The organism is Enterococcus sp. DIV1304_2 (assembly GCF_050555445.1).
Taxonomy (GTDB): domain Bacteria; phylum Bacillota; class Bacilli; order Lactobacillales; family Enterococcaceae; genus Enterococcus_B; species Enterococcus_B pernyi.
The window spans coordinates 2,504,067-2,561,737 of the sequence record NZ_CP187851.1 but is presented as its reverse complement, the minus strand read 5'-3'; the positions used below and the strand labels follow the sequence as shown (position 1 = coordinate 2,561,737).

The following is a 57,671-nucleotide window of genomic DNA, read 5'->3' as shown; positions in this document are numbered from 1 at the left end:
AAGCCAGATATTAAAGCCACCAAGGTAAACTAAAAGCAGTGAATTATTGCAAAATAAAAGTAATTAAATCTTTTCTATTCATGATTATGAACCGAAACTTTGATATGAGTGGTTCGGTATTTTTTGAGCGAATTGTATTGTCTTCAGCAAGTTTAGAATAATAGTGATTGAAAGTCTGGTATTTTAAGTATCACGTTTGTTCTGTTTCCTCATCTAATGATACACTAACAGTGAGTAAGTCTGAGGAGGAGAAGAAGTCGCTATGAAAAAGCAATATATACGTAATACACTGATTGGTTTAGGATTACTGCTGATTTTGTTTGTTGGCTATCAACTTTATTTAGAGTATCGACCAGATATCCAGTTATTGCTAGATCCACGGGCAAGTCGTAAAGAATGGATGCGAGAAATTCGTTCACACGGAGTATCTGCTGCGTTTATTTTGACGTTGTTGATCAGTTTGATGTGTGCGGTGCCAGGTATTCCTACTTCTGTGATCGGTGTGGTCGTCGGCCTAAGTTATGGTCCATTTCTAGGAACAGTTATCAATGTAACAGGCAATGCACTTGGAAATATCTTATCGATCGTTTTGATGCAACATTTAACCTTTATGGATCATAGTAAAAAAGAGAATCGTTGGGTCAAAGCAATACGTCGGATGAAGCATCCAAAAATAGGAGTCATGATCGGCTATATGGTACCGGTGATTCCGTCTTCTGTCGTGAACTTTGCCGCAACCTCCTTAAATCTTTCGGTTCGTGAGTTATTATTATCGATCCTTATCGGCGTAGTGCCATCTTCCCTTTTATATGCGTGTGGCGGAGAAGCATTGTTTCATGGGGAACATATAAAAGCACTTGTTTTGGTCGCTAGTGTGTTAGTTTTAACAGTATTGGTGGTCATTATCTATCGAGATCGAAGAAAACATTTAGTTAAATAACTTTATTTATTTTATTTGAGCCTCCCTGTTTTCAATTATTCTAAGAAGTTGTAAACTAAGAAAGGAAATGGGGGAATCCGATGGAAATGAATAAGCAAACACCGCTTTCGAAATCATTGATTTTATTATTAGCGATCACCTGTGGGGTAGTCGTCGCAAATATGTATTATATCCAACCAATTGGCACAAAAGTAGCGGCAAATTTATCAGTCAATACGAGTGCTGTGGGTTTGTTGACGATGCTGACTCAGTTAGGCTATGCATTAGGATTATTATTTTTAGTTCCATTAGGGGATGTCGTCGATCGACCTAAATTGATCATTCGCATGGCGGGATTATCTGCACTATCCTTATTAGCAGCCTTTTTCGCACCAAACTTTGCTCTATTTGCAGTTGCTTCTTTCTTGATTGGTCTACTATCGATTGTTCCACAAATCATTATTCCTTACGGCGCCGTACTTGCAGGACCAGCAGCGCGAGGAAAAACCATGGGGATCTTATTGAGTGGTTTACTAATGGGCATCTTGCTCTCTCGAACTGTTTCAGGACTTCTTGCTAGTTGGTTTTCTTGGCGTAGTGTTTACCTATTTGCCCTTTGCCTAGTTGGAGCGCTCACTGTGCTACTCTATTTAAAATTACCGAGAACACAAGGGACGGTAGAAAAAGAGTCAACAGTCTCTTACCTTGCCTCACTAAAAAGCTTACCGAAACTCGTCAAAGAGCAACGATTGTTGCGTGAAGCTGCAATCAATGGCTTTTTTATGTTTGGAACGTTTTCGCTTTTTTGGTCAACGCTGATCTTTTATATCAGTAGCCCAGCCTATGGTTGGGGAACTTTTGAAGCAGGGATCTTGGCAATCTTTGGTTTGTCGGGAGCAGTAGCTGCGCCGATCGTGGGCCGCTTGGCGGATAGTTATTCAGAAAGAAGAATCGTTGGCATGGGCTTAGTGATGCAGACAATCAGTTTCCTAGCCTTATTCATTGCGGGTGACTATGTTGCTGTCCTATTAGTTGCAATCATTTTATTAGATGTTGGGAACCAGTTCGGGCAAGTAGCGAATCAAAGCAGAGTACAAGGTCTTGGCGAAGCAACAAGTAACCGCAACAACACGATTTTTATGTTTATGTACTTTATCGGTGGAGCAACAGGCTCTTTATTAGGCTCAATGATGTGGCAGCATTATGGTTGGGTAGGTGTGACTGTTACGGGACTGATTTTCCAATTGTGCGCGTTTATCTTTCAAGCAATTATTTATCCTGATAAAAGAAAAATAAGCTAGAATAAATTAATTAACTATATAAATTTTGTATACCAACTAAAGGAGAGGATAGGTTCTTTTTAGTTGGTATATTTTGTTATAGCATAATTATGGATTTATATCTTGGTTATCAAGAAAAAATTGCATTCTATTTTAATAAATGGTTTTTTTATTAAAATAGAGTGAAGGAGAAGTGGTGAAAATGAGCTATATACCATTAAAAATTACTTTTTATGAAAATAGAAACGAATTCGAGGAAGAGTATAACTCTAGATTTAACTTTTTTTCTACTTTTAATTTCAAATTATCTTTCTAGAAAATTAGATTTTTTAACTGGGATCACAATTTCAAATGCAATCACACATGATAAAAAAGCTTATGGAAAGTTATTCGAAGAAGTTTCAAATCCGAGAAATAAAGCGGATTTGACTCTGTTTGTACAAAATATGTATCAATTGATTATTGATGGACAAACTAAGGTGATTGAAGAGCTACAGATAGCAAAAGCCAAACTAGATAATGCAATTAATAATCTTAAACAATTGGATCTGAAAGACAAAGATATGGTTGAAGTATTATTTGTATTGATTCAAGGTCATTTATATAATGAGGTAAATGAATATATTACAGATATTGAATTGAGAAAACACATTAATATATCTTATCCTAAATTAAAACAAATCAATCAATATTTGATCGCTAAAAAGCTCATTGTACAGATTAAAAAGAAACCCTCAATCCATATCCTTTCATCAGAATTTCAAGAGAGGCTAGAATCATTCTCATAAGAACGAAATTTTGTGATATGTTTTGTTTACCTATTATTTATTTTCAAATTTGTAAGGGATTGTTTTGGTAAACGGAATAATGATAGTTACACCTTAATAAATGATTTTTTTATATTTGGTCTATACAGATATTGTCATTTTGAAATAAAGGTGCTATAATTGGGCTATACCAAAACAAAAGGAGTAATCGTTATGGAAATCATTCGTGTGAAAAATGCTGAAGAAGGCGGAAAAAAAGCTTTTGAGATAATTAAAAATGGAATGGAAAATGGTGCGAAAGTTCTAGGTTTAGCAACAGGGAGTACGCCAATCACTTTATATAAAGAAATGACTTCAAGCGACATGGATTTCAGTAACATGACTTCTGTTAACTTGGATGAGTATGTTGGACTAGGCGGTTCAGATGATCAAAGCTACCGTCATTTTATGAATGTTGAATTATTTGACAAGAAACCATTTAAAGAAACATTCGTACCTGATGGAAAAGCAGCTGATTTAGATCAAGCTTGTCAATCCTACGACCAAATCATTGAAGAACATCCAATCGATATCCAAATTTTAGGGATCGGTCAAAACGGTCACATCGGTTTTAATGAGCCTGGTGCTCCATTTGATGGAAAAACAAGTGTGGTCGATTTAACTGAATCAACAATCAATGCCAATAAACGTTTCTTTGATAAAGTGGAAGACGTCCCAACGAAAGCAGTTTCTATGGGAATCGGCTCAATTCTAAACGGTAAAAAAATCGTCTTGATGGCTTATGGCGAAAGTAAAGCAGAAGCAATCAAAGGAATGATCAACGGACCTGTTACCACAGATATGCCAGCAAGTGCTTTGCAAAATCATGATGACGTGGTAGTCATTGTTGATGAAGCAGCAGCAAGCAAATTATAATAGAAAAGATTTCAGTCACTGGAGATCATCTGGTTTTTATCAGATGATCTGGCACAGTGGCTTTTTTTAGGTCATAAAAAATAGTTATATTTTGTTTGTTTTTTTTAGTCGTGCTATATTTGATAAGAGGGGGGATAGTCATGGAGGATATGGTTTTATCCATACCAGAAATTATTATACGATTGAGTATTGCATTGCTTTTTGGCGGAGCAATTGGTTTTGAGCGACAATATAAAAACCGTCCAGCAGGGATGCGTACACATATTTTGGTTTGTATGGGGGCTTGTATCATTGCCTTGATCCAAGTGGAAATTGCCAGTGGTGCGTTGAGAAATGCATTAGAGTATCCTGAATTAGTTGGGACCCTCCGTTCAGATGAAGCCCGCTTGATTGCACAAGTTGTCAGTGGCGTCGGCTTTTTAGGAGCAGGTACGATCATCGTCACGAAACAATCAGTGACTGGGTTAACGACCGCAGCATCACTTTGGGCAATCGCAGGATTGGGTATTGCAATCGGAATGGGTTTTTATGCCATTGCACTCACTAGTTTCGTCGGTATTGTGTTTGCATTGACTGTAGTGAAGCGCATCATCCATGTACCAACAACAAAAAAATTAGTGATCCAATTTATTCATCGAAAAGAAACCAAGGATTTCTTGAATGATTATTTTGAAAAAAGAAACATTACGATCGAGGATGTCAATTTTGATGTAAAATTTGTGGATGATTACCGTATTTATAAAAATGTTTATACGATCGATTTACCAAAAGGATTGACGTATGCAGAAGTGATCGAAGAATTATCCACGTATAAAAATATTACTAACTTACATCTGGTTAGTTTATCTACCTAAGTAACCACTTTTTTTAAATAACAAGAAATAAAAGAAAAAATAGCGCTTTACCGATGAATAAATGATAAAATAAGAGTATCTGTAAGCATGAAATTTGGAGGATATCTATGTATTCAAGGTTCAAAGAGTCAAAATTGTTATTTTGGACAGTGGAATTAGTCTTAACGATTATTGGCGTTTTCTTTATTTTACGTATGCCAAATGTGTTTCACCCGATTTTAAGAATGGCATCTGCAATCATTATGCCGTTGATCATTGCTGGATTTTTCTATTACATGTTTAATCCAGTTGTCTTGTTTTTAGAAAAACATCGAGTACCACGCGTGTTGGGCTATCTATTGACATTGATCGTTTTATTAGTGATCGTCTTTTTGACCATCATGAACATCCTGCCTCAATTGGTTGATCAAGCAGTGCAATTAACCAGAAGTATCCCTGCATATGCAGACGAAACAAGTCGTTGGTTGACTGAGATCATGCAAAGAGAAGAGTTTCGTTCATTGAATCTAGAAGAACAGTTTGCGTCTGCCAACTTGTCGTTGAGCAACTTGTTCAATATCTTGTTGGTTAGTCTGACAGGGAGCGTTTCAAGAATTCTTTCTTTTATGATGCAATTCTTTATTTTATTGTTTACTGTCCCATTCATCTTATTATTTATGTTCAAAGATGGACATAAATTTATCGATGCGTTATCGCCTTTCTTTCCTCAAGCAATTCGAGGAGAATTACGCCAAACGGTCAGAGAGTTGAATGAAACACTATCTGCTTATATCAGTAGCACGATTGTGGATGCAGTGATCATTGGCGTGATGAGTTTTATTGCAATGACGATTTTCAAGCAGCCATATAGTCTGTTGTTGGCAGTCGTTTGCGGCGTGACGAATATCATACCGTACGTTGGCCCTTTTATTGGTGCAGTACCAGCTATTATTGTCGGACTGTTTATTTCGCCATTTCAAGCACTCTACATGGCGTTATCCATTCTTGTTATCCAACAATTGGATGGCAATGTGATCAAGCCATTACTCTTCGGAAAAACAATGAACATTCATCCACTAACGATCATTTTAGTATTGATCGGTGCAGGAAGTGTTGCTGGGATCATGGGAATGTTGATCTGTATCCCTGTGTATGCGGTGATCAAAACATTAGTATTGAATATTCGTAAGATTTATTTATTGCGGAAGTTTGAACAAGTTCCGGAAGAAGAACACCCAAAGAAAATTGAATTGGAACATGAATAACTGACAACGAAAAGAGACGAGGGTCATCAAATGATGACTCTCGTCTTGTTTGTTTATAATAGTTAAACACTTTGCTCAACTTTCGGTTCTGCGAGAAAATCTAAAGAGTGGATCTCGACGCCTTCTGTTTCGAAAATCACCACTTCATTTTTCCCTTTTTTAAGGAAATCTTTTGGACAATAAAGTGAATAGATCGGTCCACGATTCCAATAGCGGCCAAGGTTGATCCCATTGACAAAAATCACTCCTTTACCATAGTTGGAACAATCGATATACGTATCTACCGGCTCGGCTACATCAAATGATACGTGATAAAACGAAGGATGAGCTGGATTTTTACCAGCTTGATAGTCGATCAGCTGAAGTTGCTCGGCTGATAGTGGCAAAGGATAATGTAGATAGCCTTGATGGAAATGGATATCTTGCATGATTCCGCCACGAATCCCTTTTGTTTGGGTCGGGTTATTCAATTTTGAGCCATAATTGACTCTTCCATGATTTTCTACTAGTACATCTAATTGGATTTCTTCATTTTCTGTCTTTCCTTGGATCATGAACTCTTCACCGATCGTTGTTTGGTCTTGCGTCAATTGATAGGTTTCGTCCACATAAACAGAAACTCGATCACTTGCTTCGATGATCCGCACTTTGTTTTCATGGTGATAGTTTTTCAATGCCAAAGAATATAAGACGTAACCATACCCATTACTGACTTGTTCCATCGTCATAGGATATGCGGTAGGTACCGCTTTTGCTAGTGTTTCTTTTGTGTTTAGTAAAGAAACGCTAGTATCAATTGGGTAACTACCAAGAGACTCTAATTGTTTTGTACGTGGTTCTGCTTGCCATACGTCGGGGCAAACTTCTTTGATTGCTTGTTGGACAGCATAATATTTTTCTGTAGGTTCACCCACTTCAGTGAGTAACGCATCGTAGTCATAGCTTGTCAATTGTGGTAAATCGGTATTTCCACGTGCGGAACAGCCATTATAAAAACCAAAATTGGTGCCTCCGTGGAACATGTACAGATTCAAAGAACCGATTTCTAACATATCTTTGACTTCATTCGCTAGGTCTTGAGCATCTCGTTTGATGATCGGCTCGCCCCAGCGATTAAACCAACCATCCCAATATTCCATACACATCAAGGGCCATTTTTTCCCATGTTTCTCAAAAAAGGTTTGCAAGACCGCACTATTCTCTTTAGAATGACTACCAAAATTGCCAGTGACGAATACATCATCTTCAATCAGGGTTCCAGCATCCAATACTTCATTCCAAGCGCCATCGGAAGTAAATAGAGGAACAGTGATGCCGGCATTCTCTAGTAGTTGTTTCGTTTCATGTAGATACGCTTTTTCCATCCCATAAGAACCATATTCATTCTCGATTTGGATCATGATGACAGGGCCACCGTTTGAAATCTGTAAAGGTACGATCTTTGGCAGTAAGGTATCATAGTATTTTTTGACTTTTGTCATAAATCGTTCATCCGTCGACCGCAAACGAATACCTGGTTCTTTTAATAACCAAGCGGGTAGACCGCCAAACTCCCATTCTGCACAAATATATACAGAAGGACGTAGGATCACCATTAGTCCGAGTTGTTGAGCAAGTGCAACAAAAGCAGTGAAATCATTCATCCCTTCGAAGTTGAATTGTCCTTCTTTGGGTTCATGGATATTCCAAGGGATATAGGTTTCGACAGTATTTGCGCCTAATGCTTTCAAGTTATATAAGCTATCTTCCCATTGCGATTGAGGAAGACGGAAATAGTGGATGGCGCCACTGATCAATTTGATCGGCTGCCCATCTAAAAGAAAGTCTTCTTTTATTTCAAAAGTTTGCATGTTGGTTTCTCCTTACCAATATTTTTTCCACGAGGGTTTTGCTAAACGCATCAGAGCTTCTAGGTAGAAATAATCGCCCCAAAGATTAGGTTCATCGATTCCTTTACCTTCTGCATGGGCATATACGCCATGTAGTAGTAGACCTTCATTATCAGGTTCGGACAAGGATGTGTAATGTTCGCCTAATTGGTAGAGCATTCCTTTCGCTAATTCTTCAGACTGAGGATACGCTTCCATTTTTGTGGCTTCTAATAATCCACAGGCGGTGATCGCTAAGGCTGAACTATCTTTGTCAGAAGGATGTTCATCTGTGAAATCAAAATCCCAATAAGGAACAAGGTCTTCTGGTAAATGTGTCAAAAAGACATCAACGATTGCTTCATAATTTTTAGGTAAAGATGAAGTTCTTAAATAACTTTCATTTAAAGGAATCCCAAGAACAGCCCAACTTTGTCCACGTGCCCAAATCGACGCATCGCTATTTCCCTGATGTGTGGCACCGTGAGTTGGTGTACCGGTTGAAGGATCAAAATAATACGTATGGAAAGTTGTTGCGTTTTCTCTAACAACGGTACGTAACACTGTTTCGTAATGTTTCTTTGCTACTTCTCGATAATGATCATTACCTGAAATCTCAGAAGCTTGGAACAATAAAGGTAAGTTGATCAATGAATCGATGATCAAGCGATACTCTTTTGGATCGCCATACGCGCCCCAGGCTTGGATAAATTGTCCTTTTTCTTGAAAACGTGCAAGTAAGACATCTGCAGCTTGAAGCAATTCTTCTTTGCATAATAAGCTGTTGGTTAAACGATAGCCTGCACCAGCAGATAAACTATATAAGAAACCAATATCATGATGATCTAATACGTGATGTGTGGTTAAACGCTCTTTGAAACTATGGATATTTTCCATGGCACGTACGAGAAATTTCTCTTTGCCAGTCCATTCATAAGCCAACCATAACATGCCAGTCCAAAAGCCATTCGTCCAGTCATCATTAGGTTTGATCCGATAGATCCCATTTGTTGCGCAAGCCGACGGAAAATCTAGACCGTAGCGTGTCATATTATGTTCGATTTTTTGGCAACACCAATCAATTTGCTTCGCTAGCCAGGCGCTATCGACAGACTGACTGATGGAAATAAGGGAATCTTTTGTTCGTTGTAATCCCATCATACCACTCCTCTTAATTTGTTAACATATTAACTTTAAACTAGTATAACCTAAATAATCAGAAAAAGCGAATGGCAAAATAAAAAAACAGAAAGATCGGAAAATAAATAACTTTATTTATTTTTTAAAGTAGGTAACTCTGACCATAGATAGATATATAGTTAAGAAGGAATCCACAAAACGTTCAAAGAACGGTCTGATGGATTCCTTCTGGTTTTGCTTATTTCATTCAATGGGTGCGAAATTACGGCTATTACCGTTCTACTTATTCTGCTTCTACTTCGATTTTTGTTTTGAAATATTTCCAGTGCTTATAACTAATGATATATTCGGCTACGCTTCGATCGGCAAGAAAAGAATGCTTGACTTGTTTGACGACTGGTTCGCGAAAGCTTAACTTTAACAAGTTCAATAATTCTGGATCATCGGGAAAGACGATTTCATTCGTCTCAACAGATGAAAGAGAGAAGAGGTCGATCCCAAAATCTTTTCTCACTCTCTCGTAGATACTGGAGTATTGAGATAAGTCTTTACTAATAGGTTCCTTGACCAAACGTTTTGGCAGATGAGTGATATGCACAAGGAAAGGGATATCCTCAAAATATCGCACTCGTTTGATGCGATAATAAGAACCATTTTTTGGTAGTCCAAGTTCTTCTAAAATTTCAGGTTCTTGCGCTTCTTCTATCGAAACGACTTTGACCTTCTCTTTATCTAATGAATGTAATTCGATATCTGAGAATTTGACTGATTGAGAGACTTTTGATTTAGAAACAAAGGTCCCTTTCCCTTGGACGCGATAGAGATAGCCAGCGGTTGTAAGTTCATTCAATGCTTTAACGGCTGTGATCGAGCTGACAGAATATTTTTTCTTGATATCTGCTTCTGAGTAAAACTTATCTCCAGGAACAAATAAATGATTTTTGATTTCAGCTAATAATTCTTGCTTAATTTGTTCATATTTGGGAATCACCACATGAGACCTCCTTTTTTTGCGGTATTCAATTAATCTTACCATAACATGTTAACTTGTTTGTGGCAATGGATTAATTTTGGATCTAAATTTTTTAAGAAAAAAATATAATATGTTAAGATGTTAGGTTTACGTTTGAGTTGATATGTGATATAGTGTACGTAATCAATAGCTAACATGTTAAGTAGCTTAGATGTTTATTTAAGGGGGAAGAGAGATGAGAAATATCTTATTGGTCAGTCATGGTAGCATGGCCGATGGAGTCAAAGCCAGTTTAGAGATGATCGTTGGCGTGCAAGAACATGTCCACACACTTTCTTTAAGACCAGATGGCGATAATTTACAATTTGAACATGAATTAACTGAGAAAATGAAAGCCCTTAACGGTTCGACCTTGATTATTGCAGATCTGTTAGGTGGGACACCATGTAACACAGCGCTAAAAAATTACCTAGAAGATGAAGAAGTTACAATTATTGCTGGGATGTCTTTACCTTTAGTCATGGAAGCGACCCTTAATCCACAAGCAACGATCGAGGCGTTGATCGATTTGGCACGCGGGGGTATCGTAGATGTCAAAAACAAGATGATCGCAACAGAAGCGGAAGAAACGCAAGCCGTAGAGGGAGATCTAGCACAATATAAGGAATTTAAAGGCAAAGCGAATATTGTCAATGTACGGATTGATGAACGCTTGATTCATGGTCAAGTTGCAGGAATTTGGTCCACAAGTTTGAATACACAACGGATCATCGTGATCAATGATGAGGCAGCAATGGATTCTTTACAAAAATCTTCATTAAGAATGGCAGCGCCTACATCTATGCGGCTATCCGTTTTAACTGTTGCTGCGGCGGCAAAAAATGTTCAATCTGGCAAATATGGCAAGCAACGTATTTTTTTACTTTTTAAAAATCCAACAGATGTCTTGCGGTATTTAGAAGCGGGCGGTGAGCTGGCTGCAATCAATGTAGGAAACATGAGTCATAAAGAAGGTGCGAGAGAAATCACGAAAAGCATCAAGGTCATGAAAGAAGAAGAAGCAGTGTTTGAAGCAATCGCAGCCAAAGACATAAAAGTGACCGCTCAACTGGTACCAAATGATCCAGTCATCGATTTTATGGAAAAACTAAGAAAGTGATTTAGGAGGAAATAATCATGCAACATTTAGCCATGTATCAAATTATTCTTATTACAGTTTATGCTTTTATTGCAATCAATGATTCACTTATTTCAAATACGTTGACACAACCAGCCATTGCGGGAATGATCTCCGGGATGATCATGGGAGATTTAGAAACTGGCTTGATGGTAGGGGGAACCCTTCAATTGATGCGTTTAGGGATTGCGGCTTTTGGAGGTGCATCTGTACCCGACTTCTTTACTGGCGCTGTATTAGGAACGGCGTTTGCTGTGATTTCTGGTAAAGGCGCGGAATATGGGATCGGTCTAGCTGTACCAGTATCATTACTGATGCTACAGCTTGATGTCGTTGCTCGCTTCTGTAATGTCTTTTTGCTACACCGTGTAGATCGTGCGATTGAAGATATGCGTATCAACAGTATCCCACGGTTAGTATTATCTGGTTCATTCCTATGGGGGCTTTCTCGAGCAATCCCGATCTTATTGATGTTACTAGTCGGTGATGCGGCAGTCTCAACAATCACAGAAAATACACCTGAATGGTTGATGAATGGATTACGTACAGCAGGTGGCGTACTACCAGTTGTCGGTGTGGCCATCCTTTTACATTATTTACCAGCAAAACAGTATATTCCTTACTTACTTTTAGGTTTCTTCTTATCAGCCTATCTACAAGTACCAATGCTTGGGATTTCAATCGTTGGTGTTATTGCTGCATTGTTAGTATTCAAACGAGATAACGAAAAAGAAGCAACTGCTCAAACAGTGACAACCACTGGAACACTTGAAGGAGGTTTTGATGGCGATGAGTAATCAAAAGTTAACGAAAAAAGAATTGAATGTCATCAGTTGGCGCTATATCCTTGGTAGCCAATTGAATTGGAACTATGAGCGTATGATGAGTACCGGTTATCTCTATGGTATTTTACCTGTACTGAAAAAATTCTATGGGGAAGACAAATCACAATTACAAGATATGATGAATACCCACAATCAATTTTTCAATACGAATGCGATTTTTGGGAACTTGATCATGGGGATCGATGTGGCAATTGAAGAAGAAGATGGTTACAAAGCAAAAGATACGATTGTCGCGTTGAAAACAGCGTTGATGGGTTCATTGGCAGGGGTAGGCGATTCATTATTCCATGTCATCTGGGGAACGATTTTTGGTTCAATCGCGGGTACATTGGCACAAAGCGGATCAGTCGTTGGCTGTGTGATCTGGATCATTGCCAATATCGCTTTACTTTTTGGACGAGCAGCATTATTACCACTTGGCTATAAGCAAGGAGTTAAATTAGTTACGACTCTGAAAAATAAACTAACAGCATTCACCAACGCAGCAACTGTTTTAGGGATCACAGTTATTGGTGCCTTGATTCCGTCAGTTATCAAAGCAACGGTTCCTTTCGTTTACAAACAAAATGGGGTGGAGTTAGTTGTTCAAGATACATTAGATGCGATCTTACCTTCATTAGTACCGGTTTTATTAGTCTTATTGACTTACTGGATGTTAGGTCAGAAGAAATTGAATTCAACTCGCGTGATCTGGATCATTTTGATTCTTTCGATTGCATTAAGTACTGCCGGGATCTTAGCTTAAATGATTCATAAAAAATGAATGAAGTGATCGCAAGGTCGTGATCCGATCTGCAAGAAAGAATCGTTCGAAATAAGAATGCGCCTTTCTTGCAGATTTTTTAGTTCAAAAGAATATCTATGGACAAAAAGGAGAAAAAAATGAAAAGTTGGTCAACAAAATTAGTGGTGACATTAGGGTGTAGTTTATTCGTGGGTATCGGGTTAGGGTACAGTCAACAAGTCGGTGCAGAAGAAACACAGACTGACATACAAAAAAATACGACATCAGGAAACTATGAGTCAGATTTTTCGCAGCATTTAGGTACTTGGCAAGACATAGTTGGAAAAGCAGATAAATATACCAACGAGAATCGGTTACAGATCGCCAATCAGAAGGTCAATCAACAATTTGAGTCTGTGTCGTTATTATTAGATGCAGGTGTCCGTAGCTCAGGTGATCTAGAATACACGTTTCTATATGAGGGACAGACCAATTTTGGACTAGTTTTTCGAGGAAACGATCAGACGACATCGAACTGGCAATCGTTTGCCTATATGCGCGATGGTGAATGGCAATTGGGACAGCCTGGGGGGAAATGGTTGACAGCAATCAAAGGTCCTACACTGATTTCAGGACAAACCTATAAATTGTTACTAAGATATGAAGGAACATCGTTCCAAGCATATTTGAACGACCGTTTGTTGTATGAAAATCAAGAAGTTCTTTATTCTGATGGGACAACGATCAATGGGGACTGGTCAGGTTATTCAGGGATTCGGTTATTTGGGAATGAGAGTAAATTAACTATTTATTCCATGCGTAGTGGAGCGGTCAATAGTCTGCAAGTGGAAGAACCGACAGAAGAATTTCAAACAATGAAAGCAAACTGGAAAGATCAACTTGTGTCAACAACGACCGATTTAGCTAATCCAGCGATTGCCAATTATGTAAACGCTCTTTCTGACGAAGCAGAAAAACTTTACGAGACAATGAATCAAGATCCTGACCGCACGTATCTGTGGCCATTAGAATCTGGGAATACCGCTTCGGCAGATTTAACCACGCAATTTACAAAGTTGCAAAAACTAGCGTTAGCATACGGAACGAATGGGACAAGTTATTATCGAGATGAGGCCATCAGTCAAGCGATTCAAAGTGGATTAGATTTTATGATCACAGAAAAAGGCTATGACGGAACAAAGTATCATGGCAATTGGTGGGATTGGCAGATCGGAGTGGCTCAAAAATTTGTGGCGATTTTGATGATACTTGATGGAGAAGTGCCAGGAGAGAAGCTGCACGAGTATACGACTGTGTTGAGTAAATATGTACCCGATCCATTTAAACAACTCTATACAAAACCACAAGGAACTTTTGTCGCGCTTGATTTTATACCAAATTTTTCAACAACTGGTGCGAATCGCACAGATTTAGCGCAAACTGTCTTAGGACTAGGTCTCTTACAAAATGACCCAGCGAAAGTTACACAAGCAGTTGAGAGTATTACAGATGTCTTTAAATTAGTGAACCATGGAGATGGTTTTTATCAAGATGGTTCGTTTGTCCAACATGAAACGATCCCTTACACAGGTTCTTATGGGAATGTACTAGTCAAAGGCGTAGGCCAAATTTTATCGATTGTCAAAGAATCTCGCTATACATTGACAGCTGATCAAATAAAGTCCTTTGTTGATAATGTACAATCGGCATTTATCCCATTAGTGTATCAAGGTGAAATGTTGCCTTTAGTCAATGGCCGCTCTATTTCTCGAACGCCCGCTGCGACAAAAACGGGTTACGGATCGACAACGATGTACAATTTATTGATCGTGGCGAAATTTGCACCTGAAACACAGCAAAAAGCTTTGCAAGAAGCAGTAAAATATTGGATGTTGTCTAATCCTAACTATTATTTGACGAATACGAGAGATTACAATGATTTGATGATGACGACGGAGCTATTGGCTAATACAACGATTATAGGCAATCAACTACCATTCATCGGAACAAAGATGTACCATGCAATGGATCGATTTGTCCAACGAACAGAGAATTACCATTTAGGATTAAGCATGTATTCGAAGCGAATCTCTTCATTTGAAGCAGGAAATCTGGAAAATCAACGAGGCTGGCATACGTCTGATGGGATGATTTATCTTTACAATGATGACCAAGTCCAATTTGGTCCGAGTTATTGGCCAACAGTCGATCCTTATCGTTTACCTGGTACGACCATTGATACAGTTCCTTTAGCAGATGAAATTTCAGCATTTACTACAGTGACTTCAAATGAAACATGGGTAGGCGGTGCCGCTGCTGGAGATCAAGGTGTAGTAGGAATGGCTCTTAACAAAGAAGGAACAAAAAACAATGGAACGACCTTACCGATGAATGTTCAAGGGAAGAAGTCATGGTTTACATTGGATGGGCAAATCATTGCCTTAGGTGCCGGTATTACAGGAGATACAACTGCTTCAATCGAAACAATTGTCGATAATCGTTTATTAAATGATTCGTATACGTATCAAGTACTTTCGGATAAAGGAATGATTGATCAGTCACAACAAACGAAGGAAGCCTCTTGGTTATTGTTAGAATCAGATCATCAACATGCGTCGATCGGTTATTATTTCCCACAAAAGGAAACAGTCGATGTGATCAGTGAGACACGTACAGGTACTTATCGAGAAATCAATGAAGCATTTCCTAGTGATACACAATTTTCAGGTGACTACCGCACCTTCTCAATCAATCATGGACAGCAACCAAAAGATGCCGAATATGCCTACGTGATGTTGCCCGGCACGACTCAATCGGAATTAGCAGATTATGCAGCAAAACAGCCAGTTGCGATTTTGCAAAATACCAAAGAAATCCAAGCAGTCGAAGTGAAAACCTCTGGTTATTTAGGCATCAATTTTTGGCAAGAACAAGGCGGAGAAATGGCAGGGATCAAAACGAATAAACCAATTTCTTTACTAAAACAAACGAAGGCAGAACAAACAGTTTATACAATTGCCAATCCAACGCAACAAACTGAACCAGTAACACTTACTTTACCAAGTGATTTTACTGACGTGGTGTCTACGAGTGAAGGGATTGTCTATGATAGTCAAACGCACACATTCACCATTGACTTCGCACAGTTTGAAAGTAAAACGATTATTGTTAAATAGATCTACCTTTCTAGGTCGTAATTAAACACAGATCAATTGAAAAAAACAGAAGCTTTCCAAACGTTTTCGTATTGGAGGAGCTTCTGTTTTTTTATAAAGTACGCTCTTTCTTAAGCCCACTTGAGATCACCGATAAAGTTGATATTCAACCATAAAGAATAGTCAGAGAAACCTTCAGTTACTTTGCGGTTGAGTTTATCTCTTAGATGATCTTGCGCGCGGATACTATCTAATTCACTATCGGGTAAAATCACAATGTCTAGTTCAAGAATGACTTGATCCCCTACTTTTGCGATTCGTAAGACATAGGTTTCGATAGCGACATTTTGCAAGAGCTTATCAACTACTAACAATATTTTTTCGCGCAATTCATACTTTGGCGGTGCATAAGTAAGTTCTAATGTAGCATTTTTGATTTCAGTCACCGAAAGATAAATATAAAAAATGGTAATCCCAATAGAAATCACTGGGTCAATCAGTTGTGCGATTGCAAGATATGGCGTTTTTGCTAGTACACCAGAGACGATGATCGAGACCACGACTCCTAAACTGAATAGAAAACCGAAGCGCCATTGTTCCAGCTCCACCTTATAAAAGGAATGATTGATCGGATTTTTTTTCAAATAAAGATAAAAGACAAAACAAAAGAGTGTCCCAAACAAAGAAAAAGGCAAACCAATCGCTAAATCAACGTAGGTATCTGCATAAAGCAAACTGAAAAAAGACTCAATCAGGCCATAGGAAGAAATCAAAAGGATGATACTGTATTGGATAAAAACAACCAAGGGCATCAGTGATTCCTTTCCAAATGGAAAACGTTCAAAATCTTGTGTCTGGATAAACTTAGCAATATATAATGCGATCAGAGACATCAGCGCACCGACCATCGTATAGACACCATCAAGCAAGAGGACGTTGTAATTGATCATCAATCCCGTAAGTAGCGCTAAAAGACCATAAACGGTTCCTGCAATGATGGAGGCGGTTAATAATTTTTTTATTTTTTGTGTATTTTTCATATAACTAAAATCCTTTCTGGAATAAATGCTTTTTTGAGAATCATATTAATTGTAATAAAAGATGCGAATAACTACTTGCGGTTAGAGTCGTTCTAAGCCTTATACTTTAATCATCTTACTCAAAGGAGGAGCGTTGTACAAATAAAAAATCAAAACTAGAGGTGGAAATAGATTGAAAAAGAACGTATTGATTCTTGGTGCATCAGCACCAATTGCTAAATATAGCTATGAATTTTTAAAAAATGATCCTACTGTGAATGTCACTTTATTTTTGAGAAATCCGGATAAAGTCTTTGATAAGGAGCGAAGTATCATTGGTGATGCGATGAATCTAGATGATTTGGTTCATGCAATGAAAGGCATTGATATCGTCTATTCTTGCTTAGGTCCTTACAATATGGTGCCTTTAGCTAAACATGTGATCGAGGCGATGAACCAGAATAAGATCAAACGCGTATATTGGATGGCAACACTTGGGATCTACGGTGAAGTTGACTTCAATGACGAAGAAGAAGTTGCAGAGTTGGGCGACTATCGCGATCCTGATACTTATTTAGGGGATCAGCGTATTGCAGCAGATTTGATTGAGAACAGTCAGCTAGACTTTACCATCATCCGCCCTAATTGGTTAACCGATAAAGAGATCGTTGAGGATATTCGTATCGAGAATAGAAACGGAAAAAGTTACATTGGTGAAATCAGCCGACAAACTGTAGGGAAGTACCTAGCAACTTTGATCAACGAGCCAACTACTCATATGTATGACTCTATTGCATTAACAGCAAAGGGAAAAATACACGAGTAAAAAATAATTGAGGTTTGACAGAAGTTTTCAGCTTTGAAAAATAAGGCAGGACCCCCAGAAAGTATCTTTGATTTTCTGGGGATTCTGTCTTACTATTTTTTGTGATGATCGAAAGGAAAGTAGTTAAAACAAACGTAAGATTCACTTTTGTCTGTGATTATAGAAATGAGTCAACGGCGGGAATCAAGTAGTCTCTTTTAAAATAAGGCAACAGCCACAAAAATTGGAAGAGCAATTCTTATGGTTGCCGCCTTGTTTGTTGAGGGGAAACACTTCTATCTCAATATCAGATCGCTAGTTCTTTGACGTCAATGCTCCAGCCTAACTAGAAAGCATGTTGGCACAGTCCAATTGATTGAACATTTTATAAAGATTGTCAAAACTTGTTTCGATCATATTAGATACTGCTTCGTCGGTGTTCGAACCAATATGTGGAGTAATGATCACTCGCGGATACATATCGATCAGCGCCTTAGCTGTTGCATCGATCAATAACGGATCTTCATCAAAATTTTTGTTGAAAATCAGCGCTTCATTAGGCAAGACATCTGTACCAAATCCAGATAGTTTTTTGCTCGTCAACGCATCAAGGATTGCTTGATTATCCTGTAATTCCCCTCTAGCAGTGTTGATCAAAATCGCATCATCCTTCATTTTTTCGATAAAATCTTTATTAATGAAACGTTCATTTTTACCGGGGATGTAAGGAATATGGATACTGACGATATCACTTTCTGCCAGTAAGTCATCAAGCGACTTAAATTCGATGAATGCTTTTGCTTCTTCACTTGGATATAGATCATTCCCAATCACCGTTGCGCCTAATCCTTTGAAAAGTTTTGCTTCTGTTAGTCCGATGTTCCCCACGCCAACGATTCCAACTGTACAGTTTCGGACTTCTTTACTGAACATAAAGCGATCAATCGTAAAATTATAAGAAGCTGTTTTATTCGTTGTATGAGTTGTTCTACGTAAAAGCATCATTGCTAAAGTAACAGATAATTCAGCGATTGCATTTGGTGAATAAAATGGTACATACGCGACTTGCATTCCATGATCGTGAGCTGCCATTAAATCAATATGATTTGTCCCCACTGTACGCGTGAGGAGGAACTTGATCCCGAATTGGGCAAAGCGTTCGATATTCATGCGATTTGCTAAACAATTTCCTCGAACGATGATGGCATCCATTCCTTTTGCTTCTGCGTAATTTGTCTCATTTAATAAATCTTCTACTAGTTTCAAGTTGAATCCGTGGACATTCAACTGCTGAAAGAGAGATCTTTCAGCAGGGCGAACACCATAACATACAACATTTAAATTTTTCATAGTATAGTTTCCTTTCGTTAATTAATTATATAATGTGGGTTAATTTCCAATCAAGTTTAAGGCGATGATCCAGATAGGGATTAAGACGATCGAGAAGAGTGTAGAAAGTAAAGAGGCGTTAGAGGCAAGTACTGCTTCTTTTTCAAAATTGATGGCATAAGCAACCGCAACTGTTGCAGCTGGAGTAGCCATCATAATGATCATCGTACTTAGACCAACTGAATTCACTGGTAAAATATTCATTGCGTTCAACAGTAAAATTGAAAGTAAAATCACAAGTGGGAAGACAATGACTTTGATGAATGAATAGTACCAAGAGGTGTGACTGCTGAGGGTTTTTCCGAATGGCAGATCGCCTAATGTGATCCCGATTGCCAACCAAGCGAGTGGGGAGGCTAAACTAGAGAGGAACGTCAAAGGTTTAAATAGCCATGGCAACGTCTGATCGATTCTTAAAAAAGCAATAGATTCAGAACTAGACTGAGCAATTTGAGGTAAGCTATCTTGGAAGAGCCAAATAAATAATCCGATAAACGTTGCCAATACGATTGGGTTCAAGATCATTTCTCTAATATTCTTGCGTGCCATTTTCAATCCGCTCATTTTTAGATAAGCATAAGAGTATAAAAAGATACGATAACCAATGTTAAAAATCGATGCGTACAAAATCCCTTCTGCGCCAAAGACTGCACCGACGACAGGAATACCGAAGAATGTTGTTGACCCGAAAATAGAGAGTACACGCAAGGTGTCTTCTTTATTTGGTGCATATCTAAAAAAGAAGAATTTACTTAGAAAAATCAAGAAAACGTGGACTAAGATTCCGAGAATCAAAATGTTGATTCCTTGATTCAATACTTCATCATTCAAGTCCTGCATAAACGAATTAAAAGCTAATGCAGGAATTGCGACAGTTAAGACGACCTTAGACAAAGTCTTTCCGACATCTGATGAGAAAACCTCACGCTTTCTTAAAAAGTAACCTAATAATATAATAAACAGTGTGGAAGTGATCGCACTGATAATTTCCATGTTGATGACATTGCTTAATGTTTCTGATAGTGACATTTAAATTTTCCTCCTCAATTCTTGTGAATGTTTTAATTTGTTTATTTAATCAGCTGTGCATGTGTACCACTCCTCCTCAATTACATCCTAGAGGTTAGAATCGTTATAAGGTCAATATGCTTTACAAATAAAATCACAAAAGTATTTTTTCTTCTATATAAGTGATTTTTTACTTTTTTTAATGTAAGCGATTTTATTAAAAGAATAAAAAAAGATTGACCTTAGAGTTGTTCTACCCTTTAGTCTTAACATGTAAACAGGAAAGCAGATAAAGGAGAGAATAATATGAACAATCGCAAGAAAAAGTATTTTTGGCATCCGATGACGGATACTCGAGCAAGTGAAGAGGAAACGATCGTTATCGAACGTGGAGATGGGAATTTTATCTATGATGATACGGGGAGAAAATTACTCGATGGTGTCGGTGGATTATGGTGTATGAACGTTGGTCATAATCGCCCTGAAATGAACCGAGCAATTGCTGATCAAATGGAAAAATTATCTTACTATCAATTGTTTACGAATATTGCCCATCCCAAGGCATATGAATTGGCAGAAAAAATCATTCAAATGACGCAAGAAGAAGAGATGGCGAAAGTATTCTTTACTTCTGGAGGAAGTGATTCAGTAGATACTGCTTTAAAAATCACAAGACAATACTGGCAAGCAGTCGGTAAACCGACAAAGAAAGTATTTCTGTCATTGGAAAAAGCCTATCATGGGATGCATTATGGTGGAACGTCGATAGGTGGCAACCCAATCTATCGGGAATTTATTGGTCCAGGTTTACAAGATTGTGTACGTGTCTCTTCCCCGCATTTGAAGAAAAATAAATGGAATTGCCAAGATCCAGAAGAATTAACAAAACACTGTATCGCTGAACTAGTTGAAACGATTGAACAGATTGGCGCAGATCACATTGCTGCATTTATTGCTGAGCCGATCCAAGGTGCTGGCGGTATCATCGTTCCACCAACTTCTTATTGGCCAGCTTTAAGGGAAGTTTGTGACACTTATGATATTTTATTGATTGCAGATGAAGTGGTGACAGGGTTTGGTCGTTCAGGATATCTTTTTGGTAGTCGTGGCTGGGGCATCAAACCAGATGCCATGGTGCTAGCGAAAGGATTATCTTCTGGATATGTTCCACTAGGGGCTACTGTTTTTAACAAACGCATCGTTGAAGGAATCGAATCAGCGACCAATGGAGCTAATGTCATTATCCATGGGCATACTTACGGTGGACACCCGCTGGGCTGTGTGGCAGCATTAGAAGCTTTACGTATTGTGGAAGAAGAAAACTTAGTTGAAAATGCCCGTGAAGTCGGTGCATATTTATTGGCACGTCTAAAAGGACTTGAAGGAACATATGACTGCATTAGTGATGTTCGTGGAAAAGGCTTGATGATCGCCATCGATTTTGAGAATACAGGGAAATATGATGTGGAACAAACAGCAAAAAATGTGCAAGCAGTTGCTGATTATGCCATCAATGCAGGAGTCTTGCTCCGCGATGAACTACAAACGATCATCATTTCACCATCGTTGACCTTTTCAAAGGAAAACGCAGATCAACTATTCGATGCGATCCATATGGGCTTTGAGGAGTGGCAAAAGCAACAATAATTCAAAGGAGGATATAATATGACAATCATTGGTGTACCAAAAGAAATCAAAAATTCAGAGAAACGTGTAGGCGTGACACCCGCAGGAGTCAAAGAGTTAGTAACAGCAGGTCATATCGTTTATGTAGAAGAACGTGCAGGGGAAGGATCAGGCTTTACAGATAGTCAATACCGTGAAGCTGGCGCTCAAATCAAAGCTGATCCAGAGACAGTCTGGTCGGCAGAAATCGTCGTGAAAGTCAAAGAACCACTAGCATCAGAATATCAATACTTTAGAAACGATTTGATTTTGTTTACGTACTTGCATCTAGCCGCAAATCTTGAATTGACTGAAGCATTGATCAAATCTGGAACAACAGCGATTGCCTATGAAATGGTTACGAAAAACGGAGCATTCCCATTACTCGCACCAATGAGTGAAGTCGCTGGCCGTTTAGGCGGTCTATTGGGTGCGGAGATTTTAGCGAAGCAAAGTGGAAAATTGATTTCAGGTGTAACAGGTGTTTTACCAGTTCAGGCAACTATTTTAGGTGGTGGGATTGCCGGAGTGAGTGCGGCACATTACTTGCACGGATTAGGAGCAGATGTGACGATCTTAGATATCAATGTCGACCGCTTACGTGAATTGTCAGAGATGTTCAATGGACAAGTAAAAACCCTCTACTCAAGCCCAGCGAATATTGAGAAAATGGTGTTGACTAGCGATATCGTGATTGGTTCAGTCTTATTACCAGGTAAAAAAGCCCCACATCTTATCACAGAAGAATTAGTGAAACAGATGAAAGAAGGAACGATCTTAGTGGATATTGCGATTGACCAAGGCGGCTGTTTTGAAACGAGCCAGCCAACCACCCATGAAGAACCGACTTTCGTTAAACATGGAGTGATCCACTACTCGGTTGCGAATATGCCAGGTTTAGTTCCTCAAACGTCTACGTTAGCTTTAACGAATGTCACGATGAGATATATCAAGGGCTTAGCCTCCCAATCACTGACAGAAGTCATCCAAACGTATCCAGAGATCCTACCAGGAATCAGTACCTATAAAGGAAAACTGACCTGTCCTGAAGTGGGGGAAGTTTTTGAGCGAACCGTTGACGATATTCGTGAGCTCGTTTAAAAATTTTCTAAAAAGTGAAGGAAATACAATGACTAAAAAAACTCGTATGGTCCAAGTCGGCTGTGGAAAAATGTCGAAAGAGATTATCAAATATGCCATGGCAAAAGATATTGAAATCGTTGGAGCTGTAGACAATCGTCCAGAGGCGATCGGTCAGGATCTAGGGCTATATTTAGGATATGACCAAGCTTTAGGAGTGAAAATCTCTAACGATCCCCACGAAGTATTTCAAAACTGTGATGCCGATGTGGCATTAGTCACGATAGCTAGTTATATCAAAGATTTCATGCCAAGTTTAGAGATACCCTTGACCTATGAAGTCAATGTTTTAACAATCAGTGAAGAAACTTTATATCCTTGGACGACTTCGGTTGCAGAAACCAATCGTTTGGATAAAATCGCAAAAGCCAACAACGTTACGATTTCAGGAACAGGAATGCAAGATATTTACTGGGTGTTGTTTCCAACGCTGCTGGCTGCTGGCATGAATGACGTACAAAAAATCAGTGGGGAAGTCAGTTATGATGTCGAACACTATGGAAAAGCGTTAGCAGAAGCACATGGTGTGGGCTATGACCAAGCAAGATTTGACAAAGAAATTGCCAATGCAACCGATTTGCCTTCCTATTCTTGGATGACCGCAGAAGCCATCTGTGCCAAAATGGGTTGGACGATCAAACGCATTGCTCAAAAGAACGTTCCAATCGTTTTAGATAAAGATATTCCAAGGTTGTCAGTTGGTTAAAGAGAAACAAAAAAAGAGCGAGGATGCAATATCCAAGCTCTTTTTCGTTTAGTCTAAACCAATCAAGTAATCTTCATCTTTCATCGCTTCTACGTTACCTAATAGGTAGCCGTTTCCGACTTGAGAGAAGAAATCGTGGTTACTTGTACCAGTAGAGATCCCATTCATCACGATCGGGTTGACATCATTTGCTGTATCAGGGAATAGTGGGTCCATTCCTAGATTCATCAATGCTTTATTTGCATTGTAGCGTAAGAATGTTTTGACTTCTTCCGTCCAACCGATTGGATCATACAATTCTTCTGTGTAGCGCTCTTCGTTTTCGTATAATTCATATAACAAATTATACATCCAGTCTTTCAATGTTTCTTGTTCTTCTTCAGGTAATTCGTTGTAACCTAGTTGGAATTTATAGCCAATATACGTGCCATGGACAGATTCGTCACGAATGATCAACTTGATGATCTCTGCCACATTGGCTAATTTATTATTTCCTAAATAATAAAGTGGTGTATAGAATCCTGAGTAAAATAAGAAGGTTTCTAAAAAGACACTCGCAATTTTTTTCTCTAACGGCGTACCGTTTTTGTAGATCTCATTGATACGCTCCGCTTTTTTCTGTAGATAAGGATTCGTATTCGTCCATTCAAAGATTTCTTCGATTTCTTTTTTCGTATTCAATGTACTGAAGATCGAAGAGTAACTTTTCGCATGGACAGACTCCATAAATTGGATATTGTTCAATACCGCTTCTTCATGGGGCGTGCGGACATCTTTACGTAATTGATCCATCCCGCTTTCTGATTGAACGGTATCAAGTAAAGTCAATCCACCAAATACGTGACCAACTGTATCTTTTTCTAATTGGGAAAGCGTACGCCAGTCGTCTAAGTCATTTGACAAAGGGATACGTGTGTCTAACCAAAATTGCTCAGTTAATTTCTCCCAAGTCGATTTATCAATGATATCTTCAATTTCATTCCAGTTTATCGCTGCATAATAAGTTTCTGACATGAGAATGCTCCTTTATTAAAATCCAGTAACGGTTCTATCACTAAGTGAAATTAGATTACACAGCTTTCACATTGGTTGCTGCCGATTTCTTCTGCATCGTCTGTAAACGTACGTACATAATAAATCGATTTGATTCCTTTGTGGAAAGCATAGTGTCTTAGAATATTTAGATCACGTGTGGATTGTTTTGTCGTTTCTTTCCATTCGTACAAACCTTCTGGGATTTCTGAACGCATAAACAACGTCATACTCATTCCTTGATCCACATGTTTTTGTGCTGTGGCATAAATATCGATCACTTTACGCATATCCATATCATAAGCAGAAGTGTAATACGGGATTGTTTCATTTGATAAATAAGGCGCTGGGTAATAGATTTTCCCAATTTTCTTTTCTTGGCGTTCTTCGATCATACGAGTGATCGGATGGATACTTGCACTAGTATCATTGATATAAGAAATAGAACCATTAGGTGCTACAGCTAAACGATTTTGGTGATACAAACCATCTTTCATGATTGCTTGCTTCAAGTTTTCCCAGTCTTGGGCAGTCGGAATAAAGATACCATCAAACAAAGCAGCAACTCGTTCAGATTTTGGTTGGAATTCGCCAGTGACATATTTATCAAAATAAGTGCCGTCTGCATAAGCTGATTTTTCAAAATTATGGAAGACTTGTTTTCTCTCACGTGCGATATTGTTACTTTCAACAAGTGTCCAGTAATTCAACAACATGAAATAAACATTGGTAAAATCAAGTGAATCTTCGGAACCATATTCCATTTGCTCTTTGGCAAAATAAGTATGAAGTCCCATGGCACCAAGTCCGATCGTATGATTCAATTTGTTTCCGTTTTGGATCGGTGGAACCACGTCAATATCCGAAGCATCTGTGATATACGTCAATGCACGAGTCATCGTGCGGACAGAACGACCAAAGTCAGGGCTATCCATCAAATTGACGATGTTTGTAGAACCTAAGTTACATGAGATATCTGTTCCTAGTTCTTCATATTCTTGCTTGCCGTTGATGACAGAAGGTGTCTGTACTTGTAAAATCTCAGAACATAAGTTACTCATGATGATTTTACCGTCTACAGGATTTTCACGATTTGCCGTATCAATATTGATGATATACGGATAACCAGACTCTTGTTGTAATTTAGAGATCTCGTTTTCTAAATCACGGGCTTTGATTTTTTGTTTACGGATATTTGGATTTGCGACTAAATTGTCATATTCCGCAGTGATATCTACGTAAGAAAATGGCACACCATATTCTTTTTCCACACTATAAGGACTGAATAGATACATTTCTTGGTTTTTACGTGCTAATTCATAGAATTTATCTGGGACGATCACACCAAGTGATAAAGTCTTCACGCGAATCTTTTCGTCTGCATTTTCTTTTTTTGCTGAAAGGAACATCATGATGTCTGGGTGGAAGACGTTTAAATAAACGACACCCGCACCTTGACGTTGTCCTAATTGGTTCGAATAACTAAAGCTATCTTCAAACAATTTCATGACTGGAACAACACCGCTAGCTGCACCTTCGTATCCTTTGATCGGCGCTCCGGCTTCACGTAAGTTAGAAAGTGTGATCCCAACACCACCACCGATTCGTGAAAGTTGTAAGGCAGAGTTAATCGAACGACCGATCGAATTCATATCATCCGTTACTTGAGTCAAGAAACAAGAAACAAGTTCACCACGACGTTTACGTCCAGCATTCAAAAATGAAGGGGTTGCTGGTTGATAACGTTGGTGGATCATTTCATCAGCTAAAGCTAAGGCTAGTTCTTCGTCGCCATTCGCAAAGTACAACGCATTGAATGCGACACGATCTTCATAAGATTCCAAGTAGGCAGAACCATCATTTGTTTTTAACGCATATTGAGAGTAGAACTTATAGGCTGCCATGAATGATTTAAATGTAAAGTTTTGTTCGAATAGGAATTGATAAAGTTTTTCAATAAATTCACTACTATATAATTGAATGAACTCTGCTTCTAAATATTGGTTGTCGATCAAATACTGGATTTTGTCGATCACTGTTGGAAACGTCATCGTATTTGGTTTGACATTTTCTTCAAAAAAAGCAGCTAAAGCTTCTTTATCTTTATTTAAAGGGATTTGCCCGTTGACTGGTCGATTGATTTCATTGTTCAGCTTAAAGTAGCTGACATCTTTTAGATTTTTAAGACTCATACATACGCCCAACCTTCTTTTTGATTTTGATGATACGTGTTTGACCACAAGATATAGTGGTGTTCATTGCTGTAAAAAAGGATTTGGGGAGGTTACGGACAATATCCGTAAGTCCATCAAATCCATGGTGGCAGAGGATCAAGTAAATCCTCGATCTATTTGACAACTGTTTGAATGATTCTTAGCTAGCTAAGTGACGTAGTTGATCTGGTCTGAAACCAATGACAGTCGCTGCGTCTGAAGTGATGACCGGAACACTTTGGAATCCTTGGTCTTTTAACCATGAGATTGCTTCAGGTTGCTCGTCGATATTTACTTCTTCAAACTCGATTTTATTTTCAGCTAAAAAGCGTTTCACCATTTTACATTGCATACAATTATTTTTTGAAAAGATTTTTACGTTCATTATTATTTGCCTCCTTGCTCGTGTGTTTTCTCTATAATCAATAGTATAAATCTATTAGTAAAAAAGTCAATCAACAAACACTACATCTTGTGTTGTGGAAATTGTGGAATACTATGTTTTGTGGTTTTTGAAAAACAATGAAAACAAGTATCTCGTGCAGATTCGCTTGTATTAATACAGAAATGCTTGTGGAAAACTCCGTTAAAAAATATTTTTTTAACCTTTGCTTGCCAATAAATGAATGTTCGATCGAAAAATCACAAACGAAAAAGGTATGCAAAATGATGGAAAGAAGAAGAGAAATAAATGCAGATCAAAACCAGAAGAAAAAGGTATTTATACATTTAGAGATAGAAATTTTTTCACAAAACGAAAAATGATCATGAAGTGTCTAAGGATCATCGAAAAGAGAAACCCGAATCAAAATAGCAAAAGTCAAAAGAGTGCTCACTATATATAGTAGTAAGATGATAAATGTTGTAAAAATTGAACTAACAATATTTTTTAAATTTTTAATAACAATGTTATGTTTAAAAATTGGTTAATTGTCATGTTATCTGTTTTTTTATTCCTAGATTTTTGTTTAAATAGAGCCAACAGGACGTCTTGTTGATGCTTTGAAAATTCAATAAAAGGAAGCGATCCAGGATGCGTACAATGGTCAAATGGGTAGGTGTTATTTGTTTTACTTTACTAGTTTACGTTGGAGGAACAGCACAGGCAACTTCGATTCCAATCAAACCTACGATTACTGAAAAAAATCAACATGTGTTAGGTAGCAGCAGCCAATTCTCAGAGTCATTCACTCGAAGTCTGACAGACGATTCAGGAATCTCCGCTGCAGAACCAGGCAGACCAGCTAAAGATTTTATTGACATATCTTCCAATAATGGCAAGATATCGAGTGAAGAATTTCAAACGATGAAAAACTACGGCATTAAAGGGGTAGTCATAAAATTGACTGAAGGAGACTCGTATAAAAATCCGCTTGCTCCTGAACAGATTGCTTCAGCCGTTGCGGCAGGCCTAAAAGTAAGTGTCTATCATTATGCGTGGTTCAATGAAGAAGCTGACACAAAAGGGGAAGCTCAGTTTTTATTGGATTATATGAAAGAGTTGAACCTGCCATCGTCAACTGTTGTTGTCAACGATAGCGAAAATCCAAAGATGAACGTGGACAAAGTGACAGATAATGCATTGGTTTTCCAAAAAGCGATCCAACAGGGGGGCTATCAAAACGTCGTCCATTATTCGAGTGCTTCTTGGTTCACCGAAAACAAATTGGATATGACACGTCTAGGAAAAGAAAATTGTTGGGTTGCACAGTGGCCCTACGATCCTTCTGATAAAAATCCTTTGCATACAGATACAGCAGCTTGGCAGTGGGCAAGTGATCTTTATTTCCCAGAATTTCCTAGCCGTCATTTTGATGTAAGTAGTGACTATTTGAAAAAATTTACAAGTTAAATGAAATTTGTTTTTTAGCGCAAGAAACAAAAAGACAACCACGAAAATTTTTTGATTTTCGTGGTTGTCGCTTTATTCTCGAAGTGAGTGATACGAACTGTTTAGTTTGGGAAATCAACTGATAACTACCGGATTTCTTGTATAGAAGAAAAAAATAAAACCAGTTTACTTTTGCTTCTTTGAAGCGTCCATAGTAAGATGTTAGCTGACAAGTAGATGAAAGAGGAAGAATAAAATGAGTGAAAAAACCAAACTGGTTCGCCCACGTTATCAACAGATCGCTGTTGATTTGGCTGAACGAATCGTAGAAAATCGTTATCAAATCGGCGAGAAGATCCATGCAAGATCCACTTTAGCAAGCACGTATAACGCTTCGCCAGAGACGACTCGTAAAGCAATCAATGTTTTGGTCGATCTGGGGATCATGGAAGTCCGTCATGGCAGTGGTGCGTTTGTAGCATCTAAAGAAAAAGCAAAGGATTTCCTTTTACAATACCAAGATGTGCAATCGATCCAAGAAACAAAAGCAGAAATCATGGAAAGCGTGAAAAAACAACAAGAAGAATTGAACCATTTTTCACAACTATTGGATCAACTGGTGAGTCAAACGAAACGAATACATAAGATGAACCCACTTCTGCCTTTTGAACTTGCTTTGACAGAGGAAGCGGCTCACTTAAACCAATCCATCAGCGAATTGAATATTTGGCAAGCCACTGGTGCAACAGTGATTGCAATTTCCCACGATCAAGAACTGTTGGTCTCGCCTGGTCCGTATGCTAAATTTTCAGCGGGGGATACTGTCCACTTTATTGGGAACGAGTATACGCTGCAACGAATGACAAACTTTTTTTATCCAGATGGACAGTGAACGAGCGGATAAGAAAAATCTCATTTAATTCTAATTTTGGTCAATCCCTATACTGATAAGGGATTGACCATTTTTTTGTGTAGTTTCCCTAATAATACAGATACTTGGATTTTGACAAAGTGACTACATGATGTTATCGTAGTGTGGTCACTTTTTTCAGAAAGAAAAATGAATTTACATACAAAGGAGAATTTGTTTGGTAAAAGTAGAAGTAAAAAACTTAACGAAAATATTTGGTAAACGAACACAAACTGCTTTGGAAATGATGAAAAAGCACCAATCGAAAACAGAGATTTTACAAAAAACCGGCGCAACTGTCGGTGTATATGAAGCGAGTTTTGATGTACAAGAAGGTGAGATCTTCGTGATCATGGGACTTTCGGGGAGTGGGAAATCAACCTTGATCCGTCTATTGAATCGTTTGATTGAACCAACATCTGGCAATATCTTGATTGATGGAGAAGACATCTCAACACTTAGCAAAGAAGAACTTCGCGAAGTTCGTCGTCACAAAATCAACATGGTGTTCCAAAACTTCGGTCTATTCCCACATCGTACGATTTTAGAAAATACAGAATACGGTCTTGAAGTTCGCGGTGTTCCTAAAGAAGAACGTCAAGCGAAAGCAGAAAAAGCGTTAGAGAACTCAAGCTTGTTATCCTTTAAAGATCAATATCCTAGTCAATTATCTGGTGGGATGCAACAACGTGTAGGGTTAGCCCGAGCATTGGCAAATGATCCAGAGATCCTATTGATGGATGAGGCTTTCTCAGCACTTGATCCATTGATTCGTCGTGAAATGCAAGATGAATTATTGGAACTACAATCCAATGTGCAAAAAACGATCATCTTCATCACACATGATTTAAATGAAGCATTGCGTATCGGGGATCGCATTGCATTGATGAAAGACGGAGAAATCATGCAAATCGGTACTGGGGAAGAAATCTTGACTAATCCAGCCAATGATTACGTGAGAGAATTCGTTGAAGAAGTCGATCGCTCGAAAGTCTTGACGGCGCAAAACATCATGGTTCCTGCACTAACAACAAACATCGAATCAGATGGTCCAAACGTTGCATTGACACGTATGCGTAATGAAGAAGTCAGCATGTTGATGGCTGTTGATAGAAAACGTAACTTAAAAGGGATCATTACAGCAGATCAAGCATTAGAAGCAAGACGTCAAAAACGTCCATTGATCGATTTCCTTGATGAAAATGTTACCGTGATCGGTAAAGATATGTTAGTTAGTGATATTTTCAATATTATTTATGATTCGCCGACTCCATTAGCCGTGGTTGATAACGGGAAATTAAAAGGCGTTATTATCCGAGGTAGCGTAATCGAAGCATTAGCAGCAACAAGTGAGGTGAGCGAACATGAATAATCTATTGAACTATCAAATACCCGTCGCTGACTGGGTCGAAACGATCACTGATTGGTTGACAACAACGTTCGCAGGACTGTTCTCATTCCTTCAAACGATTGGTCAAGCAGTGATGACAGCTATCACGAATCTTTTATTAGTGATACCAGCACCACTATTTATTCTTTTAATGGCAGTTGCAGCGTTCTTTATTTCAAAAAAACGTCCCGGATTGACATTATTTACGTTGATTGGCTTATGGTTCATTTATAATCAAGGGCTATGGACAGATTTGATGAATACTGTCACATTGGTTTTACTATCGAGTGTGATCTCGATCATCATTGGTGTACCTCTTGGTATTCTCATGGCAAAAAATGATAAAGCGCAAGGAATCATTAAACCGATCCTTGACTTTATGCAAACAATGCCTGGTTTTGTTTATTTGATTCCAGCGGTTGCCTTTTTCGGAATTGGTATGGTTCCAGGGGTGTTTGCCTCAGTGATTTTTGCCTTACCACCAACTGTTCGCTTTACGAACCTAGGTATTCGCCAAGTACCGAAAGAGTTAGTAGAAGCGTCTGATTCATTTGGTAGTACGAGTTGGCAAAAACTAGTGAAACTTGAATTACCACTAGCAAAAGGAACGATCATGGCAGGGATCAATCAGACAACTATGCTTTCTCTTTCAATGGTCGTGATTGCCTCAATGATCGGAGCGCCTGGTTTAGGTCGTGGTGTCCTTTCTGCTTTACAACGTGCACAAGTCGGAAATGGTTTTGTCAATGGGGTAGCATTGGTGATCTTAGCCATTATCATTGACCGTTTTACGCAACACTTGAATCAACCAAATGATCAAAAAGCAGCAGGTACTGCGAAACAAAAAAATAAAAAGCGCCAAGGAGTGATCATTGGTGCAGTAGTCGTTGTTTTATTAGGTGCGATCGGTGTTGGAAGTTTTAGTTCTTCAACAAAAGAAACAAACACGATCAATCTTTCTTATGTGGAATGGGATACAGAAGTTGCTTCAACAAATGTCGTAGCAGAAGTCTTAAAAGAGATGGGCTATGATGTGAAAGTGACGCCTCTTGATAATTCGATCATGTGGGAATCCGTTGCAAAAGGAGAATCAGATGGAATGGTGGCTGCTTGGTTACCTAAGACTCATGGTTCTCAATATGAACAATACAAAGATCAAGTCGATGATCTAGGTGCAAACTTGAAAGGTGCCAAAGTCGGGTTAGCTGTTCCAACATACATGGATGTTAATTCGATCGCGGATCTAACCGATGAAGCAGGCAAAAAAATCACCGGTATCGAACCTGGTGCAGGTGTGGTGAATGCCGCAGAAAATACGATTGCCCAATATCCAAATCTTGAGGGTTGGACAGTTGAGACCTCTTCTTCAGGTGCGATGACGGTTGCATTAGGACAAGCAATCAAAAATCAAGAACCAATCGTCTTTACTGGTTGGACGCCACACTGGATGTTTGCGAAGTATGACTTGAAATATCTAGAAGATCCAAAAAATGCGATGGGAGATGCGGAAGAGATCCACACGATCGTCCGCCAAGGCTTAAAAGAAGATCAACCAGAAGCATACGCTGTGTTGGACAAATTCAATTGGACAGAAAAAGACATGGAAGAAGTCATGTTGGAAATCAACAGCGGCAAAGACCCACAACAAGCAGCAAGAGAATGGATCGATAAGAACCAAGAAAAAGTTGCTAGTTGGAAAAACTAAATAAATAAAAAAAATCGACTTTACTGAAACAAAAACTGTTTCGGTAAAGTCATTTTTTTGTAAAAATCACCGTGTTTGATCCGCAAAAGAACTGTTTTGAACATGTCAGACAATTGGAAAAAAATAAAAAAAGCCTATATCGTTGCTTCAGAAGCCGCTTGGACCGATAGTTCAAATTATAATGTCCATAAAGGAACAACAGTGGCAGAATTGCAAAGAATCCTCCACGTCACACCAGAAGAAACCATGGTATTTGGCGATGGTCTAAATGATGTCGAATTATTAGGACGTGCAGCTTACAGCTTTGCGATGAGCAATGCCTTTGAGCAAATCAAAGAAGTTGCACAATTTGTGACAAAGTCGAATGATGAAGATGCGGTGCTCCATACCATCAAAAAAATGATTGCTTTACAAGCATGAAAACCCAGTGAGTTGATGTCAGAGAAAGAGCCTTCAACCATTTAATTGGCAGAAGACTCTTTTTTTGTCTGTAAATAATCAACGAATCCATCAAGTGATAAATCAGCTGCATGAGCTAATAAGATCATTGTGCCAAATTTAACACTGTTCCAGTCATCTGATTGATTTAGACGTGTAAAGCTACTAGCGGTGATCCCAGTTTTCTTACTCAATTGGTAGTTGCTTTTAAACCCAAAGTCTTGTTTATATTGTTCAAACCAATTCATAAAATCGCTCCTTTGCTATGTACTCATTAAAATATACAAATTTTACTAAATCAACCGATAAGAGGTAAATTGAGAAAATAGGGTAGATACAATCATTGTATCACTACTGACAGATATGACCACCTGTTAGCGGATAAAGATTTTTGTTCAGCTATAAAAATAAAAGTGTTGGAAGAAAGCTGCAAAATATATAAAATCTTACGTTATAATGTATTTATTCAATTTGAGATGCTGCCATAGTTAATTGATTGGATAGATCACGAAGAAAGGGGGCAGTTTCAAAGAACAAACGACAGATCCAAAAGGTTTTCTCACATTGTTTGATGTTTATCTAATTTTAGGAGATGACATCTGGCTAATATTAGGCCGGTTTTTTGTTTAAAATTGAAAGGAGCTTGTGGTATGGAAGACATAAATGATAGTGAAGTTTATTTAAATCAATCCAGTGACTACTTAAATCTATCCCTTACTATAATGGCGAGTTTAGTTATCGGTGTGCTAGTGAGCATGAATATGGAGAGTTGACGCATGGAGAATAAAAAGAGAATAGCCATTACATTCATTGTTTTCACGCTGTTTTTTACCCTGTTTAGAAGCTCAATGTCAGGGATTTTTTCTCTCTATTACTCAAATTTTGGTGTGATAGATAACAATATCAGTCTTATAAAGAGTTTTCAAAATATAGGGATTTTACTGGGTTTATTACCAGCAGGATATTTGGCAGATAAAATTGGAAGAGTAAAAATCATTATTATTTCTTCAGTAGTGATTGCATCTAGTTTTTGTATTATTTTATTTTCAAACGATCTTATTGGATTTTCATTAGCTGAATTTCTTTATGGTATAGGATTAGCTATGAACTCAGGGGCAGTACTAGCATATACAAATGACTTGGAGAATCATTATAATATCAGACTTGAGAAGAAAGTAATGGGGAGAAGAACGGCATTGCAAAATATTGCAACTCTAGCGGGAGGGAACATCGGTACTTCGCTTTTTCAAATCGATAATCAATTTCCTTTGTATTTCTCTATTATGGGCTTGCTTTGCTATCCGCTATTTATTTATGGCTGGATCAAATATAATGATTTTTCTAATTTAAATCCCAGAATACATAAAAAACGTAAACCTAAATCCATAGATATTTCTTTTTTACTCAAGAAAAATGTTTTATACGCGATATTTATTTCGCTATGTTTTGAAGGGGCAACACAATTTGTTTTAGTTTATTGGTCGATCTTTTATGTTAATCGTTTGAATTTCAACCTATCCACAGTATTCACATTAAGTATGATTTCTGTCGTCTTGGGAAGTGAGATCTATTCACAATTAACGAAAAGTATTAAATCAAATAATAGGATACTGATTGGTACACTGTACATCTTATCATTCTCCTTGTTTGGAATGGGTATTCTTGAAAACCGTTGGCTTTCTATCGTGCTTTTTGCTCTTGTTGAGGTATGTATTGGAATTGTTAGTAGCTCGATACTTACGCTGGAAAGCGAGATCATCACTTATGAAGAAAAAAAATCTTCTATTTTAGCAACGATTTCTTTTGTAACAGAGATTGGTGTGATTAGCATTTTATTAATCAATAAAATATTAATGAGGTCGTTATCCTTACAAAATATGTTTCTTGTTAGTTCAGCATTTATAGCTGTAGGGCTTCTATTGATTTATATAAATCATTTAAAAGGAAAAAAGAGAAAAGAAATGATCTGACACTGTTGGAGGGTTCGTAAAAGAAGACACGAATGATTATAATCAATAGCTATTGGCCTATTTTGTTAGTACTTTTGAAGGCTTGAAGTTTTCCGAGCACAAAAAAATGCCACCACGCACACTCTTTTCCAAACTACTGAAGTAGCCAAGAGTGTACTGGTGACGTGGGTTTGGCACCCAATGGGCCGTGAGGGGCTCGAACCCGCGACCCGCTGATTAAGAGTCAGCTGCTCTACCAACTGAGCTAACGGCCCATATGAAAAAGTACTTTATTATAGTAGCACTAAGCATTTTAAAATGCAAGGCACGTACAATAAAAAATCTACGAAAACTTTACTACTTCCTAGAAATTCATTCATAGTTTATTCATAAATGACCGTTATGATAAACGTATCCCAACCAACAAAGTTCTTGCAAAAGAACAACCCATAACACTTTTTCATTTTTTTACTCCTTTTCCCGCCATGAAAATGGCGGGTCTTTTTTTATTCCCAGAAGAATCTAGAACAAGCATCGTTTAAACGCTTGTTATCGATGTTTGATTTTGTTATTAATTTATCTAGTTTGAGTAACTAGATTGAATGTTTTTGAAAACTTTGATAAGATATTAATGAGAACATTAAAGGAGCTTTCATAATGGAAAAAATGCGCCAGCAATTAATTGATTGGGCTGTCAGTATCGAAACATTTCGTTTACCACATTGGGAAGAACTTCCAGACTTGGAGCTATACATGGATCAAGTCAAGACACTAGTAGATCGTCATTTATCACCAGTTATCCAAGGAGAAAAACATCCTTTGTTAACTTCTTCAATGGTTAATAATTATGTGAAACTAGGTTTAGTACCGGCGCCAATCAAAAAGCGATACAACAAACAACATGTGGCATTTCTGATTGCTATCACAACGCTTAAACAAGTGTTGACGATTCCTGAAATCAAAGAAGGAATTTTGTTTCAAGGAAAAACAGTGGGCATCCGTGAAGCATATAATCTTTTTTGTGATGAACAAGAAAATGCGATACGAATGGTCAGTCAATTAGCCCAAGGAAAACAACATGAACAATTATTGAATCAAGAACTTCCATTAGAATATGTTGCTGTACGTTCAGCGACGATTTCTTTTGCAATGAAGCTACTAGCAGAAAAAACGATCAGTTTAGAAAGCGAATATTTACAAGAGGCAAAAAAGGAGAAAGAAAATGAAGAATAAGATTGCGATTTTAGTAGACTCAGGAACAGATGTGCCACAAGAAATCATCGATATGTACAATATTTATGTGATCCCTTTGAAAATCATTTATAAAGATAGAGAATATACAGATAAAGTCGATATTACTCCTGAAGAGATTTATAAGCGTTTACCTGAGGAAATTCCGGGTACCTCGTTACCTGATGGAGAATCAATCACTAAGATTTTTGATCAAATCAAAAATGATGGCTATGATAAAGTTCTAGCAATCACTATTTCAAGTGGTTTGAGCGGAACGAATAATGTGGTTCGTCTTGTCGCACAAGAACAAGAAGGAATCCAAACACATGTATTAGATACTAAAAATATTGGTATTGGCGCCGGTTTTACAGCAATCCAAGCCGCAAAATGGATCGAAGATGGCATGGAATGGGACACGCTGATCGATGAATTAGTTGCATTAGCTGAACGAACGAAAGTCTTTTTCAATGTAGCAACACTTGAATACCTGCAAAAAGGCGGACGTATCGGTCTAGTTGCCTCAATTTTAGGAAATGCCTTAAAATTGAATCCTATCATCTCTTGTAATGAAGAGGGCATCTATTATACAGTAGGTAAAGCACGAGGCAGAAAGAAAAGTTTAGACAAGACAATGTCCTATGTGAAAGAAGCTGTCGGGGATGCAAAAGTCTTCAACTTGGCAGTCGCACATGGTGCGGCGGAAGAAGAAGCAATTGAAATGAAGGCTCGTTTTGAACGTGAATTCCCTAATGTCCAAGAGATTTATTTTGGACAAATCTCACCGGCATTGGTGGTCCATACTGGCCCAGGTTTATTAGGGATCGGTGTGCAAATACTTGAACCATAATATGATCGAAGCGAAGTGATCATCAAAGAACAGCATTATTTTTTATCTAAAATAATTAGAAAAAATAGTGGACACTAAAAGAATCGCAAATAGAATTCCGCTCTTTAGAAGTTAGATATTCGTCTGACTTCTCTGGGGCGGGATTTTTTATGGGGAAATTTAATTTTTGAATTTAATGGAACATGCTTCAAGAGTTTTTGGAGAAGAAAAAACACTATTCCGGCATTTTTGATTTGGTATAAAAAATTAGGTTGACCTTAGAATCGCTCTAACCAATATCATTAAAGTAGGCATAGAAATGCGGATCATATCGATTGATCACTATGCCAGTTTATTTTTAGGTAGAAAGAAGGAGTTTAAAAATGAATTATTTAGAATTAAGTGCCCACAGAGAAAATCCAGCGGTAACGATCATGTTAGGGATGCCAAATGACGAAAAAAGTGCTGAAAAATATAAACTAGTGTTAAAAAATCTAGTAAAACAGATTATTTTAGAGTTGGAAGAAAGGGAAGGAACAGCGGCGAAAACAATGATTCGTAAAATCGATCAAGTGTTAAAAGACTTTCAACCTACGCATAAAAGAGGAAGCATTGTCTATTTTATTTCGCCAAGCGTCAATGAACAAATCGAAGTACCATTTGTGTTGGAGAGTCAATTTGTTATTGATGCGTATTTCCATACAAAAGAAATCTTACGAAGTGAAAGTAAAATGAACCATTATTATGTGTTAACGATTGGGATAGATTGTTCACGTCTACTAGAATATGTAGATGATACGCTGATACAAGAAGTGAAAGACGCACATTTCCCAATCAGGAATAAAGGCTACTGGACAAAAGACCGCGTATTGAATTCAATGGGAAGTGTTCAAACGAATTACAAAAAAGAGTTCTTCAAATGGATTGATTCTGAGTTACAACCTTATTTGAATCGTCATCCACACCCAATCATTTTAGCTGGAACAACAGAAAATATTGCGACATATAAACAGATTTCACATAAAGATGAACGGATTGTTGGAGAAATCTATGGGAACTTTACAGTTGATAGTGGCGCAAATGAGTTGGCAATAGGAGAGCAAGCAAATCAGGTGATTCACGAATACATTCGTCATCAAAAAGAGACGATACTACACACTATAGTAGGAATGGAAAACCAAGGGCGTATAGAGCGTGATGTAGCCAACATCTACAGACAAGTAATTAAAGGAAAAGGGCAAAAATTGATTGTGGATCACGCTTACTATCAAGAGGCGGTGATTAGAGATCATCAAGTCAAATTAGTAGATATCTCACCGAGTGACGAAGGCTACGTCGAAGATATCGTCAATGAAATCATTTATGAAGTCATGCGTTACGGAGGAGAAGTTATCTTTGCCGAAACAGAAGTATTAGAAAATCAATCGCCGATCCTATTACAATTACGCTATTAAAAATCGATTCATACAAATGGGAAACTAGGAAACTTAGAAGAATAAGGAGATAGCCCAACACTCGGATACATTCGGAGGTTGGGCTTTTTGATGAAAGATAAAGTCTAAAAAGTTTGGAATAGCTAAGAAAACACTCGTAATCTTAAAAGATAGTATAAGATTCTTTTCAAATCAGCCTTGAGGCGTAGGTTATCTTATAGACCTTATAGTACAATGTTTAAAACAGAAAACAGCTACATGGAGGTTATGTATGAAGAAAACAAAACTTATTGCCACTCTCTTGGTCTCAAGCCAAGTTTTACTAGCAACACCAATCGTATTAGCAGACGAGACAGCAACAACGCAAAGTATTGTCCCAATTTCAGGAACGGTCGACTCGACAGTTGCTACGGATTCTTCCGATTCAACAACGACAACCAGCTCTAGTGAACGGTTACAGATCAATGCAGTAGCAATCGGTAATGCGTTAACGAAAGAACAAGAAACTTATACATTAGATAAATTAGGGATCAAAGGAGAAACACCGATCTATAAAACGTCCGGTACAGACTTGATGTCCTATATTCCTGACGGTGGATTTACCAAAGACTGGGCAGTTTACAGTTCTGTACGTATGCAGACGCTCGCTGAAGGCGAAGGGATCACTGTTGATATCGCGACACCAGAAAATATCACACGAATCACAGCCGCTCAGTATCAAAATGCAGCGTTAACAGCTGGGATCACCGATGCAAAATTGACGGTCGCATCTGCAGTACCAATCGATGGTTCAGGTGCTTTAGCTGGTGTGTACAAAATCGTTGAAGAATCTGGTGGAATCATCAATCAGGATAGAGTATCAGTCGCCCAAAATGAAATGGATGTGTTATCGTCTATCACAGAAGAAAACAAAGACAAAGATGGCTATTCCGATGAAGCATTAAATAAAGCACAGGAGCAAGCGAAAGAAGAATTAGCAGCTAAGACTGCTGACGGCAAAGAACTGACACAAGCGGATATTCAAACGACAGTAGAAAAAGCTCTAAAGGATAATGGACTAGAAGATGTAATGACAAGCGATCAAGTCACAGAAATAACTTCGTTGATGAGTGAAATGAAAGATAAAAATATTTTTGAAGACTTCGTGAAAGAATTAGACTTGACTGAGACGAGCAAGCAAATTCAAGAAAAATCAAAAGGGCTTTGGGAAAATATCAAAGGGTTCTTTAGTGGCTTATGGGATTCGATCACTGGCATGTTTTCTGGTGACTCTCAATAATCGAAATAGTTTTTTATGTATGAAATATTTGATTTGAGCTACCCTATACGGATCTTTAGTCAATGAAGCAAGAATAAACCGCTATAACTTTTCCGAGTTAGCGGTTTATTTTTATAATCATCTAATTGCATACTTTGATAAGCGACAAGTGGTATTCGTGGAGGGTTGTAGGAATCTGAATCCGCCTGTTCAATCATGCAATTTTTATCAATAACCTCCTATTTTTTTAGAAAGATGAAACCTGATAAGAAATGCGGTATAATAGAACAGAATGACAATACTAACTAAGAGGTGGCTCTTTATGAAAAAAATACTAGTTGTCGACGACGAAAAACCGATTTCGGATATCGTCAAATTTAACTTAGCAAAAGAAGGCTATGACGTCTATACAGCATATGATGGGGAAGAAGCTTTAGCAAAAGTAGCCGAAGTGGAACCTGATTTGATTTTACTAGATTTGATGTTACCAAAAATGGATGGCTTAGAAGTGGCTCGTGAAGTACGAAAAACGTTTGATATGCCGATCATCATGGTGACAGCTAAGGATTCTGAAATCGATAAAGTGTTAGGCTTGGAACTGGGAGCAGATGATTATGTGACCAAACCGTTCTCTAATCGTGAATTAGTGGCACGTGTGAAAGCAAATCTTCGACGTGGCGCTTCTGCTACCAAAGAAGTGGAAGAAGTCACACCTTCTGAACTGATCATTGGGGACTTAACGATCCATCCCGATGCGTATATGGTGACGAAACGTGGCGAAACGATTGAATTGACTCACCGTGAGTTTGAACTGCTCTTTTATTTAGCAAAACACATTGGTCAAGTCATGACACGGGAACATTTGTTACAAACCGTTTGGGGCTATGATTATTTTGGTGATGTTCGTACAGTAGACGTGACCGTTCGTCGTTTGCGTGAAAAAATCGAGGATAATCCAAGTCATCCTAGCTATTTAGTTACACGCCGAGGCGTAGGGTATTACTTGCGTAATCAAGAACAGGAGTAATTGGATGAAAGGAAAAGTCCGTTTTTTTCGATCAGTAAACTTCAAAATAGCTATTACATTTATTTTGATTTTACTGATCTCAATTGAAATTATAGGTGCATATTTTATTAGAGGATTGGAACGTTCAACGATCAATACCTTTATCAAAGATATGAACCAAACAGTCGAAACATTAGCGACAACGATCAGTCCAGAACTGAATGGGAAAGGCAATGAAAGTGCGACTATCGATGATGTCAATGGGAATATCAAGCGTTTTATTGAGACCAGTGCTTCAAGTGATATCATTGAGATCCGTGTCGTGGATGAAAAAGGCATCATTCGAGCAACGACAGAGGTAAGCGAACAAGGTTCAGTCGGCAAAAAGAATGATTACGTCGATATGAATGATTTTACAACCAAACGATATGTCGCATTAGATGATGACGGAAAACGAGTAAATATCAATATTCAACCGATTTTGTCCCCGACCGGCGACGCCGTCATCGGGGCTCTTTACGTCAAAAGTGATATCGAACAAAAATATTCAGAAATCAATAATACAGCACTGATTTTCTTTACGGCTTCGTTAATTGCTGCATTTATCTCAATGGTTGTGTCTGTTCTGGTCGCACGTTCCATTACGCAACCGATCGGTGAGATGCGTGAGCAAGCGATCCGCATTGCGCGTGGTGATTATAGCCGTAAAGTAAAGGTCCATGGTCAAGATGAATTAGGTCAGTTGGCTGAAACGTTCAACCAACTAGCAGAACGGATCGAGGAAGCGCAGGATACGATGGAAGCTGAACGAAATCGGTTAGATAGCGTCTTGTCACATATGACAGATGGTGTTATTGCAACCGATCGTCGTGGGAAGATCATTACGATCAATGATATGGCTGTCTCATTATTAGACTTGAAAAAAGAAGAAGCAATCGGACAGTCAATCTTGACTCTTTTAGCAATTGAAGAAGAATATACGTTACGAAAACTGTTAGAAGATCCGAATGAAATGATTTTAGATCGATCCACTGGAGCGAGAGAAGCTGACCAGATGATTTTACGCGTCGATTTTTCGATGATCCGTCGAGAATCTGGCTTTATCAGTGGGTTGGTTGCAGTTTTACATGATGTAACGGAACAAGAGAAAACAGAACGGGAACGTCGTGAGTTCGTATCGAACGTTTCCCATGAGTTGCGTACGCCTTTAACAAGTATGCGTAGTTATATCGAAGCACTGAGTGAGGGTGCTTGGAAGGACGAAGAAGTCGCACCGAACTTTTTAAAAGTGACCTTAGATGAGACCGATCGTATGATCCGCATGATCAATGATCTACTGAATCTATCTCGCATGGATACGGGGAATACTCAATTACAATTAGAATATGTCAATTTTAATGAACTCGTTAATTTTGTGTTAGATCGTTTTGATATGATGGTTGGTAATCAAGAAAAAAATTATACGATCCGTCGAGAATTTACGCAACGAGATCTGTGGGTCGAGATCGACACAGATAAAATTATTCAAGTTATTGACAATATCATGAACAATGCAATCAAATATTCACCCGATGGGGGAGCAATCACCTGCCGGTTGCTTGAAACACATAACAATGTGATTTTAAGTATTACAGACCAAGGGCTAGGTATCCCTAAAAAAGATTTGAATCGTGTATTTGAACGTTTTTATCGAGTGGACAAAGCAAGAGCTAGAGCGCAAGGTGGAACAGGATTAGGCTTAGCAATCTCTCGCGAAGTAGTGAAAGCACATCGTGGCGCAATCTGGGCAGAAAGTAAGGAGGGACAAGGTTCAACCTTCTATATTTCTTTACCTTATGAACCGTATGAGGAGGAATGGTGGGAATGAAGATTTCTGAAAAATTTATACGAATTGGTTTGATCTTGATGGTTGCATTAAGCCTGTACTTCTCTTATGCAATTTGGTTGAGTCCAGCAGGGAAAACTTCAATCAACTTAGAAGAGAGCAATTCACAAGTGATTGAATCACAAAGCTATCGTAAAGCATCAGAAATTTATTTGCCTTTACACCTCACATGGTTTCAAACAGATACAGTGAAAGAAACGAATAGTGAGAACCTGATTTCTCAAATACATGGGTTGATCGAAGGTGCTCGTTTTGGCAAGCTGACAGAAGTCGTGGAAGCAGACCAAGAGAAGTTCAATCAAAAGAAGTCTCTCAATGAAGGAATCGAATTCTCTTATAACGCACCTTATCTACTCAGTGGCTATGTGAAAGCATTTGGTTTGAATATTGATCTAGGTTCAGTCCAAAATGAAGATGTCTATTTTACGAGTGTCCAATTTGATCTAAAAGACGAAAAAGTTAGTTTTATTGATTATGATCAGCGGACGATTTACGAAGCCAGTCTATCGATGGATTGGAAAGAAATTGAACATGATTTGAATTCTTCAGATGTCAACTGGACACCTGTATTCAGAACGCCAGAAAGTATTGAAACACAGCACAGTATCAAAGAACCAATGAAACTAAAAAAATACAGTTATATCTTATCTCAGCAACCATACACCGTCTTTCGGAATGCTTTTTTTTCCCAGCCAGATGCGGTTAAAAACAATGATGAAAGTACGGAATTGATTTTTTATGATGGCAATGAAACAATGACGATCCATTCAGAAAATCAGATCGTCGATTTTAGAGGAGATTTACCGACGATTGATGAACCAAACAATATTTTTACGGACAGTTTTCCTTATGTCAGCAAACTAGGTGGCGCGTTAGGCAATGTTCGATATTTTGATCGTAATAAGAATACAATCGATTATCGTATTTTTGTAGAAGGATTTCCCGTATTTGGTTCAGGCAGTAAAGGAAAAGTTGGAATCGAAATCGGTAATGAGCAAGTCAATAATCAAGTAAGTATTCAAACGAGTTTAAATACCATCCAAGTCCCGATTCCTTCAGATGAAGAAGTCGAGTTGCCTAGCACCGACGATGTATATCAGGAATTAGTAGATAATGGGGCAGAAGAAACGAAAATCGAGTTGATTATTGTTGGCTATACATGGCAAAACATCGAAGAAACGAATCGGGTGGTTGATCTATTCCCAGAGTGGTATGTGAAATATCAAGGAGAATGGTATTCTGCAAATGAATTATTGACCAAACTACCTGAGAAGGAGGCGGAGTAACTATGGATTTCAAAAAAATTGAATGGATTTTCTTCGTCGCCTTTCTAGGATTGAATGTTTTTTTATTTAGTAGTTATCATGAATCGATCAACCAAGAGCATACGGTAATACGCTCAGATCAGACAGAATCAATCAAAAAACGGTTAGCAAATGATGATATTACTTATACGGGTGATTTCTCTTCTGAAAGTAAGCAAGGCTACTATTTAAGTGCGGAGGAAACGGAACTGAGTCAAACGTTGTTCAAGTATCGCCAAGATAATAATCGACGTGGTTTATTAGAGAGTGGAGTTTCCATCAATGATAATATATTGACTAAAACGTTATCGGACTCTGAATCTGAAAGCAAAGTCCTTGATCCAAATCGCATAGCAAGTTCACTCAATGACTTTTTGGATAACGAGGAAGATGTTTTATTTGGTAATGAGTATATCTATATGAAAAATTTCTCTGTGTTAGAAGGTGATTCTCCTGAAATCACAGCGAGCCAAACGTATGAAGGATTGCCATTCTATGATGATACAGCTAAACTTATTTTCTCCCTCGAAAAAAAGGGGGATGAGTATCGCATTTTGAAGTATACTCAAACCCATTTAACGAATATTGAACAGTTGCGAGAAAAAACAGAATTGCATACGGAAGAAGAAGCTATTAATACATTGTATGTAAATAATAAAATCTCTCGAGGATCGAATATCCTTTGGCGTCAGCTGGCTTATTCTCGTATTTTGAAAGTACGAGAGAAAAATGTGTATGTACCGGTGTGGTATGTCGCAATTGAAACGCCGGATAAGACTTATCAGATTGAAACGGTCAACGCATTTAGTAATACGATTATTACAAATAATTCGATCCCAAAGGTGGAAGATCATTAAAAAAGTAGGTATAATGAAAAAAGTTTACAAAGTAAGAAGGGAAGTAGTAGTAAAATGGCTGAAGGAAATACAGCTTTTAAAATCAGTATCCTTGCAAGTGGGAGTTCAGGAAACTCATTATATATCGAGAGTGACAAAAAGCGACTTCTGGTAGATGCAGGACTGAGTGGGAAAAAAATTACTTCCTTAATGGCACAAATCGGTCGGACGCCCGATCAATTAGACGGTATTCTTGTGACACATGAACATCGAGATCACATTCATGGGGTCGGTGTTTTGGCGCGTAAGTACCATTTAGATATCTATGCAAATGAAAAAACATGGGAAGCAATGGCTCCGATGATCGGAAATGTCCCAATTGAACAAAAACATTTATTTCAGATGGGGAAAGTCCAAACGTTTGGCGATTTAGATATCGAGAGTTTTGGTGTTTCTCATGATGCAGCTGCACCACAGTTTTATCGTTTCCACAAAGAGAATCGTTCATTTGTCATGCTGACGGATACAGGTTATTGTAGTGATCATATGCGAGGGATCATTGAAAATGCTGATGGGTACTTGATGGAAAGCAATCATGATCTAGAGATGTTGCGTATGGGGCCTTATCCTTGGAATTTGAAACAACGTATTTTAGGCGATCGTGGTCATTTATCGAATGAAGATGGTGCGTTAGTGATGACTGATGTAATTGGCGATCGTACAAAACGAATCTATTTAGGCCATTTAAGTAAAGAAAACAATATGAAAGAATTGGCCCATTTGACTATGGAAAATATTCTTAAGGAAAAAGATCTAGGTGTGGGATATGATTTCAATGTGTACGACACTGACCCGGATGCTGCAACAGAATTATTTTCAATTTGATCAATCAGTTGTGACGGAAGTGATTGGCTCATAAAAATAAGCAGTAAAGTCCGAAAATTTGAAGGAATTTTTGGGCTTTACCGCTTTTTTCGTAAGGAGTTACCTCCTGAATGCTATTTATTTTATTATAGGGAGTGCCTGATGATGAAAGTCACAGGCTTTTTTATTATATTACAGTAAACCTTGTTGCAATGCCAATTGTACAATGACAACTAGAGTGTTCATACCAATATGGGTGATCATTGGTGCCCAGATCCGCCCAGTGGATCGGTATAGTAAACTAAAGAAAAATCCTAAAAAGAAGTAGACGAGTAAATGCCCATCATTGTGTGCTAATGCAAAGAGCAAGGAACTAACACTTGCACCTACCCAAAAGTTGGTATAGTGACCAACGATGCCAAGAATACTGCGACGAAATACAAATTCTTCCATGATTGGTCCGGCAATAGTTGTAGCAATAATAAAAGCAGGAGTATCTAAAATCAGTTGGATAATATTTTGCGTATTTTCAGATGGAGAGACTTCTCCAAAAAAGAAACTCTCGATCATAACCGCAATACTTTGTAAAATCAGAGCGATAAAGATACCAACGACTCCGTATAAAATGATTTTCGAGCGAGAAGCAACCGGTACGTTTGCTTCGATTTCGATTGGTTCTTTATGTTTGAAGTACAAGAACCACAGAATGATTGCACCTAAGATATACGCAACTGTTGTCGCATTAATCAAACCTGACGTTGAATTTACAAGTCCGACAGATGTCAGAAGTAAAGGCGAGACAAATACTAGCCCGTAACAAAAAATGCTAAAAAAGCTATATTTTTTTAATGACATATGAAACCTCCTTGAGCTAAGTGAAAAGCCAAGTATAACTTTCTTTCTTGCTCTAATAATATAGGAAAAGCAACCTTTCGTTGAACTTTAAATGATGAAAAATCAACGTACGCGTTACTAAACGCTATCCATTATTCATTATACCATATCAAGATGTTTCTCTGATCAGTTAGTATTGAACGGCTTTTTTACAAACTGATAAACGGTGTTCAAGAAGCTGACCTTCAACATTAAGCTGAAAAATCAAAAAATATGAGGAGCTATTTTCTGATTTTCCATCTTACTGCTCAGGTCAAAGCGCTTCTTTCACAACCTATGATAAACGGTGTTCAAGAAGCAACACTTCAATAATAAGACAAAAAAATCCAAAATGAAAAAGCCATTTTTGATTTTCTTGTCTTATTACTCAGTGCTGAGCGCTTCTTTCACAACCTAGATAAACGGTGTTCAAGAAGCTGACCTTCAACATTAAGCTAGAAAATCAAAAAATATGAGGAGCTATTTTCTGATTTTCCATCTTACTGCTCAGGTCAAAGCGCTTCTTTCACAACCTAGATAAACGGTGTTCAAAAAGCTGACCTTCAACATTAAGCTAGAAAATCAAAAAATATGAGGAGCTATTTTCTGATTTTCCATCTTACTGCTCAGGTCAAGACGCGTCTTTCACAACCTATGATAAACGGTGTTCAAAAGCCAGCTCCTTCAATATTAAGTCAAAACTTGAAAAAATATGAGAAGCTATTTTCTCAAATTTTGCCTTAATACTTGGAGCTGATCGGCTTTTTCACAACCTTCTTTAAAAAATTTTTTTCTATGATTTAAAAAGCTTGCAAAAGAATAGGAGAATGAGTATTATTAAAAATGTAGGTTAGCACTCGATGTGATAGAGTGCTAATAGATTCAAAAAAAGAGTTATCGGAGGGATTTATCGTGTTAAAACCATTAGGTGATCGCGTCATCATTGAAGTCGCGCAAGAAGAAGAAAAAACTGTTGGAGGAATCGTTTTAGCTTCATCAGCGAAAGAGAAACCTCAAACTGGAACAGTTGTAGCAGTGGGTGAGGGACGTTTGCTAGAAAACGGCGAAAAAGTTCCTGCAGCTATTAAAGTAGGCGACCAAGTAATGTTTGAAAAATATGCCGGTACAGAAGTGAAATTCGAAGGAACAGAATATTTGATCGTCTCTGGAAAAGATATTATGGCGATTGTTGAGTAATTACGAAACAAAAATAATTGATGAGGTGACGAAAAAATGGCAAAAGAATTGAAATTTGCAGAAGATGCACGTGCAGCAATGTTACGTGGTGTAGATAAATTAGCAGATACAGTAAAAGTGACATTAGGACCAAAAGGCCGTAATGTTGTTTTAGAAAAATCATATGGTTCTCCATTGATCACAAATGACGGTGTGACGATTGCAAAAGAAATCGAATTAGAAGATCATTTTGAAAACATGGGTGCAAAATTAGTTTCAGAAGTTGCATCTAAAACTAATGATATCGCTGGAGATGGTACAACGACAGCGACTGTATTGACTCAAGCAATTGTCCGTGAAGGTTTGAAAAACGTCACAGCTGGTGCTAACCCATTAGGTATTCGTCGTGGGATCGAATTAGCCACTAAAACAGCAGTGGAAGAATTACACAACATCTCAACTGTTGTTGACTCAAAAGAGGCTATTGCACAAGTTGCGGCTGTTTCTTCTGGTTCAGAACAAGTGGGCCGTTTGATTGCGGATGCAATGGAAAAAGTCGGCAATGACGGTGTTATCACAATTGAAGAATCTAAAGGAATCGAAACAGAATTAGATGTCGTAGAAGGTATGCAATTTGACCGTGGTTACTTGTCACAATATATGGTAACAGACAACGACAAAATGGAAGCTGTTTTGGAAAATCCATACTTGTTGATCACTGACAAGAAAATTTCAAATATCCAAGATATCTTACCTTTATTGGAACAAATCTTACAACAATCACGTCCTTTATTGATCATTGCTGATGACGTGGATGGCGAAGCATTACCAACATTGGTATTGAATAAAATCCGTGGAACATTCAATGTTGTTGCTGTAAAAGCACCAGGTTTCGGCGACCGTCGTAAAGCAATGTTAGAAGATATTGCTGTCTTGACTGGTGGTACAGTGATCACAGATGACCTAGGATTAGAATTGAAAGATGCAACAATCGAAAACTTAGGAAATGCTTCAAAAGTTGTTGTGGATAAAGACAACACAACGATCGTTGAAGGTTCAGGCGATAAAACAGCTATTGATGCACGTGTTCAATTGATCAAAAACCAAATCGCTGAAACAACTTCAGACTTTGACCGTGAAAAATTACAAGAACGCTTAGCAAAACTTGCTGGCGGAGTAGCTGTCGTGAAAGTCGGAGCGGCAACTGAAACAGAATTAAAAGAATTGAAACTACGTATTGAGGACGCGTTGAACGCTACTCGTGCTGCCGTTGAAGAAGGTATGGTCTCTGGTGGTGGTACAGCATTAGTGAACGTGATCAACAAAGTAGCAGCGATCGAAGCAGAAGGCGACGTAGCAACAGGAATCAAGATCGTTACTCGTGCGTTAGAAGAACCAATTCGTCAAATTGCTGAAAATGCTGGTTATGAAGGATCAGTCATCGTTGATAAATTGAAAAATGTTGATTTAGGAACAGGATTCAATGCAGCAACTGGTGAATGGGTAAACATGGTGGAAGCCGGAATCGTTGACCCAACAAAAGTAACTCGTTCAGCATTACAAAATGCAGCATCTGTTTCTGCATTACTATTAACAACTGAAGCAGTAGTTGCAGACAAACCAGAACCAGCAGCGCCTGCTGCACCAGCTATGGACCCATCAATGATGGGCGGCATGATGTAATAACTCCAGAAGAACCTTGTTCAATCAAGGTTCTTCTTTTTTTATTTCGTTTTTTTAGAAAACTGGGCATAATCGAGTGTGTAGTAATGGTATAGTGCATTCATATTGTTTAGATAGAAACGACATAAACCGCTGAATAGATAATCAAATCATCATCGTTATGTAGGTTTATTTCGTAAATACCCCGTTTGATGGAAATTTCATTTCTCTTAATATTTCTTTCACTCTTTCGCTAGCGAAGTTCACAAAGTTATGCTATATTTGTGATATCATTATAATGTATACGCATTCATAATGGTGGAAGATCGAATTGTAGGAGGATGAAGATGAATAAATTGATGGAATGGATGGAGAGATATATTTTGCCAGTTGCCACGAAGATTGGTTCGGAAAAGCATCTGGTTGCTTTACGTGATGCGTTTATTGGAACCATGCCGGCAACGATGGCTGGGGCAATTGCGGTGCTATTGAATGCGTTTATGCGTGATTTTCCTAACACGTATCTAGGTGAAGGGAATGCCATTACGACTTTCTTTACACCAGTAATTGGTGTCAATGGCCTGATTTGGAATGGGACGCTAGCGATTATGGCAGTCGTATTCGCATTGTCACTAGGCGCAAATTTGGCAAAGGCATATGAAGTGGACCCTGTATCAGGAAGTATTGTATCTTTAGTTGCATTTATTATTGGATTACCTGATGCTGCCACAGCTGTTTTGACGTTGCCAGAAAAATTGTCACAAGATGCTATGGACATGATCACTACCGCAGGCGGCGTGATTGCTGATGGTACTGATGGTGGACAGACGCTTTCGATGGGCGCATGGGGTTATTTCAACTTTGGGAAATACATGGGCGGTTCTGGTCTTTTTACAGCTATGATCTTTGGTTTTATTTCTGTTATCATTTTTGCACTATTGATGCGTAAAAAAATTATTATCAGAATGCCAGAATCAGTGCCACCAGCAGTTGCACGTGCTTTTGCCGCAATCATTCCTGCAGTTGTTTCTTTATATGTTGTGGGAACGATCAATTATATCTTCCGACAAACAGCAGGGGTACCATTGATTGACTGGATCTCTGAAGCGATTCAAAAACCTTTGATGAATTTATCGCAAGGGTATGGCGCAGTGTTTATTATCGTGTTACTTGTACATGTGCTTTGGTTCTTTGGATTACATGGAACAAATATCATGTCACCAGTGTTACAGACACTTTATGGTACAGCGATGGTCGAAAATACTAATGCCTTTCAAAATAATGAACCAATCCCCTTCAAATGGGTAGCAGGTTCATTTGAAGCATTCGTATGGCCTGGTGGTGCTGGTGTAACGTTGGTATTGATCGTCATGATTTTATTTTTATCAAAACGTGCCGATTATAAAACAGTCGGTAAGCTGGGGATTGCTCCTGGTTTGTTCAATATCAATGAACCAGTGATGTTTGGTCTACCAGTCGTATTGAATCCATTGTTGATGATCCCATTCATCGTCGCACCACTTGTAACGGCAACCATTGCTTACTTTGCGACAATGGCAGGCCTTGTTCGCCCAGTGGTGGTAAATGTGATTTGGGTCATGCCAACGATTATCAGTGGGTTCTTAGCAACCGCAGGTGACTGGCGTGCCATTGTCTTGACGATCGTCAATCTCTTAGTCGCTGCTTTGATTTGGGCACCATTTATCTTGGCTGCAAACCGTTTAGATCCTAATCTAGGTGAACCAGAAGAATAAAAGAAGCAAACTCCTTGCTATGAGACGCGTTTCATACCGTATACTCAAAGCATAAATAAAGGAGGGCTTCTTATGAATACCTATATCAAAGCAACGCAAGGCACCAAGAATCAATGTTTTTACGCATTTGTTGAGTTTAAAGATTCCATGCTCGTGTTGTCTAGTTTTCAAGGCCTTAATCGATCGGTGATCAAAAAAATCAATTTAGCAGATATTTCTGGTTTGACCAAGGATAATTATTGGGGTGGTCAACGAATCAGTTTCTATGACCAAGGAACATTGTATCAATTTTTCGAATGTGGACCTGCTGTGGTAGACTATCTACAAGAAAATCTTTTTGTATAGGTGGCGAACAGTAGTCATGGCAAACATCCGAGATATAGCCAAACGAACAGGATATTCTGTTTCGACGGTATCCCGTGTCATCAATCAACATCCTTATGTCGATGAAGCGAAACGAACAGAGATCTTGAAAGTGATCAAAGAATTAAATTATGTACCGAATGCCAATGCCAGACAACTAAGTTCTGGAAAAACTAAAAATATTGGTGTCATTTTACCTTACACAAATCACCCATATTTTGATCAGTTGCTCAGTGGAATCATTGAAGTCGCTTTTAGTGAGGGCTATAAAGTGACGTTGTTGCCAACAAACTACCAAATAAAACGGGAACAACAATATTTAGAAGAGTTTGCGGCGAAAGCATTTGACGGATTGATCATTACATCAAGAGCAAATCCCTTAGAGTTGTTGCTTGATTATCAACGCTATGGCCCTATCGTCTTTTGCGAAAAGATCGAAGACTTGGAAGTAACGAGTGTCTATATTGATCGCAAACAATCGATTACTGATGGCTTATCCTTTTTAAAAGATCAAGGTGTCAAACGTTTAGGTGTCACCTTAGGAAGAACCGGTCGAATGAGTTACAATTCGAAAATCACATTGAAACTGTGTAAAGAGATTTTTCCTGAATTTAACGAAGCTGATGTCTACTGGCAGTGTATTGATACCGAACATGGGAAACAAGCAGGGGGATTTTTTAAGGAACGAGGAATTGATGGCATTTTCACGAATTCAGACACAGTAGCAGCCGGAGTTCTCCAAAGTTATAAAAAACAAAAAATACCAATCGTTGGTAGGGAAAATATGCTGATCAGTGAAATATTAAATTTTTCAACAATTGATCACCATCTGAAACAATGTGGTGAAACCGCTTTTCGTTTGTTTTTGAATGATACAGTCGAACAAGTAAAGATTCCGTATACTTTTATTCAACGTCCGTGAAATAAAAAAGACAAATCCTTTTTGTGGATTTGTCTTTATTTATTTATGCATGAGCTTGAATGATCTCATTCAATGCTACAGCGGCGCCTTTACCACAACGAGAATCATAGTATTCAGTAAAACGTTCATCTGAGATATACAGCATACCTAATCCTTTGTGGGCTTCTGCTTGATACGTGGGCCAACTAAATAATAGCCATTTTTTATGTGCATCAAAAATTTCTTTTGCACGTGCCTGATTTGGTTGGTCAGACAGATAAGACGTTAAGTTCGTTAGTAATTGTTGCTCAACTTCTTGCATTTCTTGGTATTTTTCTTGGGAAAGGTTTTGCCATTGTTCGTTTGCTTTATCAATCGTTTCTTCTCCGTATTTTTCACGGATCTCTGTGCCATAGTTTGTTTCAATTTCAGTTATTTTTTGTTTTTTTAATCCTTCAAATTTTTCTTGGTCAGTCATCTTTTTTCCTCCTTTGAATTGTGCTAATGTTTGTTGGACGGTTGCCAGGAGAGTATCAATTTCTGCTCGTTTCTCTAGTAGTTTTCTCTGATGTTCGATGAGTGCATGTTGATGATCAAAGGTAGGATCATCTAATAATTCGCGAATTTGGTTCAGTGGAAAATCTAAGGATCGATAAAATAAAATTTGTTGTAGACGATCGATTTCTTGAGAACCATAGATACGATAACCAGCTGAATTGATCCGTTTGGGTTTGAGTAAATCAATTTCATCGTAAAAACGTAGTGTACGACTACTTACTCCTGAGAGCTGTGCCATTTTCTTAATTGTGTATTCCATTGTTTTCCCTCCTGACAAAACTAGCATAATCCTTGACGTAACGAGAAGGTCAAGTGAAAAATCATCTTTTTTATCTAATTGATTATATGTTATACTATTTAACAAAGAGAGGGAAATCAAATTGTTTTTTTATCGTCTTTATGAAAGCGATTTATTTTATTGAGTAAAAAAATTAAGAAAAGAGGAAAAGTATGAAACTGATTGAAACCCCGATTACGAGCAACTTGAATATCAAAACTTTTTATCCAAAAATCGTTGATTTCTTTTTTAGAAATTCTGCTATTCGATTTTATAAACTATTTTCTTTAGATCGTACACAGATTTTGTTGATCGATACCTATAATCAAGTCCAATTAGTGATGATCAATACAAAAAAGAAAATCACTAAACAGGAAATTGATTATGCAATCAAAAAAGTGTTGAAAACAGAACGATCAGCGGTCAATATCCATGTAGGTGTCAAGCAAGAATTAGAAGAAGCGGGTGTTCAGTTCAAACGGCCGAATAAGGACATCGTCATTGTAGAACAAGCCATCGCAACGATTGCATAGCTCGATCAATACAGCAAGAAAGTTATGGATGATCCTAAATTGAATAAGCGATAGGAAGTAAAGCGCCTAAATTCCAAGATAGTTTGATCTTTGGGATTTAGGCGTTTTTTTACAACTTAGATAAACGGTGTTCAAGAAGCTGACCTTCAACACTAAGCTGAAAAATCAAAAAATATGTGGAGCTATTTTCGCAAGTTCTGCCTTACTACTCGGAGCTGCCCGGCTTTCTCCCAACCTCGATAAACGGTGTTCAAAAAGCTGACCTTCAACATTAAGATGAAAAATCAAAAAATATGAAAAACTATTTTCTGATTTCTCATCTTACTGCTCAGGTCAAAACGCTTTTCTCACAACCTCCTATCTTATTTCTTTACTTTGTACAAAATAAAACAAGATTTCTTTTACTAGGGTATTTTTTTGTTATAATGGATAAGAAATGAAAATTGGCTAAGAGGAGCAATAAAAAAGATGACGACAACTTACTCAGATGACAGTTTGACGCTACATACGGATCTTTACCAGATCAATATGATGCAGACTTACTGGGAACTAGATAGAGCAGATAAACATGCAGTTTTTGAATGTTACTTCCGCGAGATGCCATTCAATCATGGTTATGCTGTTTTTGCAGGGTTAGAACGATTAGTGGATTATTTAGAAAACTTGACATTTACTGATACAGATATTGCGTATCTTCGCGAGATGGCTGTTTATCCGGAAGGCTTTTTGACGTATTTACGTGAATTCAAATTCAAAGCGACTGTCCGTTCCGCTCGTGAAGGAGAACTTGTTTTTGCGAATGAGCCATTGATCCAAGTGGAAGGCCCATTAGCCCATTGTCAATTAGTAGAAACAGCCTTATTGAATATGGTGAACTTTCAAACGTTGATCGCGACGAAAGCGGCTCGTATCAAATCGGTGATCGGTGACGATCCATTATTGGAGTTTGGTACACGCCGTGCGCAAGAATTGGATGCTGCGGTTTGGGGGACTCGTGCTGCTTATATTGGTGGAGCAGATGCAACGAGCAATGTTCGTGCAGGGAAAATTTTCGGGATTCCAGCAAGCGGTACTCACGCTCATTCTCTTGTTCAAAGTTATGGGAATGACTATGAAGCATTTATGGCGTATGCAAAGACACATAAAGATTGTGTTTTTCTAGTGGATACTTACGATACCTTGAAATCGGGTGTTCCTAGTGCAATCCGTGTGGCAAAAGAACTTGGCAACAAGATCAATTTCCAAGGCGTACGTATCGATAGTGGTGATATGGCGTATATTTCGAAACGGGTCAGAGAACAATTAGATTCCGCTGGTTTTACAGAAGCGAAAATCTATGCCTCAAATGATTTAGATGAAGCGACGATTTTAAACTTAAAAATGCAAAAAGCAAAAATCGATGTTTGGGGCGTTGGGACAAAGTTGATCACCGCCTATGACCAACCGGCTTTAGGTGCAGTCTTCAAACTGGTATCCATCGAAAATGAACAAGGTGAAATGATCGATACGATCAAATTGTCTAGCAATGCAGAAAAAGTTACTACACCAGGTAAAAAACAAGTATGGCGTATCACTCGTAACTTTGATGGGAAATCAGAAGGCGATTATGTGACACTATGGGACGAAGATCCTCGACAAGAAGAAGAGATCTTCATGTTCCACCCGACACATACCTTTATCAATAAAACCGTTCGTGATTTTACAGCTCGGCCAATTTTACAAGATATTTTTGTTGAAGGAACGAGAGTCTATGACTTACCGACATTAGAAGAAATCAAAGAGTATACCAGAGGAAACTTAGATTCTCTTTGGGAAGAATACAAACGTGATTTGAATCCGCAAAAATATCCTGTGGATCTATCAACAGATTGCTGGAATCATAAGATGGCAATCATGGAACGAATGAAAAAAAGCGTCACACAATTAACGAGTGAACTATAGGAGGAATGGAAGATGAATCATTTACAACAAGCAATCATCGAAGAATTAGGCGTGAAATCAGTCATCGATCCTCAAAATGAAATTCGTGTGAGTATCGATTTCATGAAAGAATATTTGAAAAAGAATCCCTTCTTAAAAACCTTGGTTTTAGGTATCAGTGGAGGACAAGATTCTACTTTAGCCGGACGTTTAGCACAATTGGCAATGGAAGAAATGCGGGAAGAAACGAAAGATGACAGTTACCAGTTTATCGGTGTACGTTTGCCATATGGAGAACAGGCAGATGAAGAAGACGCTAAAGCTGCGTTAGACTTTATCCAACCAGACGTCCAATTACGTGTCAATATCAAACCTGCAGTCGATGCGCAAACGCAAGCGTTGATTGAAGCAGGTGTAGAAATCAGTGATTTCAATAAAGGAAATATCAAAGCGCGCCAACGAATGATCACACAATATGCGGTTGCAGGACAACGTGCAGGGGCTGTGATCGGTACCGACCACGCAGCTGAAAATATTACTGGCTTCTTTACGAAATATGGTGACGGTGGGGCAGATATTTTGCCATTGTTCCGCTTGAATAAACGCCAAGGAAAAGCATTGTTGAAGGCTTTAGACGCGCCAGAACATCTCTATACCAAAGTGCCAACAGCTGACCTTGAAGAAGGCAAGCCGATGATTGCCGATGAAGTCGCATTAGGTGTCACATATGATGAGATCGACGACTATTTGGAAGGGAAAGAAATTCCAGTCGATGCACAACAAAAAATCGAGCAATGGTGGAATAAAACACAGCATAAACGTCATTTGCCAATTTCGATCTTTGATGATTTTTGGAAATAAGTGAAACAAAAAGAAAATAAATGAATTAACGATTATTTCAACCATGTTGATTGAAATCTCTGTGCGGAGAATTAAAGACGCCGTGACCCTCTTATTGCTGAAAAAGGATCACGGTTTTTCCAATAAATATTTGTTTACTAGTAATCTAATTCTAAATAATTGTACATGTAAATTAATATATTGGTTATTTTATACCTCAGAAACTTAAAAGAAGTTTAGAAATAATATTTATTTAAAATGCGGTTAATAGTATAAGAATTATAGTTTATTCTACCTTTTAAAGTAAATAATTGTTCTTTACAATATTCAATTTGTAAACTAGGTAATCAGAAAATATCTGAAATTTGTATGAGGTTAAATTATGGTTTAAATGATTGCAAAAGAGATGCTAACAAACTTAATATGCTTTAAATCACTTTGCTAGAGTATGTAAATACCCTATTACTCAATACTAATAGTAAATTTAGAATAAAAGATACTTGATTCTTATAAATTGAAGCCTATATTGAATTTATAAAAATCTATTCAATGAAAAATTAATATCAGATAATGAAGTACATATTATATTTTTTTCATTACTGATATAATATAAATTGCTAGAAATTTTAAGGAAACATAAATAGAATATAAAAATTGAAAGAGGTATTTTTCTGATGAAAATAACAAGAAACGTTATGACTATTTCCGATTTGTATGAGCAATTAAATTCTAGAACGTTAGTGGTCAATAAAGTTTACCAAAGAAATAGCTCACTATGGCCTCAAAATGCAATGTCCTTTTTTATAGATACAATTCTAAATGGTTTTACTTTTCCTAAAGTGACTATTAGACAAATTATTGACCCTAAAACAAAAAAATCAAAAAGAGAAATTGTTGATGGACAGCAAAGATTAACCACTATACAAAAATTTATAAATAATGAGTACAAGTTAAGTTCAGTGTCTTCTGGGTATTCTGGTCTTTACTTTAAAGATTTAGATGAGGATATTCAAATAGCTTTTCTAGGGTATGAAGTTTCATTAGACACGATAACTAGTGGGACTGAGCAAGAAGTTTTAGAAATCTTTAGAAGAATGAATTCTTACAG

At 38.0% G+C, this 57,671-nt stretch carries 49 protein-coding genes, 1 tRNA gene and 1 pseudogene (1 of these 51 only partly in view); 38 read left to right on the top strand and 13 right to left on the bottom strand.

Features of this window, described 5'->3' with window-relative positions; genetic code table 11:
- The first annotated feature begins 262 nt into the window (after positions 1–262).
- The 6 genes from IGJ14_RS11775 to IGJ14_RS11750 all read left to right on the top strand — a co-directional run bounded on the left by IGJ14_RS11775 (position 263) and on the right by IGJ14_RS11750 (position 5,979).
- Positions 263–940: a TVP38/TMEM64 family protein gene (locus IGJ14_RS11775; RefSeq protein ID WP_195273324.1), complete on the top strand. Its 678-nt coding sequence runs from the start codon at positions 263–265 to the stop codon at positions 938–940.
- An 80-nt stretch (positions 941–1,020) separates the two neighbouring features.
- The gene (locus tag IGJ14_RS11770; protein WP_065096030.1) at positions 1,021–2,220 is read left to right on the top strand and encodes an MFS transporter; all 1,200 of its coding nucleotides are present in this window, start codon (positions 1,021–1,023) and stop codon (positions 2,218–2,220) included.
- A gap of 212 nt (positions 2,221–2,432) precedes the next feature.
- A complete protein-coding gene (locus IGJ14_RS11765) occupies positions 2,433–2,987 on the top strand; it encodes a hypothetical protein (protein ID WP_065096031.1) in 555 nt (184 codons plus the stop codon).
- Between the two features lie 192 nt (positions 2,988–3,179).
- Entirely contained in the window at positions 3,180–3,881 is a 702-nt protein-coding gene (gene nagB, locus IGJ14_RS11760; protein ID WP_065096032.1) for a glucosamine-6-phosphate deaminase, read from the top strand.
- A gap of 140 nt (positions 3,882–4,021) precedes the next feature.
- Positions 4,022–4,735, top strand: a complete 714-nt coding sequence (locus IGJ14_RS11755; protein WP_010734293.1) for an MgtC/SapB family protein — start codon at positions 4,022–4,024, stop codon at positions 4,733–4,735.
- A gap of 107 nt (positions 4,736–4,842) precedes the next feature.
- Entirely contained in the window at positions 4,843–5,979 is a 1,137-nt protein-coding gene (locus IGJ14_RS11750; protein ID WP_066025571.1) for an AI-2E family transporter, read from the top strand.
- 62 nt (positions 5,980–6,041) lie between these two features.
- Here IGJ14_RS11750 and IGJ14_RS11745 read toward each other — a convergent pair whose 3' ends face one another.
- From IGJ14_RS11745 to IGJ14_RS11735, 3 genes are all read right to left on the bottom strand, one after another.
- Positions 6,042–7,829 carry a glycoside hydrolase family 35 protein gene (locus IGJ14_RS11745; protein ID WP_195273323.1) on the bottom strand — a complete coding sequence of 596 codons (1,788 nt, stop codon included), beginning with the start codon at positions 7,827–7,829 and terminating at the stop codon, positions 6,042–6,044.
- A 12-nt stretch (positions 7,830–7,841) separates the two neighbouring features.
- Positions 7,842–9,005, bottom strand: coding sequence for a glycoside hydrolase family 88 protein (locus tag IGJ14_RS11740; RefSeq protein ID WP_195273322.1), 1,164 nt, complete (start codon positions 9,003–9,005; stop codon positions 7,842–7,844).
- 265 nt (positions 9,006–9,270) lie between these two features.
- Positions 9,271–9,978, bottom strand: a complete 708-nt coding sequence (locus IGJ14_RS11735; RefSeq protein WP_023520339.1) for a GntR family transcriptional regulator — start codon at positions 9,976–9,978, stop codon at positions 9,271–9,273.
- Positions 9,979–10,195: 217 nt separating this feature from the next.
- On the opposite strand from IGJ14_RS11735, the gene IGJ14_RS11730 reads away from it, so the two are divergent.
- From IGJ14_RS11730 to IGJ14_RS11715, 4 genes are all read left to right on the top strand, one after another.
- Positions 10,196–11,119, top strand: a complete 924-nt coding sequence (locus IGJ14_RS11730) for a PTS mannose/fructose/sorbose transporter subunit IIAB (RefSeq protein ID WP_081277420.1) — start codon at positions 10,196–10,198, stop codon at positions 11,117–11,119.
- A 17-nt stretch (positions 11,120–11,136) separates the two neighbouring features.
- Positions 11,137–11,934: a PTS mannose/fructose/sorbose/N-acetylgalactosamine transporter subunit IIC gene (locus tag IGJ14_RS11725; RefSeq protein WP_010734299.1), complete on the top strand. Its 798-nt coding sequence runs from the start codon at positions 11,137–11,139 to the stop codon at positions 11,932–11,934.
- Complete coding sequence (locus IGJ14_RS11720; protein WP_195273361.1) at positions 11,927–12,727, top strand: PTS system mannose/fructose/sorbose family transporter subunit IID; 801 nt, start codon at positions 11,927–11,929, stop codon at positions 12,725–12,727. Before IGJ14_RS11725 ends, IGJ14_RS11720 begins: the two co-directional genes overlap by 8 nt.
- Before the next feature lie 137 nt (positions 12,728–12,864).
- Positions 12,865–15,882, top strand: a complete 3,018-nt coding sequence (locus IGJ14_RS11715; RefSeq protein WP_195273321.1) for a polysaccharide lyase 8 family protein — start codon at positions 12,865–12,867, stop codon at positions 15,880–15,882.
- A gap of 110 nt (positions 15,883–15,992) precedes the next feature.
- Here IGJ14_RS11715 and IGJ14_RS11710 read toward each other — a convergent pair whose 3' ends face one another.
- Positions 15,993–16,901 (bottom strand): cation transporter, encoded by a 909-nt coding sequence (locus tag IGJ14_RS11710; protein ID WP_019722283.1) that lies wholly within the window; start codon positions 16,899–16,901, stop codon positions 15,993–15,995.
- 172 nt (positions 16,902–17,073) lie between these two features.
- Here IGJ14_RS11710 and IGJ14_RS11705 point away from each other — a divergent pair, with 172 nt between their 5' ends.
- A complete protein-coding gene (locus IGJ14_RS11705) occupies positions 17,074–17,706 on the top strand; it encodes an NAD(P)H-binding protein (protein WP_019722282.1) in 633 nt (210 codons plus the stop codon).
- 321 nt (positions 17,707–18,027) lie between these two features.
- Here IGJ14_RS11705 and IGJ14_RS11700 read toward each other — a convergent pair whose 3' ends face one another.
- Both IGJ14_RS11700 and IGJ14_RS11695 read right to left on the bottom strand, forming a co-directional pair.
- Positions 18,028–19,035, bottom strand: a complete 1,008-nt coding sequence (locus tag IGJ14_RS11700) for an NAD(P)-dependent oxidoreductase (RefSeq protein WP_195273320.1) — start codon at positions 19,033–19,035, stop codon at positions 18,028–18,030.
- Positions 19,036–19,074: 39 nt separating this feature from the next.
- On the bottom strand, positions 19,075–20,103 hold the full coding sequence (locus IGJ14_RS11695) for an AEC family transporter (RefSeq protein WP_104775726.1): 1,029 nt from the start codon (positions 20,101–20,103) through the stop codon (positions 19,075–19,077).
- 285 nt (positions 20,104–20,388) lie between these two features.
- Here IGJ14_RS11695 and IGJ14_RS11690 point away from each other — a divergent pair, with 285 nt between their 5' ends.
- Genes IGJ14_RS11690 through IGJ14_RS11680 form a run of 3 tightly spaced genes read left to right on the top strand, consistent with a single transcriptional unit; the run spans position 20,389 to position 23,593 of the window.
- A complete protein-coding gene (locus IGJ14_RS11690) occupies positions 20,389–21,729 on the top strand; it encodes an aminotransferase class III-fold pyridoxal phosphate-dependent enzyme (RefSeq protein ID WP_104775725.1) in 1,341 nt (446 codons plus the stop codon).
- Between the two features lie 18 nt (positions 21,730–21,747).
- Positions 21,748–22,848 carry an alanine dehydrogenase gene (gene ald / locus IGJ14_RS11685; RefSeq protein ID WP_104775724.1) on the top strand — a complete coding sequence of 367 codons (1,101 nt, stop codon included), beginning with the start codon at positions 21,748–21,750 and terminating at the stop codon, positions 22,846–22,848.
- 28 nt (positions 22,849–22,876) lie between these two features.
- Positions 22,877–23,593 carry a hypothetical protein gene (locus IGJ14_RS11680; RefSeq protein WP_229053926.1) on the top strand — a complete coding sequence of 239 codons (717 nt, stop codon included), beginning with the start codon at positions 22,877–22,879 and terminating at the stop codon, positions 23,591–23,593.
- Between the two features lie 48 nt (positions 23,594–23,641).
- On the opposite strand, the gene nrdF is transcribed toward IGJ14_RS11680, so the two are convergent.
- The 3 genes from nrdF to nrdH form a co-directional block, all read right to left on the bottom strand.
- Positions 23,642–24,607: a class 1b ribonucleoside-diphosphate reductase subunit beta gene (gene nrdF / locus IGJ14_RS11675; RefSeq protein WP_010734316.1), complete on the bottom strand. Its 966-nt coding sequence runs from the start codon at positions 24,605–24,607 to the stop codon at positions 23,642–23,644.
- A gap of 50 nt (positions 24,608–24,657) precedes the next feature.
- Entirely contained in the window at positions 24,658–26,817 is a 2,160-nt protein-coding gene (gene nrdE, locus IGJ14_RS11670; RefSeq protein WP_066025561.1) for a class 1b ribonucleoside-diphosphate reductase subunit alpha, read from the bottom strand.
- 181 nt (positions 26,818–26,998) lie between these two features.
- Positions 26,999–27,223 (bottom strand): glutaredoxin-like protein NrdH, encoded by a 225-nt coding sequence (gene nrdH / locus IGJ14_RS11665; protein ID WP_019723093.1) that lies wholly within the window; start codon positions 27,221–27,223, stop codon positions 26,999–27,001.
- A 648-nt stretch (positions 27,224–27,871) separates the two neighbouring features.
- Between nrdH and IGJ14_RS11660 the strand changes: the two genes are divergently transcribed.
- From IGJ14_RS11660 to IGJ14_RS11640, 5 genes and pseudogenes are all read left to right on the top strand, one after another.
- Positions 27,872–28,690, top strand: coding sequence for a GH25 family lysozyme (locus tag IGJ14_RS11660; RefSeq protein WP_019723091.1), 819 nt, complete (start codon positions 27,872–27,874; stop codon positions 28,688–28,690).
- 235 nt (positions 28,691–28,925) lie between these two features.
- Positions 28,926–29,561: a GntR family transcriptional regulator gene (locus tag IGJ14_RS11655; protein ID WP_010734320.1), complete on the top strand. Its 636-nt coding sequence runs from the start codon at positions 28,926–28,928 to the stop codon at positions 29,559–29,561.
- A gap of 196 nt (positions 29,562–29,757) precedes the next feature.
- Positions 29,758–30,951 carry a quaternary amine ABC transporter ATP-binding protein gene (locus tag IGJ14_RS11650; RefSeq protein ID WP_019723090.1) on the top strand — a complete coding sequence of 398 codons (1,194 nt, stop codon included), beginning with the start codon at positions 29,758–29,760 and terminating at the stop codon, positions 30,949–30,951.
- On the top strand, positions 30,944–32,674 hold the full coding sequence (locus IGJ14_RS11645; protein WP_104775722.1) for an ABC transporter permease/substrate binding protein: 1,731 nt from the start codon (positions 30,944–30,946) through the stop codon (positions 32,672–32,674). The genes IGJ14_RS11650 and IGJ14_RS11645 overlap by 8 nt, the downstream gene beginning before the upstream one ends.
- A 56-nt stretch (positions 32,675–32,730) precedes the next feature.
- Positions 32,731–33,094 (top strand): annotated as a pseudogene (locus IGJ14_RS11640) (HAD hydrolase family protein); the annotation flags it as partial.
- A 41-nt stretch (positions 33,095–33,135) separates the two neighbouring features.
- Here IGJ14_RS11640 and IGJ14_RS11635 read toward each other — a convergent pair.
- Positions 33,136–33,360: a hypothetical protein gene (locus IGJ14_RS11635; protein WP_019723088.1), complete on the bottom strand. Its 225-nt coding sequence runs from the start codon at positions 33,358–33,360 to the stop codon at positions 33,136–33,138.
- Positions 33,361–33,888: 528 nt separating this feature from the next.
- Between IGJ14_RS11635 and IGJ14_RS11630 the strand changes: the two genes are divergently transcribed.
- Positions 33,889–35,082, top strand: a complete 1,194-nt coding sequence (locus tag IGJ14_RS11630; protein ID WP_195273319.1) for an MFS transporter — start codon at positions 33,889–33,891, stop codon at positions 35,080–35,082.
- A 181-nt stretch (positions 35,083–35,263) separates the two neighbouring features.
- Here IGJ14_RS11630 and IGJ14_RS11625 read toward each other — a convergent pair.
- Positions 35,264–35,336 (bottom strand) — tRNA-Lys (locus IGJ14_RS11625).
- A gap of 382 nt (positions 35,337–35,718) precedes the next feature.
- Here IGJ14_RS11625 and IGJ14_RS11620 point away from each other — a divergent pair.
- From IGJ14_RS11620 to IGJ14_RS11580, 9 genes are all read left to right on the top strand, one after another.
- The gene (locus IGJ14_RS11620; protein ID WP_010736696.1) at positions 35,719–36,294 is read left to right on the top strand and encodes a DUF1836 domain-containing protein; all 576 of its coding nucleotides are present in this window, start codon (positions 35,719–35,721) and stop codon (positions 36,292–36,294) included.
- The gene (locus tag IGJ14_RS11615) at positions 36,284–37,141 is read left to right on the top strand and encodes a DegV family protein (RefSeq protein WP_010736695.1); all 858 of its coding nucleotides are present in this window, start codon (positions 36,284–36,286) and stop codon (positions 37,139–37,141) included. Before IGJ14_RS11620 ends, IGJ14_RS11615 begins: the two co-directional genes overlap by 11 nt.
- A 362-nt stretch (positions 37,142–37,503) precedes the next feature.
- Positions 37,504–38,574: a hypothetical protein gene (locus tag IGJ14_RS11610; protein ID WP_195273318.1), complete on the top strand. Its 1,071-nt coding sequence runs from the start codon at positions 37,504–37,506 to the stop codon at positions 38,572–38,574.
- 250 nt (positions 38,575–38,824) lie between these two features.
- Complete coding sequence (locus tag IGJ14_RS11605) at positions 38,825–39,832, top strand: DUF1002 domain-containing protein (protein ID WP_195273317.1); 1,008 nt, start codon at positions 38,825–38,827, stop codon at positions 39,830–39,832.
- A gap of 301 nt (positions 39,833–40,133) precedes the next feature.
- Positions 40,134–40,838 carry a response regulator YycF gene (yycF, locus tag IGJ14_RS11600; RefSeq protein WP_019723593.1) on the top strand — a complete coding sequence of 235 codons (705 nt, stop codon included), beginning with the start codon at positions 40,134–40,136 and terminating at the stop codon, positions 40,836–40,838.
- Between the two features lie 4 nt (positions 40,839–40,842).
- Positions 40,843–42,684 carry a cell wall metabolism sensor histidine kinase WalK gene (gene walK / locus IGJ14_RS11595; protein WP_010736691.1) on the top strand — a complete coding sequence of 614 codons (1,842 nt, stop codon included), beginning with the start codon at positions 40,843–40,845 and terminating at the stop codon, positions 42,682–42,684.
- A complete protein-coding gene (locus tag IGJ14_RS11590; RefSeq protein WP_019723594.1) occupies positions 42,681–43,988 on the top strand; it encodes a YycH family regulatory protein in 1,308 nt (435 codons plus the stop codon). Before walK ends, IGJ14_RS11590 begins: the two co-directional genes overlap by 4 nt.
- 2 nt (positions 43,989–43,990) lie before the next feature.
- Complete coding sequence (locus IGJ14_RS11585) at positions 43,991–44,863, top strand: two-component system regulatory protein YycI (protein WP_010736689.1); 873 nt, start codon at positions 43,991–43,993, stop codon at positions 44,861–44,863.
- A 54-nt stretch (positions 44,864–44,917) separates the two neighbouring features.
- Positions 44,918–45,727 (top strand): MBL fold metallo-hydrolase, encoded by an 810-nt coding sequence (locus IGJ14_RS11580; RefSeq protein ID WP_010736688.1) that lies wholly within the window; start codon positions 44,918–44,920, stop codon positions 45,725–45,727.
- Between the two features lie 171 nt (positions 45,728–45,898).
- On the opposite strand, the gene IGJ14_RS11575 is transcribed toward IGJ14_RS11580, so the two are convergent.
- Positions 45,899–46,561, bottom strand: a complete 663-nt coding sequence (locus tag IGJ14_RS11575) for a CPBP family intramembrane glutamic endopeptidase (protein WP_065096053.1) — start codon at positions 46,559–46,561, stop codon at positions 45,899–45,901.
- A gap of 930 nt (positions 46,562–47,491) precedes the next feature.
- Here IGJ14_RS11575 and groES point away from each other — a divergent pair.
- The 5 genes from groES to IGJ14_RS11550 all read left to right on the top strand — a co-directional run bounded on the left by groES (position 47,492) and on the right by IGJ14_RS11550 (position 52,456).
- Positions 47,492–47,776: a co-chaperone GroES gene (gene groES / locus IGJ14_RS11570; RefSeq protein ID WP_019723198.1), complete on the top strand. Its 285-nt coding sequence runs from the start codon at positions 47,492–47,494 to the stop codon at positions 47,774–47,776.
- Between the two features lie 36 nt (positions 47,777–47,812).
- Positions 47,813–49,438 carry a chaperonin GroEL gene (gene groL, locus IGJ14_RS11565; RefSeq protein WP_066025548.1) on the top strand — a complete coding sequence of 542 codons (1,626 nt, stop codon included), beginning with the start codon at positions 47,813–47,815 and terminating at the stop codon, positions 49,436–49,438.
- A 326-nt stretch (positions 49,439–49,764) separates the two neighbouring features.
- Positions 49,765–51,171: a PTS sugar transporter subunit IIC gene (locus IGJ14_RS11560; RefSeq protein WP_019723199.1), complete on the top strand. Its 1,407-nt coding sequence runs from the start codon at positions 49,765–49,767 to the stop codon at positions 51,169–51,171.
- Positions 51,172–51,243: 72 nt separating this feature from the next.
- Entirely contained in the window at positions 51,244–51,516 is a 273-nt protein-coding gene (locus IGJ14_RS11555; protein WP_010736683.1) for a hypothetical protein, read from the top strand.
- 16 nt (positions 51,517–51,532) lie between these two features.
- Positions 51,533–52,456 carry a LacI family DNA-binding transcriptional regulator gene (locus IGJ14_RS11550; protein ID WP_195273316.1) on the top strand — a complete coding sequence of 308 codons (924 nt, stop codon included), beginning with the start codon at positions 51,533–51,535 and terminating at the stop codon, positions 52,454–52,456.
- A 43-nt stretch (positions 52,457–52,499) separates the two neighbouring features.
- On the opposite strand, the gene IGJ14_RS11545 is transcribed toward IGJ14_RS11550, so the two are convergent.
- Positions 52,500–53,252, bottom strand: a complete 753-nt coding sequence (locus tag IGJ14_RS11545) for a MerR family transcriptional regulator (protein ID WP_195273315.1) — start codon at positions 53,250–53,252, stop codon at positions 52,500–52,502.
- A gap of 191 nt (positions 53,253–53,443) precedes the next feature.
- On the opposite strand from IGJ14_RS11545, the gene IGJ14_RS11540 reads away from it, so the two are divergent.
- The 4 genes from IGJ14_RS11540 to IGJ14_RS11525 form a co-directional block, all read left to right on the top strand.
- The gene (locus IGJ14_RS11540; RefSeq protein ID WP_023520312.1) at positions 53,444–53,803 is read left to right on the top strand and encodes a DUF1827 family protein; all 360 of its coding nucleotides are present in this window, start codon (positions 53,444–53,446) and stop codon (positions 53,801–53,803) included.
- A 468-nt stretch (positions 53,804–54,271) separates the two neighbouring features.
- Positions 54,272–55,744, top strand: coding sequence for a nicotinate phosphoribosyltransferase (locus IGJ14_RS11535; RefSeq protein WP_010736679.1), 1,473 nt, complete (start codon positions 54,272–54,274; stop codon positions 55,742–55,744).
- Positions 55,745–55,756: 12 nt separating this feature from the next.
- Complete coding sequence (gene nadE / locus IGJ14_RS11530) at positions 55,757–56,584, top strand: ammonia-dependent NAD(+) synthetase (RefSeq protein WP_023520311.1); 828 nt, start codon at positions 55,757–55,759, stop codon at positions 56,582–56,584.
- A gap of 653 nt (positions 56,585–57,237) precedes the next feature.
- Positions 57,238–57,671 carry the start of a DUF262 domain-containing protein gene (locus IGJ14_RS11525; RefSeq protein ID WP_195273314.1) on the top strand. The gene runs 625 nt beyond the window's last position, so only the first 434 of its 1,059 coding nucleotides appear in the window; the start codon lies at positions 57,238–57,240; its stop codon lies off the right edge, out of view.

Coding starts and splice junctions, on each gene's coding strand:
- IGJ14_RS11690 (WP_104775725.1), top strand. CDS start 20,389: ATGAACAATCGCAAGAAAAAGTATTTTTGGCATCCGATGACGGATACT.
- IGJ14_RS11750 (WP_066025571.1), top strand. CDS start 4,843: ATGTATTCAAGGTTCAAAGAGTCAAAATTGTTATTTTGGACAGTGGAA.
- IGJ14_RS11765 (WP_065096031.1), top strand. CDS start 2,433: ATGAAAATAGAAACGAATTCGAGGAAGAGTATAACTCTAGATTTAACT.
- IGJ14_RS11770 (WP_065096030.1), top strand. CDS start 1,021: ATGGAAATGAATAAGCAAACACCGCTTTCGAAATCATTGATTTTATTA.
- yycF (WP_019723593.1), top strand. CDS start 40,134: ATGAAAAAAATACTAGTTGTCGACGACGAAAAACCGATTTCGGATATC.
- IGJ14_RS11575 (WP_065096053.1), bottom strand. CDS start 46,561: ATGTCATTAAAAAAATATAGCTTTTTTAGCATTTTTTGTTACGGGCTA.
- IGJ14_RS11610 (WP_195273318.1), top strand. CDS start 37,504: ATGAATTATTTAGAATTAAGTGCCCACAGAGAAAATCCAGCGGTAACG.
- ald (WP_104775724.1), top strand. CDS start 21,748: ATGACAATCATTGGTGTACCAAAAGAAATCAAAAATTCAGAGAAACGT.
- IGJ14_RS11660 (WP_019723091.1), top strand. CDS start 27,872: ATGCGTACAATGGTCAAATGGGTAGGTGTTATTTGTTTTACTTTACTA.
- IGJ14_RS11710 (WP_019722283.1), bottom strand. CDS start 16,901: ATGAAAAATACACAAAAAATAAAAAAATTATTAACCGCCTCCATCATT.
- nadE (WP_023520311.1), top strand. CDS start 55,757: ATGAATCATTTACAACAAGCAATCATCGAAGAATTAGGCGTGAAATCA.
- walK (WP_010736691.1), top strand. CDS start 40,843: ATGAAAGGAAAAGTCCGTTTTTTTCGATCAGTAAACTTCAAAATAGCT.
- IGJ14_RS11755 (WP_010734293.1), top strand. CDS start 4,022: ATGGAGGATATGGTTTTATCCATACCAGAAATTATTATACGATTGAGT.
- IGJ14_RS11695 (WP_104775726.1), bottom strand. CDS start 20,103: ATGTCACTATCAGAAACATTAAGCAATGTCATCAACATGGAAATTATC.
- IGJ14_RS11590 (WP_019723594.1), top strand. CDS start 42,681: ATGAAGATTTCTGAAAAATTTATACGAATTGGTTTGATCTTGATGGTT.
- IGJ14_RS11635 (WP_019723088.1), bottom strand. CDS start 33,360: ATGAATTGGTTTGAACAATATAAACAAGACTTTGGGTTTAAAAGCAAC.
- nagB (WP_065096032.1), top strand. CDS start 3,180: ATGGAAATCATTCGTGTGAAAAATGCTGAAGAAGGCGGAAAAAAAGCT.
- IGJ14_RS11605 (WP_195273317.1), top strand. CDS start 38,825: ATGAAGAAAACAAAACTTATTGCCACTCTCTTGGTCTCAAGCCAAGTT.
- IGJ14_RS11585 (WP_010736689.1), top strand. CDS start 43,991: ATGGATTTCAAAAAAATTGAATGGATTTTCTTCGTCGCCTTTCTAGGA.
- IGJ14_RS11615 (WP_010736695.1), top strand. CDS start 36,284: ATGAAGAATAAGATTGCGATTTTAGTAGACTCAGGAACAGATGTGCCA.
- IGJ14_RS11620 (WP_010736696.1), top strand. CDS start 35,719: ATGGAAAAAATGCGCCAGCAATTAATTGATTGGGCTGTCAGTATCGAA.
- IGJ14_RS11555 (WP_010736683.1), top strand. CDS start 51,244: ATGAATACCTATATCAAAGCAACGCAAGGCACCAAGAATCAATGTTTT.
- IGJ14_RS11700 (WP_195273320.1), bottom strand. CDS start 19,035: ATGAAAAATTTAAATGTTGTATGTTATGGTGTTCGCCCTGCTGAAAGA.
- IGJ14_RS11730 (WP_081277420.1), top strand. CDS start 10,196: ATGAGAAATATCTTATTGGTCAGTCATGGTAGCATGGCCGATGGAGTC.
- nrdF (WP_010734316.1), bottom strand. CDS start 24,607: ATGTCAGAAACTTATTATGCAGCGATAAACTGGAATGAAATTGAAGAT.
- IGJ14_RS11580 (WP_010736688.1), top strand. CDS start 44,918: ATGGCTGAAGGAAATACAGCTTTTAAAATCAGTATCCTTGCAAGTGGG.
- nrdH (WP_019723093.1), bottom strand. CDS start 27,223: ATGAACGTAAAAATCTTTTCAAAAAATAATTGTATGCAATGTAAAATG.
- IGJ14_RS11680 (WP_229053926.1), top strand. CDS start 22,877: ATGACTAAAAAAACTCGTATGGTCCAAGTCGGCTGTGGAAAAATGTCG.
- IGJ14_RS11545 (WP_195273315.1), bottom strand. CDS start 53,252: ATGGAATACACAATTAAGAAAATGGCACAGCTCTCAGGAGTAAGTAGT.
- IGJ14_RS11535 (WP_010736679.1), top strand. CDS start 54,272: ATGACGACAACTTACTCAGATGACAGTTTGACGCTACATACGGATCTT.
- IGJ14_RS11740 (WP_195273322.1), bottom strand. CDS start 9,005: ATGGGATTACAACGAACAAAAGATTCCCTTATTTCCATCAGTCAGTCT.
- IGJ14_RS11745 (WP_195273323.1), bottom strand. CDS start 7,829: ATGCAAACTTTTGAAATAAAAGAAGACTTTCTTTTAGATGGGCAGCCG.
- IGJ14_RS11715 (WP_195273321.1), top strand. CDS start 12,865: ATGAAAAGTTGGTCAACAAAATTAGTGGTGACATTAGGGTGTAGTTTA.
- IGJ14_RS11645 (WP_104775722.1), top strand. CDS start 30,944: ATGAATAATCTATTGAACTATCAAATACCCGTCGCTGACTGGGTCGAA.
- nrdE (WP_066025561.1), bottom strand. CDS start 26,817: ATGAGTCTTAAAAATCTAAAAGATGTCAGCTACTTTAAGCTGAACAAT.
- IGJ14_RS11655 (WP_010734320.1), top strand. CDS start 28,926: ATGAGTGAAAAAACCAAACTGGTTCGCCCACGTTATCAACAGATCGCT.
- IGJ14_RS11540 (WP_023520312.1), top strand. CDS start 53,444: ATGAAACTGATTGAAACCCCGATTACGAGCAACTTGAATATCAAAACT.
- IGJ14_RS11550 (WP_195273316.1), top strand. CDS start 51,533: ATGGCAAACATCCGAGATATAGCCAAACGAACAGGATATTCTGTTTCG.
- IGJ14_RS11725 (WP_010734299.1), top strand. CDS start 11,137: ATGCAACATTTAGCCATGTATCAAATTATTCTTATTACAGTTTATGCT.
- IGJ14_RS11630 (WP_195273319.1), top strand. CDS start 33,889: ATGGAGAATAAAAAGAGAATAGCCATTACATTCATTGTTTTCACGCTG.
- IGJ14_RS11775 (WP_195273324.1), top strand. CDS start 263: ATGAAAAAGCAATATATACGTAATACACTGATTGGTTTAGGATTACTG.
- IGJ14_RS11560 (WP_019723199.1), top strand. CDS start 49,765: ATGAATAAATTGATGGAATGGATGGAGAGATATATTTTGCCAGTTGCC.
- groL (WP_066025548.1), top strand. CDS start 47,813: ATGGCAAAAGAATTGAAATTTGCAGAAGATGCACGTGCAGCAATGTTA.
- IGJ14_RS11720 (WP_195273361.1), top strand. CDS start 11,927: ATGAGTAATCAAAAGTTAACGAAAAAAGAATTGAATGTCATCAGTTGG.